We start from the raw sequence: 57033 nt of genomic DNA on the forward strand, positions 1-57033 counted from the left end.
GTCGACGTGCTCCGCGCCGCCGCCTCCGAGGTGGAGCAGTACGAGCGCATCGAGCTGTCCTCGGTGCCCGCCACCGACGTGGCCGGACGCGTCGTCAACGACCTCGTGCACCTCCTCGCCGAGCTGCTGGAGAACGCGACCTCGTTCTCCTCGCCGCAGACCAAGGTCAAGGTGACCGGTCACGCGCTGCCCGACGGCCGCGTGCTGATCGAGATCCACGACACCGGCATCGGCCTCTCCCCCGAGGACCTCGCCGCGATCAACGAGCGGCTCGCGTCGCCGCCCACCGTGGACGTCTCCGTCTCCCGCCGCATGGGTCTGTTCGTGGTCGGCCGCCTCTCGCAGCGCCACGGCATCCGCATCCAGCTGCGGCCCTCCGACTCCGGTGGTACGACCGCGCTGGTCATGCTGCCCGTCGACGTCGCCCAGGGCGGCAAGAAGGGCCCGGGCCAGCCCGGTGCCCCGGCGCCGACCGGTGGTCCCGCGGCGGCCCAGGCCGCGGCGGGTGCCGCCGCCGCGCGTCGCGGTGGCGGTGTGGCGGCCGGTCTGAGCGGCGCGGCCCGCGCCCGCCAGAACAACCAGAGCAACCAGAACAACCACGTCGGCCCCGCCGGCGCGCAGCGCGGCCAGGTCGCGGGCTCGGGCCCGCGTGCGGCGCTGCCCTCGCGCGGCAACGGCCAGGGCCCGGCGGCCGGCTCCCCGGTGGCGCCGGGCGGGCTCGCGGGCCCCGGCGGTGCCCCGGGCTCCGGGACGCAGGGCGGCCGCGGTGGCGCCCTCGGCCAGGGCCAGGGCGGCGGCCGCCCCGGGGCGGGCAGCATGCCGCAGCCTCCGGTGCCCCAGCAGCGTACGAACGACGCGGGTCAGGCCGTCGGGTCGGGCCCGGGCTCCGGTCCGCGTGAGCAGGACCGCAGGCCCCAGCTGCCGCCGCGCGGCGGCCCGCGGGCCGAGCTGCCCGGTGGCAGCCCGCAGCAGCCCCGCGTGCCCAGCTGGAGCGAGGAGAACGCGCAGCCGCAGGTCTCGCGCGAGCCCTTCGACGCTCCGCGCGGCCACGAGGAGCCCGAGTCCACCGGCCAGTTCCCGCACCCCGCGGGGGCCGCCGACGACCTTCGGGGCCCCGGCTCGACCGCGCAGTTCGACCGCCCCGACTTCGACGGCCCGCCGCCCGGCACGCAGGGCGACGCCCCGAGCGGCGCCACCGGCGAGTTCGTGCGCTCCGACGTCTTCGGCGGGCCCTCCCCCGCGGCCCCGCAGGCGCCCCACGGCCCCCAGTCCGGCCAGCCGGGCCAGCCGCCGCACGCCACCGGTGAGTTCTCGGTGCCGCGCCCGCCCGCGCCGCGCCGCGGCCAGGCCCCGCGCGCCGATCTGGACCAGGGCGTGCCGCAGCAGCCGCAGCGCCCCCAGGCCCAGCTGCCGCAGGCGCCCCAGCCGGAGCCGCAGCAGTCCGAGCCGGAGGCCCTGCCGCCCGCGTCCGGTCCGCTCGACGGCCGTACGCCGCTGTACGACACGCTGGAGACCAACTGGTTCTCGCAGCAGGCGGAGCAGCAGGCCCAGCAGCAGGCACAGCAGGCCGAACAGCAGGAGCGGGCCCAGCGGGAGCGCGCCGAGCAGGAGCGTCAGGCCCAGGCCCAGGCCCAGGCCCAGGCCCAGGCCGAGCAGGAGCGCCAGCAGGCCGAGCGGGCCCAGCGGGAGCGCGCCGAGCAGGGCGACCTGACCGGCGGTGCCGGGCAGGGCCACCGCCCGGAGCTGCCGCAGCGCGGCAACCGCGGCCAGGAGCCGCAGGGCCACCGCCCCGAGGCCGGTGCGCCGCAGCCCCAGCAGCAGGCTCCGCAGCGTGGCTCCCGGCTCCCCCGCCGGGAACCGCAGCTTCCGCAGCGCGAGCCGCAGCGACCTCTCGACGGCACGCGTCCCCAGGGCGTACGCCCGCCGCAGCAGCCCCACGGGACCCCGCAGCCTTCGCGTCCGGCCGGCCTCCAGGCCCCGGGCCAGCACGGCCAGGGCGTCCCCCAGAACCAGCAGCACGCACAGAACCCGCAGAACCCGCAGAACCCGCAGGGTCAGCAGACCCCGCAGAACCCGAACAGCACCACCGGCAACACCGCTTGGCGTCCCACGCCGAACGACGAGCTGGGCCGTCAGGCCGAGCGCGTCCGGCAGCCCTCCGCGGGCGGCGTCACCACGTCCGGCCTTCCGCGCCGCGTGCCACGGGCGAACCTCGTGGCGGGCACCGCACAGCAGGCGCAGGACAGCGCGGGTCCGCAGGTCTCGCGCGCGCCCGACGACGTGCGCGGCCGGCTGACCAATCTCCGTCGGGGCATTCAGCAGGGTCGCCAGGCCGGTACCGGCCAGACCGGCAGTTTCCCTCGCCCCACTCACCAGCAGGAGCGTTAGTTGAGTCCGATGAGCCAGGCGGCACAGAACCTGAACTGGTTGATCACCAACTTCGTGGAGAACACCCCCGGGGTGTCCCACACGGTCGTGGTCTCCGCCGACGGCCTGCTTCTCGCGATGTCCGAGGGCTTTCCGCGCGACCGCGCCGACCAGCTCGCGGCCGTCGCCTCCGGCCTGACCTCCCTCACCGCCGGGGCCTCCCGGATCTTCGAGGGCGGGGCGGTCACGCAGACCGTCGTGGAGATGGAGCGCGGTTTCCTGTTCATCATGTCCGTCTCCGACGGCTCGTCCCTGGCCGTGCTCGCGCACCCCGAGTGCGACATCGGCCTCGTCGGGTACGAGATGGCGCTGCTCGTCGACCGTGCGGGCACCGTCCTCACCCCGGACCTGCGCGCCGAGCTGCAGGGCAGCCTGCTGCACTAGCCCGGCGCGCGGGCCAGGCCCGCCAGAGCCCCCGGCCGCCCCACCGGCCAGGGACGTTCCGACCGTACGCAACCACCCACCGTCCGGCCGCCACTCATGCCCCCACCAGGCTGACGTCAGACGGAACGCAGACGAACTGCTGTCCCGCCCGGAGGATCCATGAACCCGCCCACCGCCTCTCATGACCCGTACGGCGCCCAAGCCGGCTACGGCTATGAGGGCGACCAGCCGCTGGTGCGCCCGTACGCGATGACCGGTGGCCGGACCAGGCCCCGCTACCAGCTCGCGATCGAGGCGCTGGTCAGCACCACGGCGGACCCGGCCCAGCTGATGGGACTGCTCCCCGAGCACCAGCGGATCTGTCACCTGTGCCGCGAGGTCAAGTCGGTGGCCGAGGTGTCCGCGCTGCTCTCGATGCCGCTCGGCGTCGCCCGCATCCTGGTGGCCGACCTGGCCGAGGCCGGGCTCGTCGCGATCCACCAGCCCGGCGGCGACGAGAACACCGGTGGCCAGCCCGACGTGACTCTGCTCGAAAGGGTGCTCAGTGGACTTCGCAAGCTCTAGCGCGGGCGGCTTCACGGACTCCGCCGCCGCAGGCCGGTCCACCACGTCCGCCAAGATCGTGGTGGCGGGCGGCTTCGGCGTGGGCAAGACGACGTTCGTCGGCGCGGTCTCGGAGATCAACCCACTGCGCACCGAAGCGGTGATGACGTCCGCGTCAGCGGGTATTGACGACCTCACGCATACCGGTGACAAGACCACCACCACGGTGGCGATGGATTTCGGCCGCATCACCCTTGACCAGGATCTGATCCTGTACCTGTTCGGCACCCCCGGTCAGGACCGCTTCTGGTTCATGTGGGACGACCTGGTGCGCGGCGCGATCGGCGCCATCGTCCTGGTCGACACCCGGCGCCTGGCCGACTGTTTCCCGGCTGTGGACTACTTCGAGAACTCCGGACTGCCCTTCGTCATCGCCCTCAACGGCTTCGACGGCCAGCAGCCCTACACTCCCGACGAGGTCCGCGAGGCTCTGCAGCTCGGCCCCGACGCCCCCATCATCACGACGGATGCCCGACAGCGTGCGGAAGCAAAGAGTGGCCTGATCACGCTGGTCGAGCACGCACTCATGGCACGACTCAAGTAGGCGGGATCATACGGAAGTTGCCGTATATCGCACGGAACGATCTGTGTCCTTTGACACGGACCGCCGCCGTGTTCATAACGTTTCGACAGAGAATTCCGCCGACGCGGCCACACATCGCGGTCGGCCGGTATCACTGTGCTCACAAGAGCCCCGCCTTTTGGCGGGGCTCGCTCTTTATGACCGATTTATCTGAGGCTTACACCACTCCGAACGCTTCCCTCCTACTGTTTGGAAGAGCACCACCTGACGTGCTGGAATGCGCTGAACTGCCCAGTAGCACGGGCCTTTGGAGACGACAGCGGCACCAGCGCGGGAGCCGCCGCCGAGAGGTTGTTGGTCGAGTGAGGCGAAGCAAGACGAGCCCCGCACCCCCGGACCGGGACACGCGGGGCAACTTCACCCCGCCCCCGCGAGCGGCGACACCGTCGCCGTCCGCGGACGTACCCGGCGGCGAGCCACAGGTCGCCTCCGGCGGGCGCCTTTCGCCCCGGAACTGGCGCGTGCCGACCCGCCTGAACGCGATCCTCCTCATACCCGTGCTCGTCGGACTCGTCATGGGCGGCTTCCAGGTCAAGGGCGCCATCGACACCTGGGACGAGGCCCGCGACGCCGAGGCCACGGCCCGTCTGGTGCGCGCTTCGCTGGACTACGGCAACCGCCTCATCGAGGAGCGCGACATCTCCGCCGCGCCCCTCCTGGGCGGCAAGAAGGACGACCCGGCCGTGGTCAAGGCCCGCAAGGCCACCGACCGGGCCGCGGCCGTCTTCGCCGACGCCGCCGAGGACATGCCGCACAAGGAGGGCCTCGACCGCCGGCTCGCGACCTTCAAGAAGGTCGAGCCCAAGCTGGAGGGCCTGCGCCAGGCCGCGTACACCAGCAAGCTGCCCGGCGTACGCACCGAAGAGGGCTACGTCGCCATCCAGCACCCGCTGATGGAGTTCGCCAACGAACTGGGCCTCGGCACCGGCAACATCACCTCCTACGGCCGCACCGTCTACGCGGTGTCCCTGGCCAAGGCGGCGCTCTCGCTCCAGCGCTCCATCGGCACCCACCTCCTGGAGAAGCCGGGCCCGACGCAGAGCGACTTCACCAAGCAGAAGGTCGCCTTCTCCTCCTACGCCTACCTCGAGCGCATCGCCATCGAGGAGTACACCGGCGGCGGCACGCCCTCCGACGTCAGGAAGCTGGAGGAGGCCAGGAAGCGGCTCATCGCCGACGCCGCGAAGCAGGCCGAGCAGGACGCCGCCGACGCGCGCGCGGGCGGAAAGAAGTTCGTCGCCCCGCCCCAGGGCGAGAAGATGCTCGAACTCATCCTGAGCATGCCCAACACCCAGCCCAGCTCCCGGGTGGCGCTCGCGGACAAGGGCATCACCAGCAAGGTGCTGTGGAAGGGCACCACGGCCAAGTTCGACGCGTACCGCAAGATCGAGGCGGACCTCACGGACAAGGCCGTGCACGAGGCCTCCGGCATCGCCGACGACGCCAAGACCGACGCCTTCATCACCGGTGCGATCGTCGTGGTCGCGCTGCTCGCCGCCTTCGTCCTGGCCGGGCTCATGGCCCGGCAGATGAGCCGCTCGATGCGCAGCCTGCGCACCGCCGCCTTCGGCATCGCCGAGCAGCGCCTGCCGATGCTGGTCGACCAGCTCTCGCGCACCGACCCGGGCCGCGTGGACACCCGTGTCCAGCCCATCCCGATCACCACGACCGACGAGATCGGCGAGGTCGCCCGCGCCTTCGACCAGGTGCACCGCGAGGCCGTGCGGCTCGCCTCCGAGCAGGCCCTGCTCCGCGGCAACATCAACGCGATCTTCACCAACCTCTCGCGCCGCAACCAGTCGCTGATCGAGGGCCAGCTGACCCTCATCACCGACCTGGAGAACAACGAGGCCGACCCGGACCAGCTGGAGAGCCTCTTCCGCCTGGACCACCTGGCGACCCGCATGCGCCGCAACGGCGAGAACCTCCTGGTCCTCTCCGGCGAGGAGCCGGGCCGCCGCTGGGACCAGCCGGTGCCCCTTGTGGACGTGTTGCGCGCCGCCTCCTCCGAGGTGGAGCAGTACGAGCGCATCGAGCTGTCGGGCGTCCCCGAGGCCGAGATCCACGGCCTGGCCGTGACCGACCTCGTGCACCTGCTCGCCGAACTCCTTGAGAACGCCACGACGTTCTCCTCGCCGCAGACCAAGGTCAGGGTCACCGCGACCCGTCTCCCCGACGGCCGCGTGATGATCGAGATCCACGACAAGGGCATCGGCCTGACCGCCGAGGACTTCGCGGACATCAACCACCGGCTCGCCAACCCGCCGACCGTGGACGCCGCGATCTCGCAGCGCATGGGCCTGTTCGTGGTCGGCCGGCTGTCCGACCGGCACGGCATCCGGGTCCAGCTGCGCCCCTCGGGCGAGCAGGCGGGCACCACGTCGCTCGTGATGCTCCCGGAGATCATCACGCACGGTGGCGGCGGTGAACTCCACCCGCAGGACAACGAGTTCACGGTCTCCTCGATCATCCCCGAGCAGCAGGCGCAGGCGGCCGAGCCGCTGCGCACGGCCGCCGAGCTGGGCTTCGACGACACCGCGTACCGCGGCGAGCCCGCCGAGGGGCAGGGCGGCCAACTCGACCCCGTGGGCCGCTCCTTGATGCGCGAGGAGCGCCGCGCGGCCCTGGAGGCGCAGGCCCAGTCCGGCCGCCCGCTGTTCCGCGACGAGACGCAGGACGGCCAGGAGGCGTACGAGCAGGGCCAGGCCTACCCAGACCAGGCCGCCCAGGCCGCCCAGGGTGCGTACGAGACGCCGCACACCGGTTACGAGGAGCAGCAGTACGACCCCCAGCAGGCGTACGACCCTCAGCAGGCCTCCGGCTACGACCAGGGCCAGGGCGGCTACGACACCGGCTACGACGGGCAGTCGGCGTACGACCCGGCGCAGACGGGGCAGACCGCGCAGGGCGCGTATGACGACGCGTACTACACGACCCAGGACGGCTACCAGGACAACGCCTATCCGGAGTCCGGGCAGAGCGGTCACGAGGCCGTCGCGGGAGCCTCGCAGGAGTCCTTCGCGGCTTACCCGACCCGCTCCCACCAGGACGACTGGCCGTTGCGTGAGGGCTACCAGGAGTCCTACCAGGGCGAGTACGCTCCCGAAGCGGAATCCACTTCGGCGGCAGCCGCGGGCGAGCCGGAGCACGTAGGCTTCGACCGTCCGGGACCTGCCCAGACGCCTCCTCCGGCCGGCCACGGCCTGACCGACGCGGGACTGCCGCGGCGGGGCGGAGCCGCCGCGGCGAACGGCAACGGCAGCGCCCCCGCGGCGCAGGGCGAGGAGAGCCGCGACGGCGAGAGCCCGAGCGGCGAGCCGGACAGCTGGCGCACGGCCAACGACGAGCGCTGGCAGCGCGCCGAGCAGCTGCGGGAGCCCAAGGCGGGCGGGGTCACCCCGTCCGGCCTCCCGCGGCGGGTGCCCAAGGCCAACCTGGTCGAGGGCACGGCGGAGCAGACCCCGCAGGGCGGCCCCCAGGTCTCCCGCGACCCCGAGGAGGTCCGGGGCAGGCTGAGCAACCTGCGCCGCGGCGTCCAGCGGGGCCGCAGCGCGGGCAACGACACGAATGGCCAGGGCTTCAGCCCTGATAGCACCTACAACCAGGAGCGTTAGTGTGAGCCCGATGAGCCAGGCGGCGCAGAACCTGAACTGGTTGATCACCAACTTCGTGGAGAACACCCCCGGGGTGTCCCACACCGTGGTGGTCTCCGCCGACGGACTCCTTCTGGCGATGTCCGAAGGTTTCCCGCGCGACCGAGCCGATCAGCTCGCCGCGGTCGCGTCGGGTCTCACCTCCCTCACGGCCGGGGCCTCCCGGATCTTCGAGGGCGGCTCGGTGACCCAGACCGTTGTGGAGATGGAGCGAGGATTTCTCTTCATCATGTCCATCTCCGACGGGTCCTCCCTTGCCGTACTCGCCCACCCAGAAGCGGACATCGGTCTCATTGGGTACGAGATGGCACTTCTCGTCGACCGCGCCGGGACCGTCCTCACTCCGGACCTGCGCGCCGAGCTTCAGGGGAGCCTGCTCAACTAACAGACAGACGGTGCGTATTCGCGTCCCGGGGCCGTAAGGTTTCGGGACGCGGCTCCACAGCGATGGCGCCGGGCACAGTTTCGGAGGAGGAGTACGTGGCTGCAACACCCCCAGACGGTTCGTCTTCGGCCAACTGGCCTTCGGGCCGTGGCCAGGGCCAGGGTGACGGTTCGCAGAACCGGTACAACTTCCCCTCCGCGCCCAGCCACCGCCGGCAGCCGCACTACCGGCAGCCCGGCCCGCAGGCGCCCGGCCCGTACGACCGGCCCGCTCCGGGCGCTTACGAGCAGCCGGCGCCGGGCCCCTACGACCGGCCCGCCCCGGGCGCGTACGACCAGCAGCGGCCGTACGCGCCGCGGATCCAGCCCGCGCAGTCGCAGCGCCGCTCCCCCGAGCCGGCGCCCGTGGCCGCCAATCCGCTGGTGCGCCCGTACGCCATGACGGGCGGCCGCACCAGGCCGCGCTACCAGCTCGCCATCGAGGCGCTGGTGCACACCACCGCACAACCGCATCAGTTGCAGGGCCAGTTGCCCGAGCATCAGCGCATCTGCAATCTGTGCCGCGAGATCAAGTCGGTCGCCGAGATCTCGGCACTGCTCTCCATTCCCCTCGGCGTAGCCCGGATCCTCGTCGCCGACCTGGCGGAGGCCGGTCTCGTCGCCATCCATCAGCCCGGCGGCGACGAGTCCGCCGGCGGTCAGCCAGACGTGACACTGCTCGAAAGGGTGCTCAGTGGACTTCGCAAGCTCTAGCGGAGGAGCAACAGCCCGCTCCACCACCAGCGCGAAAATCGTGGTGGCGGGCGGCTTCGGTGTGGGCAAGACCACATTTGTCGGAGCCGTCTCGGAGATCAACCCGCTGCGCACCGAAGCCGTGATGACCTCCGCATCGGCAGGCATCGACGACCTGACGCACACCGGTGACAAGACGACCACGACGGTCGCCATGGACTTCGGCCGCATCACGCTCGACCAGGACCTGATCCTGTATCTGTTCGGCACCCCGGGCCAGGACCGCTTCTGGTTCATGTGGGACGACCTGGTGCGCGGCGCCATCGGAGCGGTCGTCCTTGTCGACACGAGGCGGCTCGCCGACTGCTTCCCCGCCGTCGACTACTTCGAGAACTCCGGCCTGCCCTTCGTCATCGCCCTCAACGGCTTCGACGGGCACCAGCCGTACACCCCGGACGAGGTCCGTGAGGCCCTTCAGATCGGCCCGGACACGCCCATCATCACGACGGACGCGCGCCACCGCGCCGACGCGAAGTCCGCGCTGATCACCCTGGTGGAGCACGCCCTGATGGCCCGCCTCCGCTAGCTCGCCGTGCCGCACGCCGTGGGCCCCGTACTCGGTCGAGTACGGGGCCCATGGTGTGTCGGTGGAGCGGTGGGGCTCAGCCCTGCCAGCTGTGCGGGGCGCGGAAGCCCGGCGTGCGCTCCAGGCGGCGCCAGCCGGCCTTGTCGCGGCCGTGGTGGACGGCGGGAACCGCGTCGGGCAGCGCCGCGGCACGGGCCAGCAGGATCGCCGTCAGGGCGGCGACTTCCTCGGGCTCGGCGTGGCCCTTCTCGACGCGGATGTCGGGAGTAGTCATGTGCGGCGGTCTCCTTGTGGGAAAGCGAAGAGGGCGGCGCGTCGCTACTGCGGCGGGTTGCCGTGCTTGCGCGAGGGCAGGTCGGCGTGCTTGTTGCGCAGCATCGCCAGCGAGTTGATCAGCACGGACCGGGTCTCGGCCGGGTCGATCACGTCGTCGACGAGGCCGCGCTCGGCGGCGTAGTACGGATGCATCAGCTCCGCCTTGTACTCCTTGACCATGCGGGCCCGCATGGCCTCGGGGTCCTCGGCGGCGGCGATCTGGCGGCGGAAGATGACGTTGGCGGCGCCCTCGGCGCCCATCACCGCGATCTCGTTGGTGGGCCAGGCGTAGGTGAGGTCGGCGCCGATGGACTGGCTGTCCATCACGATGTAGGCGCCGCCGTACGCCTTGCGCAGGATGAGCGAGATGCGCGGCACGGTGGCGTTGCAGTACGCGTACAGCAGCTTGGCGCCGTGGCGGATGATGCCGCCGTGCTCCTGGTCGACGCCGGGCAGGAAGCCGGGGACGTCGAGCAGGGTGACGATCGGGATGTTGAAGGCGTCGCACATCTGCACGAAGCGCGCGGCCTTCTCCGAGGCCTCGATGTCCAGGACGCCCGCGAGGGTCTGCGGCTGGTTGGCGACGATGCCGACGACCTGGCCGTCGAGGCGGGCCAGGGCGCAGATGATGTTGCGCGCCCAGCGCTCGTGGACCTCCAGGTAGTCGCCGTCGTCGACGAGCTCCTCGATGACCTTCGCCATGTCGTAGGGGCGGTTGCCGTCGGCGGGGACGAGGTCGAGGAGGACCTCGGAGCGGCGCTCGACGGGGTCGTCGCAGGGGGCGACGGGCGGGTTCTCGCGGTTGTTCTGCGGGAGCATCGCGAGGAGGTAGCGCACCTCGGCGAGGCAGGTCTCCTCGTCGTCGTACGCGAAGTGGCACACGCCGGAGGTCTCGGCGTGCACGTCGGCGCCGCCCAGGCCGTTCTGCGAGATCTCCTCGCCGGTCACCGCGCGGACCACGTCGGGGCCGGTGATGAACATCTGCGAGGTGTCGCGGACCATGAACACGAAGTCGGTGAGGGCGGGGCTGTAGGCCGCGCCGCCCGCGCACGGGCCGAGCATCACGGAGATCTGCGGGATGACGCCGGAGGCCTTGGTGTTGCGCTGGAAGATGCCGCCGTAGCCGGCGAGGGCGGAGACGCCCTCCTGGATGCGGGCGCCCGCGCCGTCGTTCAGGGAGACCAGCGGGGCTCCGGCCGCGATGGCCATGTCCATGATCTTGTGGATCTTCGTGGCGTGGGCCTCGCCCAGGGCGCCGCCGAAGATCCGGAAGTCGTGGGCGTAGACGAAGACCGTGCGGCCCTCGACCGTGCCCCAGCCGGTGATGACACCGTCGGTGTACGGCTTCTTCGCCTCCAGGCCGAAGCCGGTCGCCCGGTGCCGGCGCAGCTGCTCGACCTCCTGGAACGAACCCTCGTCGAGGAGAAGCGCGATCCGCTCGCGTGCCGTCAGCTTGCCCTTGGCGTGCTGGGCCTCGGTCGCCTTCTCGCTCGGTCCCGCCAGGGCCTGCGCGCGGATCCCGGCCAATTCGGCCACTCGGCCCCGCGCGTCGGTGGGCTCACCCGCTGAAGATCCAGCTTCGTCCAAAACGGTCATGCTGTCGACCTTACGAACTGCACGCGCGAAAACGGACCGTCGACTCTGAACAGTCTCGGGACCGTTTTCCTGGCACCCCCGGACAGAAGTTCTGTGCGGTGCAGGCGAAGTCACTGCTCAGGGGCCCATCCGGCTGTAGGGATTCCACAAGGCGCACAATGAGACTCGGATCACATTCCGACACCGGAACGAGTGCTTCCGGGCGGGGGCGGCCCGGCTCGGGCGGGGGCGGGCGGCCCTTCGACCGGGGGTGGAATTGGTGGGGGCCGACAACGCCCGGCGGCTATTCCAGCCATCCGCCCCGGGGGCCGGACGGCCTGCTCCCGGGGCTCAGGCGCGGTGGATCACGATGTCGCCGTAGCCCGTCCGCGCGCGCACCTTGACGGTCTCGCCGGAGTCACCGGGGCCCGCGGACGAGCCGAGCGACTGGCGCACCGAGCCGTACTTGGTCTGCACGTCGAGCCAGGCGGCGGTGCCCTCGCTGATGCCGATGTCGACCCTGCCGGTGCCGGTCTCCAGGACGGCGGTGCCGCGCGTCACCTCGCCGATCTCGATGGCGCCGCTCGCGGTCCTCGCGGTGACGTCGGCGTGCGCGCGGCTCACGACGACCGACCCGTTGGCGGAGCGGACCCGCAGCTCGCCCCTGACCTCGCCGATCTCGGTCGACCCGTTGGAGTTCTTGATGACGGCCGCGCCGCCGATCGTGCCGAGCCGCACCTCGCCGGAGGCCGTGGTGACATCGGCCTGGCCCTCCGTCCGGTCCACGTACACCCGGCCGTGCCCGGTGTCGAGGCGCACCGAGGCCGCCCGGACGACCCGGATCTCACCCATGGACGTCTTGACCTCGCACTCGCCGAGGTCGCCCTCGGTGGTGCAGTCGGCCATGGAGGTGGTGACGTGCACGTGCGAGCCCTCGGGCAGTGCGACCTCCACGTCGACCGACGAGCCCCTGCCGAAGAGGGAGCGCTCCTTGGGGCCCTTCACCAGGAGCCGGCCGGCCGTGTACTCCACCCGGGTGCGCTCGGCGGCCCGGACGTCGGCGGCGCGCGACTCGCTGGTGGGGCGCACGTCGACGACGGTCTCGGCGCGGTCGCCCGCGGTGATCCGCACCGTCCCGCTCTCGATGACCACCGAGGCGTGGATGGGCTTGGCGGTGTCGAAGGTTGGCATGGCTGTCCTCGTCGTCATGGTCGTCGTGGTCGTCGCGGTCGTCGTGGTCCCGGTCCTGGTGGATGCGGTGGAGCGGCCCGGGCGCGGCGGCCCGGGCCGGGCGGGAGCGGGACGCTAGCGCGCCCAGCCGGTGAAGCTGTTCCCCACGCCCTCGCCGCGGGCGGCGGGCTGCGGGCTCTCGCTGGGCCTGAGGGCCTCGGCGACGGTGCGGACCAGCCAGGCGTTGACCGACAGGCTCTCGGCCGCCGCGGCCTCCTCGGCCTGGGACTTGAGGTGCATGGGCAGCCGGAGGTTGATGCGGGCGGTGCCGCCCTCCTCGGCCTCGGGGACGGGCGCCGGGGCGGGGGCGGCGCGCGTCACGGGCGCCTCCATGACCGGCGCCTCGAAGGTGTCGGTGAGGGGCGGCGGGGTCACCACGAAGTCCGGGTCGCCCCCACGCAGGCGCACGTCGACCGAGCCGGGAGCGAGGTCTCGGGTAACCTCGTCCATGGCCGCGGACAGCACGTTCAGCAACGTGAGCCGGGTGGCCGACTCGAGCGGGGCGATCAGACGCTCGGCCACCGCGCGAGCCTCCTCACCACCGGCCTCGGCGGCGACCGCGAGCTCCTGACGGAGTTGGTCGACATACGGCGTGAGATTCATGGCATCACTATGGCACCACAATGGCGCCATGGCAAGTTCTTAACGCACCCCCGCAGCCCCCGCCCCCTCGCCTTGAGCAGGTCGCACCACGCCCTTCACCACGGGCGACCACCTCGCACCCCTGCGGCGAACACCCCACGCGCCCCTCGGATGTCACACCCCCTCCCCCTCTGATGGCACCACGCATGGCGCCACTCCTTGTCACTCATCCAGCGTAATCATGTCGACACGCAGCGATCACGGTTGAATATCGAACCAATCAGCGCTACAGTCAATCTTGTTGAACATTAAACCGCTCATGGTCGCGCCTCCCCCGTGCGCGGCCCACCCCCTAGGAGCACGCCATGGGTCTCTTCGGCCGGAAGACCGAGAACACCGCCAACACCGCCACCGCCTCGGGTGCCACCGCGCCCGCCGCCGTCAGCCCCGAACTCGCCGCCCTGACCGGTGACTACACGCTGGACCCCACGCACACCAGCATCGGCTTCGTCGCCCGGCACGCCATGGTCACGAACGTCAAGGGCTCCTTCCTCGACGTCAGCGGCTCGCTGCACCTCGACGGCACCGACCCGGCCGCGTCGACGGCCGTCATCGAGGTGACGATGGACAGCATCGACACCGGCAACGCGGACCGCGACGGCCACCTCAAGAGCGCGGACTTCTTCAAGACGGAGGAGTTCCCGAAGATGACCTTCCGCTCCACCGGGGCCGAGGCGCTGGGCGGCGACGACTACCGCGTCACCGGCGACCTGACCATCCTCGGCACCACCCGGCCGCTCACCATCGACCTGGAGTTCAACGGCTCGGCCAAGGACCCGTTCGGCAACGAGCGCGTCGGCTTCGAGGGCAAGGCGGAGCTGCTGCGCTCGGAGTGGGGCCTGACGTGGAACGCGGCCCTGGAGACGGGCGGCGTCCTGGTCTCCGACAAGATCAAGCTGACGTTCGACATCTCGGCGATCAAGAACCCTGCGTAACGGCCGGGCTCACGCCGGGCCGCGCACGCCGTGCCGGACCGCTCACACCGCCCCGGAGCGCTTACGCCGCGCCGGGGCGCGGCGTCAGAACCCGCCGCCGAAGTCCCCGCCCCCGCCGAAGTCGCCGCCGCCCCCGAAGTCCCCGCCGCCGAAGTCGCCCGGGTCGAAGTCCGCGCCCGTGACGTCCCCGCCGTCGGCCATCGGCACGCCCGCCTGGGCCGCGTACGCCGGGGACGACAGGGCCGAGCCGAGCATCGTGCCGACGAGGAGGCCGGGGAGCAGGCCGCCGCCGAAGTAGCCGCCCGCCCAGGGGGCGTAGGCCGGGCCCGCCTCCCAGTAGGGGCGGCGCTCGCCGGTGTCGGTGGTGACGGTGCGGGTCATCGGGTCTTCGCCGTCGGCGAGGCGGACCGCGTCGGCCGCGCACACCGGCACCTCGCGGGGCGTGCCGCCCGCCGGGGTCCACCCGGCGTCCTTCACGGAGGGGCCGTGCCGGGGGTCGAAGAAGCACGGCGGCCGCCGCTCGGGCAGCGCCCTGCCCTCGCGGCGCGCGGCGAGCAGGGCGAGCGAGAAGCGGCCGTCCTCCAGGGCCTGGGTGACGGCCCGGACCTGCTCGGGCCGCTCGGCGGCGGCCATGAAGGACTTCGCCTTCTCGTACGCGTCCAGCGCCCGCTCGTAGTCGGCGCGCATGGCGTCGTCGGCGCCGGCCTCCGCGGGGTGGAAGTCGAGCCGGTCCAGTTCCTCGCCGAAGGCCGTGATGTCCTCGTCGACGACGACGCGCAGCTTCTCCAGGGCCGCGCGCTCCTCCTGCGCGCGCTTGCGGCGCCGGGTGCGGGCCACCGCGTAGGCGCCCGCGCCGCCCGCGACGATCACCGCGCCGACGCCGATCAGCGCGCCGACGGGCGCCCCTTCGTCGCCGCCGGTGTCGCCCCAGGACGCGGGCGCGCTGCCCGACGTCTGGGCGACGGCCCGGTCCACGAAGTCGTTGAGCTGCTGTTTCGCGTCGGGCTCGCCGCGGACGAGCGCGGTCAGGTTCTTGACGGCGTTGTCCGCCAAGGCCGCGCCGTCGGCCTTGGCGTCGAAGGCGTCGCCGAGCCTGATCGCGTACACCCCCGTGATCCCCGTCGCCGTCCGCAGGTTCCGGAACAGGTCCTGCTTCGGGAACGACGCGGGGAGCACGGCGACGAAGACCGGCTTGTCGGCCTTTTTGATCTTGTCGGCGAGGGCGTCGGCGTCGGCGCGGGAGAGCTGGGACGCCGCCGCCCCGTCGACGTACACCGGGTTCTCGCGCAAGGCGTCGGCCACCGCCGCGACGTCCGTGGCGGCCCCGGCCGCGGGCGCGAGCGTGGCGCCCAGGGCCAGGAGCAGTCCGGACAGGATGACGGTCAGCCGCGACGCCGCCTGCCTGGTGGGCCTCATACTTCACGCTAACCCAGGCCGGCCGCGAACGTGCCCCCCGTGCTTACTCGACGGGCTCGACCCCGGCCCTGAGCAGGCCGTACGTGACCGCGTCCTCCAGCGCCTGCCAGGACGCGGCGATCACGTTGTCCGCGACGCCGACGGTCGACCACTCGCCGTCGCCGTCCGTGGTGGAGATGAGCACGCGGGTGGTGGAGCTGGTGCCGTGCTTGCCCTCCAGGATGCGGACCTTGTAGTCCACCAGCTCCAGTTTGGCCAGCTCCGGGTACATCCGCTCCAGGCCGACGCGCAGGGCCCGGTCCAGGGCGTTGACGGGGCCGTTGCCCTCCGCCGTCGCCACGATGCGCTCGCCCTTGGCCCACACCTTCACGGTGGCCTCGTTGGCGTGCGAGCCGTCGGGCCGGTCCTCGACGATGGCGCGCCAGGACTCGGTGCGGAAGTAGCGGCGTGCGCGCCCCTCGGCCTCCGCGCGCAGGAGCAGCTCGAAGGACGCGTCGGCTGCTTCGTACGTGTAGCCCTTCAGCTCGCGTTCCTTGACGCGCTCCACGACGCGGCCGACCAGTTCGCGGTCGCCGCCGAGGTCGACGCCCAGCTCCTTGCCCTTCAGCTCGACGGAGGCGCGGCCGGCCATGTCGGAGACCAGCATGCGGATGCGGTTGCCCACGAGGCCGGGGTCGATGTGCTGGTAGAGGTCGGGGTCGACCTTGATCGCGGAGGCGTGCAGGCCCGCCTTGTGCGCGAAGGCCGAGACGCCGACGTAGGGCTGGTGGGTGGCGGGGGTGAGGTTCACGACCTCGGCGATGGCGTGCGAGACCCGGGTCATCTCGCGCAGCGCGCCCTCGGGCAGGACCCGCTTGCCGTACTTCAGCTCCAGGGCGGCGACGACCGGGAAGAGGTTGGCGTTGCCGACGCGCTCGCCGTAGCCGTTGGCGGTGCACTGGACGTGGGTGGCGCCCGCGTCGACGGCGGCGAGGGTGTTGGCGACCGCGCAGCCGGTGTCGTCCTGGGCGTGGATGCCGAGCCGGGCGCCGGTGTCGGCGGCGACGGTGGCGACGACGGCCTGCACCTGGGCGGGGAGCATGCCGCCGTTGGTGTCGCACAGGACCACGACGTCCGCGCCCGCCTCGTGCGCGGCCCGCACGACGGCCTTGGCGTACCCCGGGTTGGCGCGGTAGCCGTCGAAGAAGTGCTCGCAGTCGACGAAGACGCGGCGGCCCTGCTCGCGCAGGTGCGTGACGGTGTCGCGGACCATCTCCACGTTCTCGTCGAGCGTGGTGCGCAGGGCGAGTTCGACGTGCCGGTCGTGGGACTTGGCGACCAGCGTGATGACCGGGGCGCCGGAGTCGAGGAGCGCCTTGACCTGCGGGTCCTCGGCGGCGCTCCCGCCCGCGCGGCGGGTGGCGCCGAACGCGACGAGCTGCGCGTTCTTGAAGGCGACCTCGTCCTTGGCGCGGGCGAAGAACTCGGTGTCGCGCGGGTTGGCGCCGGGCCAGCCGCCCTCGATGAAGCCCACGCCGAAGTCGTCCAGGTGCCGGGCGATGGTCAGCTTGTCCGCGACGGTCAGGTTGATGCCCTCGCGCTGCGCGCCGTCGCGCAGCGTGGTGTCGAACACGTGGAACGAATCGTCGGGCTGGCTGGTTTCCGTCGTCATCTTTCTGGCTCCTGTGTCGGATCTCGGTCTACCGGATGACCGGCTCCACCATCCTCATGATCCCTCGCGCGGTGTTCCTCCGGCGGGGTGGGCCGGAAAACGAAAAGACCCCTCGCGGGTGCGAGAGGTCTGCGCGCGGGTCGAGGACGGTGCCGCCCCGTACGGTCGTACGGGGGCGGTCACTGCGGACCGGCGCGCCTGCTGCCCATAATCACGGCGGTAAGCATGGGGGCAGCCTGCCATACGCCGCGCCGCGCTTGAACGGTCGCCCGCATGGTGAGACGACCGGTCGAGCGCGGCGCCGCCGTCAGCCGAGGTAGCGCACGAACGCGTCGTAGCCGTCGTTCGTGTCGCCCCGCAGCAGGCCCGGGTCCGCCGAGAGGAACACGACGCGCTTGCCGTTCGCCGAGACGGCGCCCGGGCTCACCGTCGCCGACGCCGTGCCGCCCGTGGCGTCGGGGGTGACGAGGGCCGTCCTGCCGGTCCTCAGGTCCCGTACGTAGACGGGTGTTTCGGTGCCGTACTGGCTGCCCGGCTCCTTCACCTCCGTCATGTACGTGAGGCGGCGGCCGTCGGCGCTGATGGCTGGGGCACGGGTGTAGGCCGCGCCGGGGCCGCCCTGGGCGCCGTGGACGCGCTGGTTCTTGCCGGTCGCGAGGTCGTGGACGAAGACGTTCCAGGCCTTGTCGTCGTCGTCCGGCACGAGGTGGGTGTCGCGGGACTCGAAGACGACCTTGCGGCCGTCGCCGCTGAGGGACGGCTCCAGGGACTCCTTCTCGGTCCTGGAGCCGTCGTGGGAGCGGTCGACCTGGGTCAGGCGGCCGGTGGCGCGGTCGCGCAGCCAGACGTCGCTCCAGTCGTCGCCCCGCGGGCCGTTGGTGTAGTTGTGCGCGTAGACGACCTTGCGGCCGTCGTCGCTGACCGTCGGGGTGTGCGCGGAGCGCGGCTCCCAGCCGGGGTTGGGGTGGCTGATCCGTTCCGTGGTCTTCTTCACCCGGTCGCGCAGGAACACGACCTGGCCGTCGGAGCCCTCGCGCTTGCGGGTGTCGAAGACGGCGTAGCGGGCGTCCGGGGTGAGCGAGACGGTGCCCGCGCCCTTGCCGTCGAAGCCGCTCGGCAGCTCCACGTCCAGGCGCTGGAACTTCTTCGTCCTGCGGTCGTACAGGCGCACGTCGGACGCGCCGTAGTCGCCGGCGGGGGCGGTGATGACGGCGACGTGGCGGCCGTCGCCGCTGAGCGAGGGGTTACGGAGCTGGCGGCCCGGCAGCGTGACGCGTTCCGTCCTTCCGGTGGCCAGGGTGCGGACGAACACGTCGGAGCGGCCGTTGGTGTCCCCGGCCACCAGGTCGCTCGCCTCGGAGTCGAAGGCGGCGACCTTGCCGTCGCGGCTGATGACCGCGGACGACACGGCCGCGTTGCCCGCCGTGCCGCCCGGTGTGACGCTCACGCCGGCCGTGCGCGGCGCGGCGGGCGCCGCGGAGGCGGCGGGCAGGGCGGTCGCCGTGACCGCCGCGGCGACGACCGCGGCGGCCAGGGCGGCGCGCTGGGTGCTGTGGCGCATGGTTCGGATCCCCCGTGTGGTGTGTGGTGCGGGTCCGGCTCTCGCGGAGCCGCTGCCTGTAGGGAGTGCCGTACGGGCACGCTTGGTTGCTGGTACGACTGTTCGCACCGGGGGGCGTGCGGGGGCACGTCCGACACGCCGTTCGCGCCCCCCCTCACCGGAACGGGCTCAGCGAGGCGGTCGTGGCAGTCGTGTCAGTCATGGCAGTCGTGTTATCGGGTGTGGCGTACGAACACGTCGGCCTCGCCGTTGGTGTCGTCGGGTACGAGGTCGGGTGCCGCCGAACCGAACGTGACCGCGCGGCCCTTGGCGGCCACCGCGCCGGCGCCCGCCCGGGCGTCGGGCGGGCCGACGGGTGTGCTCCGGCCGGTGCGCAGGTCGAGCAGGTACAGGCCGTCGGACCTGGAGAGCACGGCGTGCCGGGCGGTGGCGGTGGCCGCCCTGGCGCGGCCGTCGGTGACGCGCCGGGTCGTGCCGGTGCGCGCGTCGTGGACGTACAGGCCGCCCTGGGCGTTGAAGAGGACCCGGTGGCCGTCGGCGCTGATCCGGACCAGTTCGGCCGTGCCGAGGCCGGGGTCGAGGGGGACGCGCTCGCCCGTGCCGCGGGTCTTGAGGAACACGTCCGCGGTGTCGTCGGGGCCCTCGCTGTAGCCGCCGACCTGGTAGGCGACGCGGGTGCCGTCGCCGTTCACGGAGGCCGCGCCCTTCCCGCCCTCCTCCGGGGGTGAGATCAGCTCGTCGGTGCCGGTGGCGGTGTCACGGACGTACAGCAGCCGGGTGGCCTGGGGGCCGTGGCGGTTGCCGATGGTGTACGCGACGTGCCTGCCGTCGGGGCTCAGGGCCTGTACGGCGCCCAGTTCGGCGGAGCCGGGCGGGTCATCGGGCCACAGGCGCTGCGAGGTGCCGGTCGCGGTGTCGTGGAGGTAGGGCGCCGTGAAGCGCTTGCCCGCGGTGAAGGCGACGCGGGTGCCGTCCGCGCTGAGCAGCGGCGAGCCGTACAGGTGGCCGCTGCCGAGGTCGATGCCGGTGAGGGCGCCCGTGGTCAGGTCCTTGACCTTCAGGCACGGGAGGAACCGCGCGCAGCCGAGGCCCGGGGCCCGGGTCACGAACGCGACACGGCGGCCGTCGCCGCTGAGCGCGGCGTCCTCGGAGGGCCCGTCGAGCTGGCCGCCGTCACCCGTGGTGCTGACGCGTTCGGTGCGGGGTGCCCGCGGGGCGGCGTCCGCGGGCGTCGCGGCGGTGGCACCGAGCACCGCGAGGAGAGCCGCGCTCAGCAGGGTCGTCGTGGGGCGGTGTCTCACCGGTTCTCCTCAGCGGTCTTGTGGCAGCGCCCCGAAGGGGCGCGGGGCTGTGCCGATATGCGGCTCCGCCGCGCGGGCGCGACCAGCCACGACGTCCCGCGGGCGATCGACGGCCCATCGCGGCGATTCCAGCGAAGCGCTCAGCGCGGCGTGCGGACGAACACGTCCGGGACGCCGTTCGTGTCGCCCGCCACGAAGTTCTGCTCGTCGAAGCCGCTGAAGACGACCGTGCGCGCGTGGGCGTCCATGCGGGCGTCCACGGCGTTCGCGGGCCTGCCGTCCTTGTCCGGTGACACCAAGCGGTCGGCGCCCGTGCGCAGGTCGCGGACGAACTCGGCGTCGTCGGTGGTGAGGACCGGCCAGGTGTCGAGCAGCAGCTGCGAGCCGTGGGCGGAGATCCCGTCGACGGAGAGCACGCCTTCGGGCCCGGGCAGGACCGCGTCGACGCGGGTGATCTTCCCGGTGCGCAGGTCGCGTACGAACGGGTTGACGCTGTCGTTGGGGTCCTCGCCCGGGACCAGGTCGGAGGCGCCGGAGTCGAAGGCGAGGGTGGAGCCGTCCGCGCTGAGCAGCGGGTTGGTGGCGGCGCCGTTCGCGGGGCCGCCGTCGTACGGGGTGTCGGCCTGGGTCTCGCCGCCGGTGTCGCGGTCGTGGACGTAGAGGTCGGACCAGTCGCCGCGCGGCGGGGTGCCGCGCACGGCCTGGTAGGCCACCGTCCTGCCGTCGGCGCTGATCGTCGGGGCGCGGAAGCCGCGGAAGCCCTCGTCGCCGTCCACGGGGAAGCTGACGCGCTCGGTGCGCCGGGCACGCAGGTCGCGCACGTAGACGGCCTGGGCCCCGGTGGTGGTGTAGTCGGTGTCGTCGACGGTGAAGGCGACGGTGCGGCCGTCGGCGGAGAGCGCGGGCGCGGAGCCGTTCTCGAAGGGCATCGGCAGGTCGACGTCGGCGCGCTCGGCGCTGCCGGTCCGCAGGTCACGGACCACCACGGCGGTCGTGTCGCCGTCCTGCGCGGTGTAGGCGAGGTAGCGGCCGTCTCCGCTGAGCGCCGGTGAGGAGAGTTCGCCGCCGCTGTCCACGATCCGCTGGGTCCTGCCGCGGCGCAGGTCCCGTACGAACAGGTCGGTCCGGTCGTCGGTGTCGTCGCGCACGAGGTTGCTCGCCCGCGAGGTGAAGGCGGCCACCCGGCCGTCGGCGCTCACGACCGGGGAGCTTGAGGGGCCGTTCGCCGCGCCGCCGTCGACGGCGACGCTGATGAGGCGTGTGGCCCCGGCGCCCGCCGCCGGTCCTGGCGGCGCCGGCGCGGCGCCGGCGGCGGGCAGGGCGGTGGCCGCGAGCAGGAGGGCCAGGGCGCTCACGCCCGCCGCCCGTGCGGCCGGTCCGGGTCTCTTCTTCCGCCGGTCTGTGGCCATGCGATCCCCCCGGAAGGCACGTGCCCCGGCCCGGTGCCAGGGCCCACCGGGGATGCAAGCGCACACCGGGCGCGGGGGTCAATCAGCCGTAACGCGTACAACCTGGACGGGGCGTCAAGCGTCCGCGGCCGGCCCCGTGGCAAGGGTCTGGTCGGCGAACTCCCTCGCGTGGCCCAGGACTTGGGGCCGGTCGGTGCCGCGCAGGCCGATGGCCAGGTGGATGCTCAGGCCGTCCAGGAGCGCCCGCAGGCGGGTCGCGACCCGGTCGGGGTCGACGGCGCGGAACTCGCCGCGCGAGACGCCCTCGGCGAGGAGGGCCACGAGGTCGCGGTGCCAGGCGCCCTCGATGGCGGCCTGTCGGTCGCGGCCGCCCGCGTCGGCGTCGAGCGAGCGGTTCCACACCTCCAGCCAGAGCGTCCAGTGCGGGTCGCGGTGGCCCTCGGGGACGTACAGGTCGATGTACGCGTCCAGGCGCTCGCGGGCCGTGGTGTCCTGGGCGAGCAGCTGCCGCCGCCGGGCGCCGAGCTGTCCCTCGCTCCACTCCAGGGTGCGCAGGAGCAGCTCGTCCTTGGAGCCGAAGTAGTAGAGGAGGTGGCCGCTGCTCATGCCGACCTCGCGGCCGAGCGCGGCCATGGTGAGCTGCTCGAGGCCGCGCTCGGCGATCATCTCCATGGCCGTGGCGAGGACGTCTTCGCGCGGGGGCGCGTTCCTGCGCGCGCTGCGCGAGGGGCTCGCTTCGGCCACGTGGTGCTCCTGCTGTTAGATCCTTGGCTGCTGCTGGGTGACGCAGTGGATGCCGCCGCCTCCGGCAAAGATCGTACGGGCGTCGACGAGCGTGACCGCGCGGCGCGGGAAAAGACGCCGGAAGATGCCCGCGGCCTGCTCGTCGCGCGGGTCGTCGAAGCCGCACAGGACGACGCCGCCGTTGCACAGGTAGTGGTTGATATACGAGTAGTCGACCCAGCCCTCGTCGTCGGCGAGGACGGTGGGCGCGGGCACCTCGACGACTTCCAGGGCGCGGCCGCGGGCGTCCGTCCGCCCGCGCAGCAGGCCCGTGACCTCCTTGCTGACCTCGTAATCCGGGTGGGCCGGGTCCCGCTGGCTGTGCACGAGGACCACGCCGGGCGCGGCGAAGGCGGCGACGATGTCGACGTGGCCGAGGGTGCCGAAGCCGTGGCCGGGGTAGTCGGCGGTGAGGCCGCGCGGCAGCCAGATCGCCTCGGTGGTGCCGAGGCACGCGTGGACCTCGGCCTCGACGCGCTCCCGGGTCCAGCCGGGGTTGCGCTCGGGGCCGAGCTGCACGGTCTCGGTGAGGAGGACGGTGCCCTCGCCGTCGACGTGGATGCCGCCGCCCTCGTTGACGAGGGGCGAGGCGTGCACGGGGGCGCCCGCGAGGTCCGCGACGTGCCGGGCGACCTTCGCGTCGTGCTCCCAGGAGGCCCACTCCTGGGCGCCCCAGCCGTTGAACACCCAGTCGACGGCGGCGAGGCCCCCGGTGGCGGTGTCGTGCACGAAGGTGGGGCCGATGTCCCGCATCCAGGCGTCGTCCAGCTCCCGCTCGACCACCTCCACGTCCGGGCCGAGGAATTCCCGGGCGGACGCGCTCTGGCCGGGCCCGCACACCATGGTGACCGGCTCGAAGCGGCGCACGGCGCGGGCGACGGCGGCCCAGGCCCGGCGCGACGCGTCCAGGTCCGCCGGGTCCTGGAAGGTGGTGTTGGGTCCCGGCCAGGCCATCCAGGTGCGGTCGTGCGGGGCCCACTCCGGGGGCATGTACAGGGTCATGGGTGCGTCCTTGGGGGGTGCGGGCGTCAGAGGAAGTACAGGCGGTTGAGGGACACCGAGTCGGCGGGCTCGGAGCGCAGCGGGTCGCCGTCGAGGGTGACGAGGCCGGTGCGCTGGTCCACGTCCACGGCGCCCGTACGGGAGTTCAGGCGCAGGTCGGCGGGGCCGATGCCGCGGGTGCCGCGCACGGCGACGCGGCGGCGGCGCGTCGGCATGAGGTCGTGGCCCTGGTCGACGGCGGCCTGGGCGACGAAGGCGACGGACAGGTCGGCGGCGGTCGCGCCGTACGCGCCGAACTGCGGGCCGAGGACGAGCGGTTCGCAGGTGTCGGTCGCGGCGTTCGGATCGCCGACCACGCCGTAGGCGGGGAAGCCCGCCTTGAGCACGAGCTGCGGCTTGGCCCCGAAGAACTCGGGCCGCCACAGCACGATGTCGGCGAGCTTGCCGGTCTCGATCGAGCCGACCTCGTGGGCGAGGCCGTGCGCGATGGCGGGGTTGAGGGTGAGCTTGGCGATGTAGCGCAGGACGCGCGCGTTGTCGTCGTCGGGGCCGTCGCCGTCCATCGGGCCGAGGTCGGCCTTCATCTTCCCGGCCATGGCGAAGGTGCGGCGCACGGTCTCCCCCGCGCGGCCCATGCCCTGCGCGTCGGACGAGGTGATGCCGATGGCGCCGAGGTCGTGCAGGACGTCCTCGGCGCCCATGGTCCCGGCGCGGATGCGGTCGCGGGCCATGGCGGCGTCGCCGGGCAGGTCGGTCTTCAGGTCGTGGACGGAGACGATCATCCCGTAGTGCTCGGCCACGGCGTCCCGGCCGAAGGGCAGGGTGGGGTTGGTGGAGGACCCGATGACGTTCGGCACGCCCGCCATCTTCAGGACGTTCGGCACGTGGCCGCCGCCGCACCCCTCGATGTGGAACGCGTGGATGGTGCGCCCCTCCAGGACCTTCAGGGTGTCCTCCACCGACAGGCACTCGTTCAGGCCGTCGCTGTGCAGGGCGACCTGGACGTCGTGCTCCTCGGCGACGCGCAGCGCGGTGTCGAGGGCGCGGGTGTGGGCGCCCATGTCCTCGTGCACCTTGAAGCCGCTCGCGCCGCCCTCGGCGAGGGCCTCGACCAGCGGGGCCGGGTCGGAGGACGAACCCCGGCCCAGGAAGCCGATGTTGACGGGCCAGGCGTCGAAGGCGTTGAACGCGTGCCGCAGCGCCCAGGGCGAGTTGACGCCCACGCCCCACACCGGCCCGAACTCCTGGCCGATGACCGTCGTGACGCCGGACGCGAGCGAGGCCTCCATGATGCGCGGCGAAAGGAGGTGGACGTGGGTGTCCACGGCTCCGGCGGTGGCGATGAGCCCTTCGCCGGACACGATGGACGTACCGGTGCCGACGACGACGTCCACGCCGTCGAGGGTGTCCGGGTTCCCGGCCCGCCCGATCGCGGCGATCCGGCCCTCGCGGATGCCGATGGACACCTTCCGGATGCCCTGCGCCGCGTCGATGACCAGGACGTTGCTGATCACGACGTCGCAGGTGTCGCGGACCGCGGCGGCCTTGAGGTGCAGTCCGTCGCGGGCGGTCTTGCCGAATCCGGCGAGGAACTCGTCGCCGTACCGCTGCGCGTCGGACTCGACGCGGACAATCAGGCCGGAGTCGCCGAGCCGGACGCGGTCCCCGGCGCGGGGGCCGTGCGTGGCGGCGTAGGCGTGTGGATCGATGCTCATCGTGCGGTCGCTCCCAGGTAGCCACAGGCGGCGGCCCTGCGCAGGGCCTCTTCCTTCGCGCCGGGCGCGTCGAGCGCGCCGTCGACGAGGCCCGCGAAGCCGATCGCGACGCGGTCGCCGCCGATCGGCACGAGCCCGACGTCGACGCGCTCGCCGGGCCCGAAGCGCACGGAGGACCCGGCGGGCACGGCGAGCCGCATGCCGTAGGCGGCGGCGCGGTCGAAGTCGAGCCGCGGGTTGGCCTCGAAGAAGTGGAAGTGCGAGGTCACCGAGACCGGGACGGTCGCAGTGTTGCGCACGGCGAGGTCCGCGACCGGCGCGGGGTCGGCGTGCGCGGGCCCCGGGAGCAGGGCTCCGGGCGCCTCGTCGCCGCCGCCGTCGCCGCCGATCGGGTGGGACACGACGGCGAGCCGGGAGCCGTCGTCGAAGACGGCCTCCACGTGCACCTCGGTCACCACGTCCGCGACACCCGGAAGCACGTCGTCCGGGCCGAGCACGGCCCTGGCCCGCTCAATGGCCTCGGCGAGCCGGGCGCCGTCGCGCGCCGCCTCGCACACGGTGTCGGCGACGAGGGCGGTCGCCTCGGGCACGTTGAGCCGCAGCCCGCGCGCCCTGCGGGCGCGGGCCAGCTCGGCGGCGCCGAAGAGCAGCAGCCGGTCGCGTTCGGTCGGGGTCAGTCGCATGCCAGGCACCTCGCATCCGCGGGGCACCCGCACGGCTCGGGCGCCCACACATTTGAACGCCACTCTAAGCAGAGAAACGAGAACGCGGAAGCCTCACCCATTGACGCGGTGGCACGGCATCCCTCACATTGAACGCCACTCAAACACTTCGCACGCTCAGCCCGTCTTCCGTCGAGCGACCACGTCAGGGGCCTTCATGCCGATCGAACAGCGCGGAGTCGACACCGTCCCCGAGGAGGAGCGCACCAGCGGCCCCCGCGACGTGGCCGCGATCCTCCTCGGCTCCAACCTCTGTCTTGGCGTGATCGTCTTCGGCTGGCTGCCGGTGTCGTTCGGCCTGGACTGGTGGCAGTCCGTGTCCGCGGTGGTGGCGGGCACCCTGGTCGGCACCGCGCTGACCGCGCCCCTCGCCCTGGTGTCGCTGCGTACGGCCACGAACCTGTCCACGTCCTCCGGCGCCCAGTTCGGCGTGCGCGGCCGCCTGGTCGGCTCGGCGGTCGGGCTGCTGCTCTCGCTCGGCTACACCGCGCTGACGCTGTGGATCGGCGGCGACGTCATGGTGGGCACCCTGCACCGGCTGTGCGGACTGCCCACGGGCGCACCCACGTACGCGCTGGTGTACGTGGTGCTCTCGGCGGCGACCGTGGGCGGCGCGGTGTACGGCTACCAGGTGCTGCTGCGGCTCTCCCGCGTGCTCGCGGTCGGCATGACGGCACTCCTGGTCCTCGGCGTCGTGGCCTACGCGCCGGACTTCACCACGGCCGCGCCGCCCGGGGCGGGCGGCTACGCGCTCGGCTCCTTCTGGCCGACCTGGACCCTCGCCCTGGTGGCCGCGGGCCTGTCGGGCCCCATCGCCTTCATCACCCTGCTCGGCGACTACACGCGGTACGTCTCCCCCGCCCGGCACGGCTCGGGTCCGGTCCTGCGGGCGACCTGCCTGGGCCTGGTCGCGGGGCTCCTGGTGCCCCAGCTCTTCGGCACCTTCACGGCGTACGCGGCGAGGGCCGCCCTGGACTACGCCGGGCCGCTGGTCGCGGCGGCCCCCGGCTGGTACCTGGTCCCGCTGCTGCTCGCCGCCTGCGCCGGGTCGGTCGGCAACGCGGGCCTGATGCTGTACTCGATGGGGCTCGACCTGGACGCGATCGTGCCGAGGGCGTCGCGGGCGCGGGCCACGTGCGCCGTGGCGGTGGTCGCCACGGGGTGCGTGTTCGCCGGGCACTTCGCCTGGGCCGCGCAGGACGCGATGACGTCCTTCGTCCTGCTGCTCACGGCCATCGGCACGCCCTGGGCCGTCATCACGCTCATCGGGTTCGCGCGCTGCCGGGGCGCGTACGACGCGGAGGCGCTCCAGGTCTTCAACCGCCGCGCGCGGGGCGGGATCTACTGGTTCCGGGGCGGCTGGAACCCCTGGGCCACGGGCGCCTGGGCGCTCGGCGCGGCGGTGGGCCTGCTTGCGGTGTCCCTGCCCTCCTACGAGGGGCCGTTGCTCGCCCTGACCGGCGGGGTGGACGTGAGCTTCCTGCTGTCGGGGGCGGTGGGGGGCGCCGCCTACGCGATATCCCCCGGAGCCGCGCCTTCCGGGACCGGCGAGGCGCCGCCTCCGCCGGGTCACCCGATGTCGAGCACCGCCTTGCCGTGGAGCTTCCTGTCCCGCAGGTCCCGCACCGCGCTGTCCGCCTCGTCCCAGGCGCCGCGCCACGCCACGCCCGCGTCGAGCCTGCCGCCGGCGACCTGCTCCGCGAGCCACGCGAGGTCCCGCCCCAGGGGAGCGCCCCCGCCCAGCAGGTAGAAGCTCACCACCGCGCGGTCGTGCCGGCCCAGGTTGCCGTACAGCACCCCGTGTGCGAAGTGCTCGTCGTCGCCGCCCGCGTGCCCCACGGCCACCAGCGTGCCCCCGGCCGCCAACGCCTCGTACGCGGCGACGAGCTGACGGCCGCCCACCAGGTCCACCACGCCGTCCACGGCCGCCTCGGCGTCGGCGGGGTCCGCGAGGACCTCGTGGGCGCCGAGCTGCCGCAGCCGCTCGCCGTGCGCCTGGGGATCCCCGGTCGTGGCCACGACGTACGCCCCGCCCTGCCGGGCGAGCTGTACCGCGTACCGTCCGACGCCGCCCGTCGCCCCGGTGACCAGGACGCGCCGCCCGAGGATCGGTCCGATCCGGTGCAGGGCCCGCAGCGCGCTGAGTCCGGCGACGGGCACCGTGCTGATGACGCCGAGGTCCGCGCCCTCGGGCACGACGCCGAGCGACCCGGTGTCCACCGCGCGGAGTTCGGCCCACCCCCCGGCCTCCCCCAGGGTCACCACGGGCGTGCCCGCCGCGGGTCCCGAGCCGTCGGCGGCCGCCCGTTCCACGAACCCGGCCGCGTCCCAGCCGAGCACGGCGCCCAGCTCCGCGCCCGGCACGAGGTGGGTGACCTCGCCGTTGTTCAGGGAGGTCGCGGTCACGCGGACCAGGGCCTGGTGGGTGGCGGGCACGGGGTCGGGCGCCGTACCGAGGCGCAGTCCGGCCGGGGCGGAAGGGTCGACGAGCAGAGCGCGCACGAGGGCACCTCTTTCCAGTACGGGAACAGGCACCGTTTCCGGTACGGGAACGGGCATCGCCATAGTGCCACTGAGTGGCATAAGCCATCAAGGGGCATTGGCTACCCGACTACACTCCTCTCATGGACACCGACCGGGCCGCCGCCCCCCTCTCCCTGCGCGAGCGCAAGAAGCTCCGCACCCGGCAGGCGCTCATCGACACGGCCCTCGAACTGTTCACGGAGCGCGGCTTCGACCACGTCACGCTCGACGAGCTGTGTGACGCCGTCGAGGTGTCCAAGCGGACCTTCTTCCGCACGTTCACCAGCAAGGAAGACGTGGCGGCCGCACCGCTGCACGACCTGTGGACGGTGTTCCTCGACGAACTCGGCGCGGCGCGGCCCGACGGCGGCCCGCTGAGCGAGCTGCTGCGCGACGCGCTGCTCGCCGCCCTCGACCGCATGCCCGGCGAGGAGTGGGCGCACCGCGTGCTGCTCAGCCGCCGCCTCGCCGCCCGCAACCCGTCGATGGACGCGCACGGCCTCGCCTTCTGCGACCGCACCGGGCGCGCCGCCCTGGACCTCGTCGTACGCCGCTTCGACCTCGGCGGCGCCCCGCACGAGCAGGACCGGCTGCGCGCGCACCTGGCCGTCGACCTGCTCGTGGTCGCGTGGCACCGGGGCCTGGAGGCCTGGACGGCGGACGCGGGCACCGCGACCCGCGCGGACCTCGCCGCCGCCTTCCGCCGGGCCTGCGCGGCCCTGCCCGAGAGCCTGGCCCTGACCGCGCGCGCCAAAGCGGACTGAGCGCTCCGCCGCGCCGCGCCATCGGGCGTCCGCGGGTTCGTTGTGGCTGGTCGCGCAGTTCCCCGCGCCCCTTCGGGGCACGGCCCGCCCGGGACGCACGAGGGCCGGGCCCGGCAGTGACTGCCGGGCCCGGCCCTCGGGACGGATGATCAGGCGGGGGCTCAGCCCAGGCGGTGCATCCAGCCGTGCTTGTCCTCGCGCACGCCGCGCTGGATGTCGAGCAGCGCCTCGCGGAGCCGCATGGTGACCTCACCGGGGCGGCCGCCGCTCTGCTCCCACTCGCCGCGCTGCGCCTTGACGGTGCCGACGGGCGTGATCACGGCGGCCGTGCCGCAGGCGAAGACCTCCGTGAGCGTGCCGTTCTCGGTGTCGGTCTGCCACTGGTCGATGGAGACGCGGGCCTCCTCGGACACATAGCCGAGGTCGCGGGCGACGGTCAGGAGGGAGTCGCGGGTGATGCCCTCCAGGATGGAGCCGGAGAGGGACGGGGTCACGATCCTGTCGCCGTACACGAAGTACAGGTTCATGCCGCCCAGTTCCTCGACCCACTTGTGCTCGACGGCGTCGAGGTAGGCGACCTGGTCGCAGCCCTTCGCGGCGGCCTCGGCCTGCGCGAGCAGCGACGCGGCGTAGTTGCCGCCGGTCTTGGCGTCGCCCATGCCGCCGGGGACGGCGCGCACGCGGTCCTCGGAGAGCCAGATGGAGACGGGCCTGACGCCGCCGGGGAAGTAGGCGCCCGCGGGGGAGGCGATGACCACGAAGAGGTACTCGTTGGCGGGCTTGACGCCGAGGCTCGCCTCCGTCGCGATCATGAAGGGGCGCAGATAGAGGGACTCCTCGCCGCCGTGCCCCGGCACCCAGTCGATGTCCTGGCGCACCAGGACGTCACAGGCCTCGATGAAGGTCTCGACCGGCAGCTCCGGCATGGCGAGGCGGCGCGCGGAGGACTGGAAGCGACGGGCGTTGGCCTCGGGGCGGAACAGGGCGACCGAGCCGTCGGGCTGGCGGTAGGCCTTCATGCCCTCGAAGATCTCCTGCGCGTAGTGCAGGACGTTCGTCGCCGGGTCGAGCGAGAGCGGGCCGTAGGGCACCAGCTGGCCGTCGTGCCAGCCGCGGCCCTCGGTCCAGCGGATCGTCACCATGTGGTCGGTGAAGTGGCGGCCGAACCCGGGGTTGGCAAGCACCGCCTCGCGCTCCGCGGCCTGGGCCGGGGTCGAAGAGGGCTTCAGCTCGATCGTGGGCGTCGTCATGGTTGCGTGTCCTTCACCGGTTTCGTGTGTGACGGACCGCGCTCACTCAGGCCGTACGCGCTCGGTGCTCACGGCGTACAGGTGTGCGCCGCTTCGCGGCCCCACGTCCGATTATCGCTCGTGGGGTTCCGTGGACGAAACAGCGGGATCTGCGGCCCCTGGGATCCGATGGTGACACCCGGCCCCCGGATACGAGAAGCCGCCGGGTGTCCACGGGGACCCGGCGGCTTCGAGTGGGGTGCGAAGGGCGGCCGGGTCAGCCCGCCACCCGTACGGCGAGCGCGTCGCCGATCTCGTCGGTGCCGCGGGCCGCGGTACCGCGGGCGCCGAGGTCGGCGGAGACGGCCTCCTCGACCCGGCTCGCCTCGGTGTCGTACCCGAGGTGGCGCAGGAGCAGGGCGACGGACAGCACGGTCGCGGTGGGGTCGGCCTTGCCCTGGCCCGCGATGTCGGGCGCCGAGCCGTGCACGGGCTCGAACATCGAGGGGAAGGTGCGCGCGGGGTTGATGTTGCCGGAGGCGGCGACGCCGATGCCGCCGGAGACGGCCGCGGCGAGGTCGGTGATGATGTCGCCGAAGAGGTTGTCGGTGACGATCACGTCGAAGCGCTCGGGCTGGGTGACGAGGTAGATCGTCGCCGCGTCCACGTGCATGTACTCGGTGGTGACGTCCGGGAACTCGGCGGCCACCCGGTTGAAGACGTTCGTCCACAGGTGGCCGGCGAAGGCCAGGACGTTGTTCTTGTGGATGAGCGCGAGCTTCTTGCGCGGCCGCGCCTGGGCGCGGGCGAAGGCGTCGCGCACCACGCGCTCCACGCCGAAGGCCGTGTTGACGGACACCTCGGTGGCGACCTCGTGCTCGGTGCCCTGGCGGATGGTGCCGCCGTTGCCGGTGTAGGGGCCTTCGGTGCCTTCGCGTACGACGACGAAGTCGATCTCGGGCTGCCCGGCGAGCGGGGTCGCGACACCGGGCAGGAGCTTGCTCGGGCGCAGGTTCACATGGTGGTCGAAGGCGAAGCGGAGCTTGAGCAGGAAGCCGCGCTCCAGGACGCCGGAGGGCACGGACGGGTCGCCGATGGCGCCGAGCAGGATCGCGTCGTGCTTCTTCAGGTCCGCGAGGTCGGCGTCGGTGAGGGTCTCCCCGGTGGCGTGGTAGCGCCGCGCGCCGAAGTCGTACTCCTTGGTCTCCAGCTTCACATCCTGCGGGAGGACGGCGTTGAGGACCTTGAGCCCCTGGGCCACGACTTCCGGGCCGATCCCGTCACCGGGGATCACTGCGAGATTGATGCTGCGAGACATGGCGGCACCCTACCTTTCGTCCCATTCAATGACACGGGCCGTCCGCGATGTGGACATCCCGTGTCCCTCCGCGCGTACGCCACCACACGGACACGCTCTCTTCACCCGTACGTCTGGCGGGAGTTCGGCGTCCCTGGGAAGTTCCCAGGTCATGGACACCCCCAACGTCGGCATCCCCGAGCGGCTCGCGCGGCGGATGACCATGGCCGAGCAGCACGAGTACCTGCGCGGGAGGCTCTCCCGGCGCAAGGTGCTCGCCGGTTCCTTCGCGACCGCGGGCGCCGCGGGCGGGCTCGGGCTGCTCGCCGGCAGCTCCGGCAGCGCGTACGCCGAGCGGCGCGGGCCCGACGCGGGGCCGCGCTCGCTCGCGGCGCCGCCCGCGCCGGTGCGGGTGGACGGGCGCCTCGTCGCGCCCTTCGGCCGCCATCTCGCCTTCGGCGCCGATCCGCGGACGCAGATGCGCGTCTCCTGGCAGGTGCCGTTCGCGGTCAAGTCCCCCTACCTACGCGTGGGCCGCGAGCCCTGGGAGCTGAGCCAGAAGATCCCCGCGGAGGTGCGGGACCTGCGCACGCCGTCGCTCTCCCGCAAGCTCCCCGAGGTCGAGCAGTACTACCTGCACGCGGCCCTGGACGACCTGGAGCCCGGCACGACGTACTACTACGGCGTCGGCCACGACGGCTTCGACCCCGCGTCGCCCGAGCGCGCGGGCACGGTCGGCACGTTCCGCACCGCCCCCGCGCGGCCGGAGAAGTTCGTCTTCACGGCCTTCGGCGACCAGGGCGTGAGCTATCACGCGCTCGCCACCGACCAGGTGATCCTGGGTCAGAACCCGTCGTTCCACCTGCACGCGGGCGACATCTGCTACGCGGACACCACCGGGCACGGCAAGGAGACGGACCGGTACGACGCCCGCGTGTGGGACACGTTCCTCGCGCAGACGGAGTCGGTGGCGAAGTCCGTGCCGTGGATGGTGACGACCGGCAACCACGACATGGAGGCCTGGTACTCGCCGAACGGCTACGGCGGCCAGTCGGCCCGCTGGTCGCTGCCCGAGAACGGCTTCGACCCGTCGAACGCGCCCGGCGTCTACTCGTTCCGCTACGGCAACGTCGGCGTCGTGGCCCTGGACGCCAACGACGTGTCGTACGAGATACCCGCCAACAAGGGCTACACGGACGGCAAGCAGACCGCGTGGCTCGACAAGCGCCTGGGCGAGCTGCGCGCCCACGACGACGTCGACTTCGTGGTCGTCTTCTTCCACCACTGCGCGTACTCGACGGCGACGCACGGCTCCGACGGCGGGGTGCGCGACGCCTGGCTGCCGCTGTTCGCCAAGCACCAGGTGGACCTGGTCATCAACGGCCACAACCACGTGTACGAGCGGACCGACGCCATCAAGGGCGGCGAGGTCGGCAGGCCCGTGCCCATCGGGGCGTCGACCGATCCGACGCGTGACGGCATCGTGTACGTCACCGCGGGCGGCGCGGGCAAGGACCTCTACAGCTTCCCGGCCGGGGTGAAGGACAGCTACGAGGAACATGTGACAGACCGGGACCCGATTGTCACATTTCACTGGACCAAGCTGCGCCTGCCCGACCCCGACACGGTCGAGTGGTCACGGGTGCGCTACACCGGCTTCTCATTCCTCGCGGTGGAGGTGACGGCCGGGGCGCGCCCCAGGATGACGGTCTCCGCGCTCGCCGAGAGCGGCGAGCGCGTCGACCACTTCGAGATCAAGCGCGGGACGTACGGGAACTAGGCGGGGCGGCTCAGTGCCCTGTCTCGCCGCCGTTGTCCCTGCGGTCGAGGGCCCGCTGGAGGGCGGCGGCGGCGTTCTTGCGCTCGGCGTCGCTGGGGCGGAGGCTGCGGCGGACTCGTCGGACGGTCGTCTCGGCCATGGATATTCGACTCCTTCGAACCAGGCGTCCGGGGAACGGGACGCAAAGGGTTACGAGACGCCGGAAAGGGCGGGGAGCGGGGCCGCAGGGTTCGCCTGCGCGGGGCCGTGCTCTCATCCGCCGTTCGCTTGATCGAGCGAGACGTTCGGCTCCTACAAAGCTAGGACAGCTTCCGCTTTCTGTCTCTACAAATACTCGGGCTTCCTACTATTTGAGACGGCCACCGCCGCCGCAGCCGCTCTCAGCTCCCGGATCAGGGCCCTGACCACGTGCGTTCCGGCCTGCTCGGGCGTGGTGACGTAGCCCACGGAGCGGGTAGGCCGTCCGGGGCCGAGGTCGATGACCGCCACGCCGGGCGGCGCCCCCGTGAGCGACAGGGCGGGCATGACCGCCATGGCGTGCCCGGCGCTCACCATCGCGAGGACCGCGCCGTCGTCCTCGGTCTGCGTGGTGGCCTTCGGCAGCCAGTCCTGGCGCGCCCACCAGTCACGGGTGTACGAGGTGCAGTTCTCGGCCCAGTCGACGAGCGGCAGCGAGCGCGGGTCCGGGTGCCCGGCCGGGTGCACGAACGCGTAGGGCTCCTCCACCAGCACGCCGCCGACGAGCCCGGGCGGGACCGGCGAGGTCGTGCCGAGGGTGGCGATGCCGAGGTCGGCGCGCCCGTCGGCGACCTCGCCCGCGGTGCCGCGCCCCAGCTCCCGCACGACGCGCACCTCGGGCTCGACGCCGGGGTGACGGGCGCGCAGGCCCGCGAGCGCGGGCGGGAGCAGGTGCAGGGCGGCGCTGCGGAACGCGGCGATGCGCAGCGGCCCGGTGACGGCGGCCGGGCCGTCGCCCGCGGCGGCGGCGCGCGCCTCGGCGGCGAGGGTCTCCAGGAGCCGGAGCACGCGCCGGGCGTGGGCGACGGCGCGCTCGCCCGCCGCGGTGGGCGCGGCGCCCCTGCGGCCCCGCTCGAAGAGCACGGCGCCGATCTTCTTCTCCGTGCCGCGCACCGAGTGCGAGACCGCCGACTGCGTCAGGCCGAGCGCCGCGGCGGCGCCGGAGAAGCTGCGGGCCTGCTCGACGGCCACGATGATCCGCAGCTCGTGCGGGGCGATGTCGTGTCCGGTCATGGGTTCCCCTCGTCCCTTCCGGCCCCGAGGGGCGTGACCTGTGCCTATGAGGAGTGTTCATGGTTCGTCGCGTTCCATGAGCCGAACCCTCTGCCGCGCGCCCGCATTCCCGCCGTACGTTTCCCGGCATGAGCAGCGACACGGCCCTGACCGTCCACCAGACCGCCCGCCCGCACGGCTTCCCCACCCCCGCGCACTTCGCGTTCGTGGAGTCGGGGCTGCCGGAGCCCGGGCCCGGCTCGGCGCTCGTGGAGAACCTCTACTGGTCGGTGGATCCGTACCACCGGGAGATGATGGACGGCGACTTCGCGCTCGACGCGCCGCTGGAGGGCCGCACCCTCGGGCGGGTCATCGCCTCGCGCGAGCCGTCGCTCCCGGAGGGGGAGGTCGTCTTCCACCGCAAGGGCTGGCGCACCCACGCGGTGGTGACGCAGCAGGAGGCCCGGGTCCTGCCGCGCTTCGCCGGGGTGCCGCTCTCCGCGCACCTGAGCGTCCTGGGCGGCACCGGCCTGACCGCGTACGTCGGCCTGACCCGGATCACGCCGGTGCGCGCGGGCGACGACCTGTTCGTGTCGGCGGCGGCGGGCGGCGTCGGCACGGCCGCCGGGCGCCTGGCGAAGCTCCTCGGCGCGGGCCGGGTCGTCGGCAGCGCGGGCTCCGCGGCGAAGGTCGCGTACCTCAAGGAGCACGTCGGCTACGACGACGTCTTCGACTACCACGAGGGACCCGCCGCCGAGCTGCTCGCGAAGGCGGCGCCCGGCGGCGTGGACCTCTACGTCGACAACGTCGGCGGCGAGCAGCTGGAGGCGGCCATCGAGAGCCTGCGGTACCGCGGCCGCGTCCTGCGCGTCGGCACGATCGCGCAGTACAACAGCACCGAGGCCCTGGCCGCGCCCCGCAACCTCTCCGAGATGGTGGAGAAGAGCCTGCGCATGGAGGGCTTCCACGTGCGCGACTACTACGACGTGCAGGAGGAGTTGTACGACTTCGTGGTCCCGCATCTGCGCAGCGGCCGGATCGCCCTGGACGAGACGGTGGTGGACGGCTTCGACCGGATCGTCGAGGCGTTCCTGGGGATGCTGCGGGGTGGGAACGTGGGGAAGATGATCGTGCGGGCCACGGGGGCGCCCGCGTAGCCGGGCCGCGCGGACCGGCCGGGCGCGCGCCCTAGAACACGTCCCCGTCGCGCCAGTCGATGAGCAGCGGGTGCGCGGGGTCGAGGTCGGCGCCCCAGATCATGGGCGCGTCCTCGTCGGGCATCTCCTCCACGCCCTTCGGGCCGAGCGTGCCCACGCGCCCCGTCCAGGTCTGCCAGCCGTGCGCGAGGTACAGCTTCTCGCCCTCCGTGGACGGGGAGAGGACGCCCAGGTCGTAGGCCCGCTCGACGATCGCCTCCAGGGCGCCCATGACCTGCCCGCCGAGTCCTTGCCGCTGCCGGTCCGGGCGGGTGGCGACCGCTTCCACGTAACCGACGCGCAGCGAGCGGCCGTTGTGCAGGACGCGCCGCTGCACCACGGAGCCGTGCGCGAGCAGCTCCCCTTCGGCGTCGTGGACGAGGGCGTGCATGCCCCCGAGCCCGTGGTCCCAGTCCTCGTCGGAGAAGTCCCCGTCGAAGGCCAGGTCCATCAGGGCGCGGGCCGCCGCCAGGTCGGCGGGGGCGAGGCCGGCGGTGTGCGCCGTGCGGAGGGTGGTCTGTGCGGTCACGCGCTCACGGTACTCAGGCGGCATCTGAGTACGCATCCCGATTTGCCGGGGCCCGGACGGCGGCAGAGTCGACGGCATGAACGGTTCATCCGGATCCCACGGCCTCGGCCTCTACGCCCTCAAGCCCTGGTACGCCGCCAAGTTGTCCGGCGTGCGCGGTGCGCTCGCCCGCCGCGCGGTGTCGCCGGACGCGCTGACGGCGGCGGGCGTGGTGTGCGCCGCGGGCGCGGCGGCGGCCCTGGCGTGGTTGCCCGCGCCGCTGGCCGCGCTCCCGGTGGCGGCGCTGCTCGCGGCGCGCCTGGCGTGCGCGAACCTGGACGGCGCCCTGGCCCGCGACACCGGCCGCGCGACGCGGCGCGGCGCCCTGCTCAACGAACTCGGCGACCGCGCGGCCGACTTGGTGATGCTGGCGGGCTTCCTGCCGCTCGCCCCGCTCTGGCTCGTCGTCACGGCGGCGGGCGCGGCGACCCTGCCGTCCTGGGTGTCCCTCGCGGGCGCGGCGGCGGGCGCCCCGCGCCTGAACGGCGGCCCGGTGGGCAAGACGGAGCGCTGCGCCCTCGTCGTGGTGGCCGCCGCGTCCGCCTGGGCGGCGCCCGTGCTCGTGGTGATCGCCGCGGGCTCCGCGCTGACGGCGGCCGTGCGGTGCGGGCGTCTGTGGGGGGAGTTGGGGTCCCGATGAGCGTCGCGTTCCTGGCGGGTGAGACGGCCGCGCGGGCCGTGCCGGTGGTGGCGGGGGCGCTCGGCGCGGGCGGCGTCGCCGTCGCCGCGCTGCCGTCCCGGGTGCGGATGCGGGCCGAGCTGCGCAGGCGCTGGCGGACCTGGGCGCTCGCGGCTCCGCTGTTCCTCGGCGCGTTCTGGGCGGGCACGGCGGGGGCGTTCGTCCTGGCGGCAGGGCTCGGTGTGGTCGCCGTGGCGGAGTACGCCCGCATGGCCCAGCTGGCGCGCGGGGAGCGGGCGGTGCTCGGGGTCGCCGCGGTCCTGCTGCCGGCGGCGGCGTGGCGCGTGCCCGGCGCCCTCGACGTGCGCGCGGCCGCGGCCCTGCTGATCATGTCGGCCCTGCCGGCGCTCCTGACCGGCGACAGCGAGCACGGCTTCACCCGGGCGTGCCGCACGCTCTTCGGCGTGCTCTGGATCCCGGTCTCGCTCACCGGCCTGGTCGTGCTGGACGGCGTGGCGGTGGCGGTGGGGGTCGCGGTGGCCTTCGGTGACATCGGCGCGTGGTGCGCGGGCACGGCCCTGGGCCGCGGGGGCCCGTCGGCCCGGCCCCTCTCCCCCTTGTCCCCCAACAAGACGTGGGCCGGGGTCCTGGGCACCGCCGCGGCGACGGCCCTGGCCCTCGCGGCGGTCGGCGCGCTCACGGTGACGCTGTGGGCGGCGGTGCTCGCCGGCTGCGTCCTGGGCGACCTCCTGGAGTCCATGGTGAAGCGCGAGGCGGGTGTCAAGGACGCGGGCACCTGGCTCCCCGGCTTCGGCGGCCTCCTGGACCGGGTGGACTCCTTGCTCCTGGCCCTGCTCCTGGCGATGGCGGTGGCGGCGTGAGGCCCTGGCACGGGAGAAAGAAGGGGAAGGGGCGGGCCTGGGGCGCCCCCGCGAGGGCCGCCCTGTGGCGCACCCTCCTCACCCTCACCGGCGGCATCACCCGCAAGGGCGCCCTGCCGGAAGGCGGCTGCGTGGTCGTGGCCAACCACACCTCGCACGCCGACACCGCGGCTCTGCTCGCCGCCCTGGACGCGCGGCACTCCCCCACGATCGCCGCGGCCGCGGACTACTGGTTCGCGTCCCCCTGGCGGCGCCGCGTCTGCGCCCGCCTGGCCGCCGGTTTCCCCGTACGCCGGACAGGCGGCGGCATGGACGACCTCCTGGCCAGGGCGGACGCGCTGCGCGCGGGCCACGCGGTGGTGCTGTTCCCGGAGGGCACCCGCGCCCGGAGCGGCGCTCTCGGCACCTTCCACAAGGGCGCCCTGGTCCTGGCCCGGCAGGCGGACGTGCCGGTGGTCCCCGTGGGCATCGCGGGCACCGACCGGCTGCTGCCGAAGCACGGCAGGCTGCGCCCGTCCCTGGTGCGCGTGACGATCGGGGAGCCGCTGCCGCCGACGGTGACGCCGGAGGAGGCGCGCGCGGCGGTGGCCGAGCTGCACCGGCGCACCGCGGCCGAGCCCCTGCGGGACTCCCGCGCCCGGGGGCGGGTCGCGGCGGTGGCCGGTTCCCGCTGGGGCCTGCCGCTGGCGTGCGCGTGGGCGTGCGCGGAGGCGCTGAGCTGGCCGCTGATGCCGGAGCTGTTCCTCGCGATCGCGTGCGTGGCGCTGCCCCGCAGGTCCCTCAAGCTGGCCCTGGCGGCCCTGGGCGGCAGCCTCGGCGGCGGCCTGCTCGCGCTGCACCTTGCCTCTGCGGGCGTGCAGTTGCCGCATCCGCTCACCACGGACCGGATGCGCGCGGAAGTACGCCACGAGCTGACGGCCGAGGGCGCGGCGGCGGTCCGCCACCAGCCGTGGAACGGCATCCCCTTCAAGGTGTACGCGGCCGAGGCGGGCCGTGCCGGGGTCGACGCGCCCGACTGGCTGGCCGAGTCGGCGCTCTCGCGCGGCTCGCGCACGCTCACCGTGGGCCTGGGGTTCGGCGCGTTCGGCTTCCTGGCGCACCGGCTCCGTCGCCACTACGGCACGTATCTGGCCCTGCTGGGCGGCGGGTTCGCGGCGGGGCTCGGCCTGATCGTGACGGGCTGGAGCTGACGGGCTGGAGCTGACGGACGGGAGCTGACGGACGGGAGCTGACGCCGCTCAACGGGCGTGCGTCCCACGCGTATTGCATTGGTACGCACCATGGCGCCCCGCCGCCCCCGGTCCCAGAATCGAGGCATGCCTGATACCGAACAGCACAAGCCGGAGACCGGACACCCCGCCGAGCGCTGGACGCCCATCCACGGCCAGCCGTACCGCTCCGTGCCGTACCGGCCCGACCGCATGCCCGCGGACGAATCCCTCGCGCACGCGGCCGAGTTGAAGGAGCGGATGCGGCAGCGGCGCACCGTGCGGCAGTTCTCGTCGGACCCGGTGCCGCCGCAGGTCGTGCGGGACGCCGTCGCGTGCGCGGCGACCGCGCCGTCGGGCGCCCACCAGCAGCCGTGGACGTTCGTCCTCGTGCAGGACCCGGAGGTGCGCCGCCGCATCCGGGAGGCCGCCGAGCAGGAGGAGCGGATCTCGTACGACGGGCGGCTTGGCGAGGAGTGGCTGGCCGCGCTGCGCCCGCTGGGCACGGACGAGGTGAAGCCGCACCTGACGGACGCGCCCGCCCTGATCGTCGTGTTCCAGCAGCGGTACTGGCTCGGGGACGACGGCACCAAGCACAAGCATTACTACGTCGACGAGTCGGTCGGCATAGCGGTCGGCATGCTGCTGTCCGCGCTGCACCTGTCGGGGCTCGCCGCGCTCGTCCACACGCCGAGCCCGATGCGGTTCCTGTCCGAGGTGCTCGGACGGCCGGAGAACGAGAAGGCGTTCGCGGTGATCCCCGTCGGCTATCCGGCACCGGACTGCCAGGTCCCCGATCTGGTGCGCAAGTCCCTCGATCAGGTGCTCGTGGAGGTCTGAAGCTCCCGGGACCGCAGGGCGGGGTAGTCGGTGTACCCCTCGGGGCCGTTGGTGTACAGGTGCGCCGCGTCGAAGTCGTTCAGCGGCGCGCCCACCGCGAAACGGTGCGGCAGGTCCGGGGTGGTGAGGAACGCCCTGCCGTAGGAGACGAGGTCGGCGCGGCCGTCGGCGATGACGGCCTCGCCTGCCTCCCTCGTCGTGGGGTCGCCGTTCTCGCCGACGTTGGCGATGAGGGTGCCGCTCCAGCGGGGGCGCAGGTCGTCCAGGGCGGGGTAGCGGTCGTTGTCGGTGAGGTGCAGATAGGCCAGGCCGAGCCCGTCGAGCCGGGCGAGCAGGGCGCGGTAGACGGGCCCCGGGTCGGCCTCGTACATGCCGAACTGCGGGTTGCCGGGCGAGAGCCGCAGGCCGAGCCGTTCCGCGCCGATGGCGTCGGCGACCGCGCGGACCACCTCGACCGCGAAGCGGATGCGGTTCTCGATGGACCCCGTGCCGTACGCGTCGTCGCGGAGGTTCGTGTTGTCCGCGAGGAACTGGTGGATCAAGTAGCTGTTGGCGCCGTGCAGTTCGACGCCGTCGAAGCCCGCCGCGACGGCGTTGCGGGCGGCGGCCACGTGGTCCTCGACGGCGGTGCGGATGTCGTCGAGGGTCATCACGCGCGGGGTCACCGGCTCGGCCTTGCCGCCGTCGCGCACGTGCACCAGCTCGGGCGAGACCACGGCCGAGGGGGCGGCGGGCGCGTCGCCGTCGATGCGGGACAGCGGGTGACCGTGCCGGCCGCCGTGCATGAGCTGGGCGTAGATCCGTCCGCCCGCGGCGTGCACGGCGTCGGTGACCCGCCGCCAGCCCGCGACGTGCGCGGCCGTCTCCAGGCCGGGGACGCGCCAGCCGCTCTGGCCGCGGCTGCTGGGCCAGATGCCCTCGGTGACGATGAGCCCCGCGCTCGCCCGCTGGGCGTAGTAGTCGGCGACGATCGGCTGCGGGGTGCCGTCCTCCTCGCCGCGGAAGCGGGTCATCGGGGCCATGACCATGCGGTTGGACAGGTGGCCGAAGGGGGCGGCGTACGGGGTGAGGAGCGAGTTCTGCGTCATGCCGGAACGGTAGAAGCTGACACAGGTGTCAGTTTCAAGTCCTCCCTGGAACTCCCCTAACCTCTTAATACTCCTTGACTGGTTAGAGGCGGGCGTGGTCCACTCGTCCTGCGTCAACCATCAAAGACTTCTTGAGGGGTTAGAGCGATGAGCGCCCAGGTCCACTACCGCACCACCACCGTCCGCGGCCACGAGATCTTCTACCGCGAGGCGGGGCCCGCCGACGCGCCCGTGCTCCTGCTGCTGCACGGCTTCCCGTCCAGCTCGCACATGTTCCGGGACCTCATCCCGCGGCTCGCGCACCGCTACCGCGTCATCGCGCCCGACCACATCGGCTTCGGGCGCTCGGCGGCGCCCGCCGCGAACTCCTTCCCGTACACCTTCGCCGAACTGGCCGACGTCACCGCCGAGTTCACCCAGCGCATCGGCCTGACCCGGTTCGCGCTGTACGTCCAGGACTACGGCGCGCCGATCGGCCTGCGCCTCGCGCTCGCCCACCCCGGGCGGATCACGGCGATCGTCACGCAGAACGGCAACGCGTACGAGGAGGGCATCGGCGCCGAGGCCTGGGCGCCCGTGTTCGCGTACATCAAGGAGCCGAGCGAGGAGACGGCCGCGCCCGTGCGGGAGATCCGCTCCCCGGAGGGCGTGAAGTGGCAGTACACGCACGGCGTCCCCGCGCGCTACCGCGACCTGATCAGCCCCGACGCGTGGGAGCACGACGCCGCCTCCATGGCGCGCGAGGGGCAGGCGGAGATCCAGCTCGCGCTCATCGGCGACTACGGCAGCAACATCGCGCTGTACCCGGACTTCCAGGCGTACTTCCGCGAGAGCCAGGTGCCGGTGCTCGCGGTGTGGGGCGCGCACGACGAGATCTTCGTGCGCGACGGCGCCACCGCCTTCCAGCGGGACCTGCCCGACGCCGAGGTGCATCTGCTGCCGACGGGGCACTTCGCCCTGGAGACGCACGCCGGGCAGATCGCGGGCCTCGTCGACGACTTCCTCGCCCGCAGGGCGCGCTGAGCGAGGCGGGTGCGGATGCGGATGCGGGTACGACACCGCCCCCGGCCGGGGTGGGGCCCAAGCCGGGGGCGGGGTTCAGGGGGCTGCCGTCAGCCCATGTGCGGGTAGCCGTAGTCGGTCGGCGCGACCAGCGTCTCCTTGATGGCGCGGGTCAGCGTCCAGCGCATCAGGTTCTGCGGGGCGCCCGCCTTGTCGTTGGTGCCGGAGGCACGGCCGCCGCCGAAGGGCTGCTGGCCCACGACGGCGCCGGTCGACTTGTCGTTGATGTAGAAGTTGCCCGCGGCGTAGCGGAGCTTCTCCATCGTGTACGCGGCCGCGGCGCGGTCGTTGGAAATGACCGAGCCGGTGAGCGCGTAGGCCGACACCGACTCCATCTGGGTCAGCATCTCGTCGTACTTGTCGTCCTCGTAGACGTACACAGCCAGGAACGGGCCGAAGTACTCGTCCTTGAAGACCTCGTTGTCCGGGTCGGAGCACTCGACGACGGTCGGGCGCACGAAGTAGCCCTCGGAGTCGTCGTAGCTGCCGCCCGCGACGATCGTGCAGGTCTCGTCGGCCTTGGCGCGGTCGATCGCCGCCTTGTTCTTGGCGAACGCGCGGTCGTCGATGACGGCGCCGATGAAGTTCGACAGGTCGGTGACGTCACCCATCTTGATGCCGTCGACCTCGGCCGCGAACTCCTCCTTGAACCCGTCGTTCCAGATGGAGGCCGGGATGTAGGCGCGCGAGGTGGCCGAGCACTTCTGGCCCTGGAACTCGAAGGAGCCGCGGGTCAGCGCGGTCTTCAGGACGGCGCGGTCGGCGCTGGGGTGCGCCACCACGAAGTCCTTGCCGCCCGTCTCGCCCACGATGCGCGGGTAGGAGCGGTACTTCTCGATGTTGGTGCCGACCGTTTTCCACAGGTGCTGGAAGGTGCGGGTCGAGCCGGTGAAGTGGATGCCGGCCAGGTCCGGGTGGTGCAGGGCCACGTCGGAGACGGCGATGCCGTCGCCGGTCACCAGGTTGATGACGCCCTTGGGCAGGCCCGCCTCCTCCAGGAGCTGCATGAGCAGCACCGCGGCGTGCGTCTGCGTCGGGGACGGCTTCCACACGACCACGTTGCCCATCAGGGCGGGGGCGGTCGGCAGGTTGCCCGCGATGGCCGTGAAGTTGAACGGCGTGATCGCGTAGACGAAGCCCTCCAGCGGGCGGTGGTCCAGGCGGTTCCACACGCCGGTGGAGTTCGCCGGGGGCTGCTCGGCGAGCAGGTCACGGGCGTACTTCACGTTGAAGCGCCAGAAGTCGACCAGCTCGCAGGGCGTGTCGATCTCGGCCTGCTGGGCGGTCTTGGACTGGCCGAGCATGGTGGAGGCGGCCAGCGTCTCGCGCCACGTCGTGGACAGCAGCTCGGCGGCGCGCAGGATGATCGCGGCGCGGTCGTCGAAGGACATCGCGCGCCAGGCCGGGGCGGCGGCGAGCGCGGCGTCGATCGCGTCCTGCGCGTCCTGCTGGGTGGCGCCGCGGCCGGTGCCGATGACGGCCTTGTGGTTGTGCGGCTGGACGACCTGGAAGGGCTCGCCGCCGCCGAGGCGCTTCACGCCGCCGATGGTCATCGGCAGCTCGATCGGGTTCTCGGACAGCTCCTTGAGCTTGGCCTCGAGCCGGGCGCGCTCCGGGGAGCCCGGGGCGTAGCCGTGTACCGGCTCGTTGACCGGGGCGGGGACCTGGGTGACAGCGTCCATGAGTTCCTTGGCTCCTTTTGTGCGGGGGGCTCTGTACGGGGAGGGGGGCGGGTGCGGGCGGCTCAGCCCTTAGTGAGGATGGAACGGCCGAAGAACAGCAGGTTCGCCGGCTTCTCCGCGAGGCGGCGCATGAAGTAGCCGTACCAGTCGGTTCCGTAGGCGGTGTAGACGCGCATCCGGTGGCCCTCGGCGGCGAGCCGCAGGTGCTCCTCGCTGCGGATGCCGTACAGCATCTGGAATTCGTACTCGTCCAGTTTGCGCCCGGCGCGCCGGGCCAGCTCCTGGGTGATGGCGATCAGGCGCGGGTCGTGGGACCCGATCATCGGGTAGCCCTCGCCGTCCATCAGGATCTTCAGGATACGGACGTACGCCTTGTCGATCTCGGCCTTGTCCTGGTACGCGACCTCGGCGGGCTCCTTGTAGGCGCCCTTCACGATGCGCACGCGGCTGCCGTTCGCGGCCAGGCGCCGGGCGTCGTCCTCGGTGCGGAACAGATAGGCCTGGATGACGCAGCCGGTCTGCGGGAAGTCCTTCCGCAGCTCGTCGTGGATGGCGAACATCGAGTCGAGGGTGGTGTGGTCCTCGGCGTCCAGGGTGACCGTGGTGCCGATGGCGGCGGCGGCCTCGACGACCGGGCGGACGTTGGCCAGGGCCAGCTCGTGGCCGTCCTCAAGCGCCTGGCCGAACATGGACAGCTTCACGGACATCTCGGCCTTCTCGCCGAAGCCGAGGTCCTTGAGGCGGTCGATGAGCGCCAGATAGGCGTCGCGCGCGGCGTGGGACTGCTCGACGGTGGTGATGTCCTCACCGACGACGTCGAGGGTGACCTCCAGGCCCTTGCCGACCGCGTCCTCGACGATCGGGACGACCTGGTCGACGGTCTCACCGGCGATGAAGCGGTCGACGACCTGCTTGGTGCCCGGCGCCGCCGACACAAAACGGCGCATCTTGTCACTGCGCGACGCGGCAAGGATCACGGGACCCAGCACGGGGCACCTCCACGGGAGTACGAACGAAGCCGTACCGGCGTCATTTTTGCGACAAAACTGGTACGGCACGGAGAACCACCGTGAAACCTAAGGATCCCTCCGATCCTGAGCTATCGACACCTGTCACGCATCCGTGGGCTGGATCTCAGACAGATGTCTGAGCCGGGTGCCGGACTGCGCGAGAATGGCTTCCGTAGGCATTGACGGTGAGGAGACCGGGCAGGCGCGGCAGCCCGCACGGAGCGAAGGAAGGGCACGGGTGAAGGGCGACTACCAGGAACTGGTCGACGAGATCTCGGCCCTGCTCGGCGCGCCCGCGACCCTGGAGAACCGCGACTTCGAGCTGATCGCCTTCGGCGCGCACGACGGCGGCGACGGCTTCGAGGCGGCCGACCTCGACCCGGTCCGCACCCGCTCGATCCTCACCCGCCGCTCCACGGCCGCGGTCCGCGCCTGGTTCGAGAGCTTCGGCATCACCCGCGCCACCGCGCCGGTGCGCATCCCGCCGACCCCGGAGGCGGGCGTGCACCGAGGCCGGATCTGCCTTCCGGTACGCCACCGGGGGTACGCCCTCGGCTATGTGTGGCTCCTCGACGACGAGCCGGGCCCCTCGGACGCGCGGCTCGGCGCGGCCATGGAGGTGGCCGCCCGCATCGGCGCGCTGCTCGCCGACGAGGCCCAGGCGGGCGCCGACCTGACCCGGGAGTTCCGTGCGGTCCTGACCGCGGAGCGCGGCTGGCAGCGGGACATGGCGGTGGCGGCGCTCCGCACGGCGCTGGGGCCGCGCGGCGAGGCCCTGCACGCGGTGGTGTGCGTGGCGCCCTGGCCCGCGGCGGGCCCGGAGGACGCGCCCGCGCTGCGGACGGTGCCGGGGGCGACGGCCCTGTGCACGGTGCCGTGGACGGCGGCGGGCGCGGCGGGCCACTCGCTCGCGGTGATGGTGCGGCTGCGCTCCACGGACGCCATGACCCCGGCTCTGACGACGGCGTCCCGCCTCGCGGAGCAGGCCGGCGGCGGTGCGACGGCCGGGGTCGCGGGCGCGCGGCACGGCCTTGAGGACCTGGGCGCGGCCTGGTCGGAGGCGTCGGCGGCGGCCCGCGCGGCGCTCGCCGAACCCCGGCTCGGACCGCTCGCCCGCTGGTCGGACATCGGCCCCTACCGCCTCCTGACGGCGCTGCCCGAGGAGGCCGCGCGGGACGCGGCGGGCCGCGCCCTGCTGACCCCCGCGCACCGCGAACTGGCCCGCACCGCCGAGGTGTTCCTCGACTGCGCGGGCCAGGCGGGCCGCGCGGCGGCGGAGCTGGGCATCCACCGCCAGACGCTCTACTACCGGCTCTCGCGCGTGGAGCAGCTCACGAAGCTGGACCTGGACGAGGGCGAGGACCGGCTGCTGCTCCACATGACCCTGAAGGCGTCACGGCTGCGGTAGCCGCTCGGCCTCGGCGGCCCGCGCGGCGACCCGCCGCAGCCCCTCCGTGAGCTGCGCCGCCGTGGTGGCCGAGCCGGGGTCGAAGAGCCACTGCACCATGAGGCCGTTCAGGAGGGTGGTGTAGAGCCGCCCCTCCGCCGCCACGACGTCCTTTGGCAGGGCGCTCTCGTCGAGGTCGAGCAGCAGCGCGGCCAGGCCCGCGCGCCCCTGCTCCTGGGCCTTGACCATGATGTCCCGCACCCCGGCGAGCCGCTCGGCCTGGGTGATGAACTCAAGGGTCAGCAGCCAGATCCCGCGCGCCTGCGGGAACGACTGGACGACGTTGCCCCACACCTTCTCGAACCGCTCAAGGGAGCCACCCGGCCCGGCGTCGTCGCCCGGCGCCCCCACGAAGCCGCCGCCGAGGTCCTCGATGAGCGAGATGTACGCCTCGGCGAGCAGCGCGTCCTTCGAGCCGTAGTGGTAGCCGATCGACGCGAGATTCGTGCCCGACTCCTTGACCACGTCGCGGGCCGTCGTGCGCACGAAGCCCTTCTCCAGCAGGCAGCGCTTGGCCCCTGCGAGCAGATCCTCACGGTGTCCCATGCGAGCAGCCTACGTCCGCCCCAGACGACCGTACAAGACAATCGTCTTACACATCCGTTCTAGACAAGCGTCTTATACGGCCGTACAGTCCTGCCTCATGACGACGACAACCCCGCCTCCGCCCGTCCCCGCCACCGAGCGGGCGGGCCGCAGGGAATGGCTGGCCCTGGCCGTCCTGATGCTGCCGCTGCTGCTCGTGTCGATGGACGTGTCGGTCCTCTACTTCGCGGTCCCCTCGATGAACGCCGACCTGGAGCCGAGCGGCACCCAGCAGCTGTGGATCTTCGACATCTACGCGTTCGTGCTCGCGGGCCTGCTGATGACCATGGGCTCCCTCGGCGACCGCATCGGCCGCCGCAAGCTCCTGCTGATCGGCGCGGCGGCCTTCGGCACGGCGTCCCTCGCCGCCGCGTACGCCACCAGCCCGGAGATGCTCATCGCCGCCCGCGCGGTCCTCGGCATCGGCGGCGCGACCCTGATGCCCTCCACGATGGCGCTGGTCCGCACGCTGTTCCGCGACCCCGATCAGCGCGCCAAGGCGATCGGCGTCTGGTCCGGCGTCATGGTCGGCGGCGTCGCGCTCGGCTCGGTGCTCAGCGGCGTCCTCGTCGAATTCTTCTGGTGGGGCTCGGTGTTCCTGGTCAACCTGCCCGCGATGGTGCTGCTCCTGGCCCTCGCGCCCGCCCTCGTCCCCGAGTCCAAGGACCCGGACCCGGGCCGCTTCGACATGCTGAGCGTGCCGCTGTCCATGGCGGCGGTGCTGCCGATGGTCTACGGCCTGAAGGAGATGCCGTCCGAGGGGGTGCGGTGGCCGTACGTCGCCTCGCTCGCGGTCGGCGCCCTCTTCGCCGTGCTCTTCGTACGCCGTCAGCGCACCGCGGCGTCACCGCTGATCTCCCCCGCGCTCTTCCGGGGCGGCCGGGCCTTCGGGACCGCCGTCGCGCTGAATCTCGTCTCGTCCTTCGCGATGCTCGGTTCGGCGTATTTCACCACGCAGTACTTGCAGTCGGTGCTCGGCAAGAGCGCCCTCGACGCCGCGCTGTGGGCGCTGCTCCCCTCGGCCCTCATCGGCTTCGCCGCGCCGGTCGCGACGGCGGCGGTGCGCGGGGGCGTGCCGCGGGCCCGCGTGGTCGCGGCCGGCTTCGCGCTCTCCGCCTGCGGCTACGGCCTGCTCTTCGCCGCCGGCACGGACGCGCTGTGGACGGTGCTCGCCGGGGCCGGGGTGCTGGCCTGCGGAGCCGTGGTCGTGGGCTCCCAGCTGACGGACCTGGCGCTCGCGGCGGCCCCCGCGGAGAAGGCGGGCACGGCAGCCTCCCTCCTGGAGACGGGCCAGGAGTTCGGCGGCGCGCTCGGGATGGCAGTGCTTGGCTCCATCGGCACGGCCGTGTTCCGCCACGAGATGCCCGCGGCGGCGCCGGACGCGGCCCGCGAGACCCTGGGCGGCGCCGTGGCGGTCGCCTCGCACCTGCCGCCCGCGGCGGCGGACGCCCTCACGGACGCGGCCCGCTCCGCCTTCACCAGCGGCATGCACATGGCGGCCCTGGCCGGTGCGGCGGTGCTCCTCCTGGCCGCGGGCCTGGCCGCGAGGGCCCTGCGCTGACACGCCGAACGCCGGGCGGGCCGGAAACCACCTGCTGTGGTTTCCGGCCCGTCCGGCGTTCGATGCCTAGTCCGCCAGGTTCACCGACCGGGCCGACGTCGCCCCGATCTCCTCCGCCAGCTCCGCGAGCACCGGCTGCGGCACGGTGTCGTCGACGGTGAGGACCGCCAGCGCCTCCCCGCCCACGTCGGCGCGGGCGACCTGCATGCCCGCGATGTTGATCCCGGCCTCGCCGAGGACGCGCCCGACGGTGCCCACGACGCCCGGCCGGTCCGCGTACCGCAGTACGACCATGTGGTCGGCGAGCGCCAGGTCCACGTCGTAGTCACCGACCGCGACGATCTTCTGGTGGTTCTTGGGACCGGCGAGCGTGCCGGAGACCGCCACCTCCTCGCCGTCGCCGAGGGTGCCGCGCACGGTCACCACGTTCCGGTGGTCGGGCGACTCGGAGGAGGTGGTCAGCCGCACCTCGACGCCGCGCTCCTGCGCGAACAGCGGCGCGTTCACGTACGAGACGGTCTCGTCGACCACGTCCTCGAAGACGCCCTTCAGGGCGGACAGTTCGAGGACCTTCACGTCGTGCTGGGTGATCTCGCCGTACACCTCGACGTCGAGCCGCACCGCGACCTCGCCCGCGAGGGCGGTGAAGATCCGGCCGAGCTTCTCGGCGAGCGGCAGGCCGGGGCGCACGTCCTCGGCGATGACCCCGCCCTGGACGTTCACCGCGTCCGGGACCAGCTCGCCCGCGAGCGCGAGGCGCACGGACCTGGCGACCGAGATGCCCGCCTTCTCCTGCGCCTCGTCGGTGGACGCGCCGAGGTGCGGGGTGCACACGACCTGGTCAAGCTCGAACAGCGGGGAGTCGGTGCACGGCTCCTTCGCGTACACGTCGAGGCCCGCGCCGGCGACGCGGCCCTCCTTGAGGGCCGAGTACAGCGCCTCCTCGTCGACGATGCCGCCGCGCGCGGCGTTCACGATCCGCACCGCGGGCTTGACCTTGTGCAGCGCCTCGTCGCCGATGAGGCCCACGGTCTCGGGCGTCTTCGGCAGGTGCACGGTGATGAAGTCCGAGGCCTCAAGAAGCTCGTCGAGCGAGAGCACCTTCACGCCCATCTGCGCGGCGCGCGCCGGCTGCACGTACGGGTCGTAGGCGACGACCTTCATGCCGAACGCGGACATCCGCTGCGCCACGAGCGCGCCGATGCGGCCGAGGCCGACGACGCCGAGGGTCTTCTCGGCCAGCTCCACGCCGGTGTACTTGGAGCGCTTCCACTCGCCGTTCTTCAGCGCCGTGTTGGCCTGCGGGATGTTGCGGGCGGTGGCGAGGATCAGGCCGCAGGCCAGCTCGGCGGCGGTGACGATGTTCGAGGTGGGGGCGTTCACCACCATGACGCCCGCCTTGGTGGCGGCGGAGACGTCGACGTTGTCGAGGCCGACGCCCGCGCGGGCGACGACCCTCAGCTTGCGGGCGGCGGCGATGGCCTCGGCGTCGACCTTGGTCGCGGAGCGGACCAGGATGGCGTCGACGTCGGCGATGGCGGGCAGCAGCTCCGCGCGGTCCGCGCCGTTGCAGCGGCGGATCTCGAAGTCCGGGCCCAGGGCTTCGACGGTCGCGGGCGACAGCTCTTCAGCGATGAGTACGACCGGTTTGCCGTTGGCAGCAGTGCTCACGTGAGTCCTCACAAGTCCAATGCGGACGGCCGTCCCGACGGCCGCAGGCGGTGGAGGTGGCTAGCCGCGTGGAAGACGCACGACGCTGTGGGCCTGACGCGAATGGTGGTTGCAGTGTAGTGGCGGCTGCCGGGCCCCTATGCGCCTGACTGGAAGGATCACCCGGACGAGGCTGGACACCGCGGACAAGCGCGGAGGGGCTGGGAAGATCCAGCCCCTCGGGGGCACCTCCCACGCCCTTAAGGCAGTGGGGGAGTTTGAGGAGCGGGGTCCGGGGCGGAGCCCCGTGTCCTCACGCCTGCGGGGCCGGGGCGATGGGCCCCGGCCCCGCAGGCATACGCCCTACTCGTTGTCGTTGACCCAAGACATGAGCTTGCGCAGCTCCTTGCCGGTGGTCTCCAGGAGGTGGTCCTGGTCCTGCTGCTTGTACTCGTTGTACTTCTTCAGGCCGCCGTGGTACTCGTCCATCCACTGCTTCGCGAACGTGCCGTCCTGGATCTCGGCCAGGACCTTCTTCATCTCGGCCTTGGTGGCGTCCGTGATGATGCGCGGGCCGGTGACGTAGTCGCCCCACTCGGCGGTCTCGGAGACCGACCAGCGCATCTTCTCCAGGCCGCCCTCGTACATGAGGTCGACGATCAGCTTCAGCTCGTGCAGGCACTCGAAGTAGGCGATCTCCGGCTGGTAGCCCGCCTCGACGAGGGTCTCGAAGCCCGCCTTGACCAGGGCGGCGGTGCCGCCGCAGAGCACGGCCTGCTCACCGAACAGGTCGGTCTCGGTCTCCTCGGTGAAGGTCGTCTTGATGACGCCCGCGCGGGTGCCGCCGATGCCCTTGGCGTACGACAGGGCCAGCTCGAAGCCCTTGCCCGTGGCGTCCTGCTCGACGGCCGCGATGCACGGAACGCCGCGGCCCTCCTCGTACTGACGGCGCACCAGGTGGCCCGGGCCCTTGGGGGCGACCATGCAGACGTCGACGCCCGCCGGGGGCTTGATGAAGCCGAAGCGGATGTTCAGGCCGTGGCCGAAGAAGAGCGCGTCGCCCTCCTTCAGGTGCGGGGCGATGGACTCCTCGTAGACCTTGGCCTGGATCGGGTCCGGCACCAGGACCATGATGACGTCGGCCTCTTCGGTGGCCTCGGCGGGCGTGACGACGCGCAGGCCCTGCTCCTCGGCCTTGGCCTTCGACTTGGAGCCCTCGTGCAGGCCGACCCGGACGTCCACGCCGGAGTCGCGCAGCGAGAGGGCGTGGGCGTGGCCCTGGCTGCCGTAACCGATGACCGCGACCTTGCGGCCCTGGATGATGGACAGGTCTGCGTCGGCGTCGTAGAACAGCTCGGCCACTGGATATCTCCTATGTGTGCTGATGTTGCGTCCCACCGTACGGCGGGCTCGGTCAGGAAGGTCGGGGGGTTCCGGAATGCGGAACGTCAGGCGGTGCGGTCGAGCGCCCGCAGGCTGCGGTCCGTGATCGAGCGCGAGCCGCGGCCGATCGCGATGGTGCCGGACTGCACCAGCTCCTTGATGCCGAAGGGTTCGAGCATCTTGAGCATGGCCTCCAGCTTGTCGCTCGACCCGGTGGCCTCGATGGTCACGGCCTCGGGCGAGACGTCCACGGTCTTGGCGCGGAACAGCTGGACGATCTCGACGATCTGGGAGCGGGTCTCGTTGTCGGCGCGCACCTTCACGAGGACGAGTTCGCGCTGGACGGCGGCGCCCGGCTCCAGTTCGACGATCTTCAGGACGTTCACCAGCTTGTTGAGCTGCTTCGTGACCTGTTCGAGCGGCAGGTCCTCGACATTCACGACGATGGTGATGCGGGAGATGTCGGGGTGCTCGGTGACGCCGACGGCCAGGGAGTCGATGTTGAAGCCGCGGCGGGAGAAAAGGGCGGCGATCCTGGCGAGGATGCCGGGGGTGTTCTCGACGAGGACCGAGAGCGTGTGCTTGGACATGACGGTCATGGCGGTCGTACCTCTTCCTGGTGCTCTCAGTCGTCTTCGCCGTCGCCGAAGTCGGGGCGGACGCCCCGGGCGGCCATGACCTCGTCGTTCGAGGTGCCCGCCGCGACCATCGGCCAGACCTGGGCGTCCTCGTGGACGATGAAGTCGATCACGACCGGGCGGTCGTTGACGGCGTTGGCCTCTTCGATGACCTTGTCGAGGTCGGCCGGGTCCTCGCAGCGGATCGCGTAACAGCCCATCGCCTCGGACAGCTTGACGAAGTCCGGGATGCGGGTGCCCGCGCTCGGCTGCTTGCCGTCCGCGTCCGGGCCGCTGTGCAGCACGGTGTTGGAGTAGCGCTGGTTGTAGAACAGCGCCTGCCACTGGCGGACCATCCCCAGGGCGCCGTTGTTGATGATGGCGACCTTGATCGGGATGTTGTTCAGGGCGCAGGTGGTCAGCTCCTGATTGGTCATCTGGAAGCAGCCGTCGCCGTCGATCGCCCAGACGGTCTTGTCCGGCCGGCCCGCCTTGGCCCCCATCGCGGCCGGGACGGCATAGCCCATCGTCCCGGCGCCGCCGGAGTTGAGCCAGGTCGCGGGCTGCTCGTACTGGATGAAGTGCGCGGCCCACATCTGGTGCTGGCCGACGCCCGCGGCGAAGACCGTGCCCTCGGGGGCCAGCCGGCCGATGCGCTCGATGACCTGCTGCGGTGACAGCTGGCCGTTGTCCGGGTGGTCGTAGCCGAGCGGGTAGGTGTCGCGCCAGCGGTTCAGGTCGGCCCACCAGGCGGTGTAGTCGCCGGTGTGGCCCGCGGTGTGCTCGGCCTGGATCGCCTGGACGAGGTCGGCGATGACCTCGCGGGCGTCGCCGACGATCGGCACGTCGGCGGCGCGGTTCTTGCCGATCTCGGCCGGGTCGATGTCGGCGTGCACGACCTTCGCGTGCGGCGCGAAGCTGTCCAGCTTGCCGGTGACGCGGTCGTCGAAGCGGGCGCCGAGGGCGACGATCAGGTCGGACTTCTGGAGCGCGGTGACGGCGGTGACCGCACCGTGCATGCCCGGCATCCCCACGTGCAGCGGGTGGCTGTCGGGGAACGCGCCGAGCGCCATCAGGGTGGTGGTGACGGGCGCGCCGGTCAGCTCGGCGAGGACCTTCAGCTCGGCGGTGGCGCCGGCCTTGATGACGCCGCCGCCGACGTACAGGACGGGGCGCTTCGCGGCGGTGATGAGCTTCGCCGCCTCGCGGATCTGCTTGGCGTGCGGCTTGGTCACCGGGCGGTAGCCGGGCAGCTCCTGCTGCGGCGGCCAGGAGAACGTGGTGCGCGCCTGGAGGGCGTCCTTGGCGATGTCGACCAGGACGGGGCCCGGGCGGCCGGTGGAGGCGATGTGGAAGGCCTCCGCGATGGTGCGCGGGATGTCCTCGGCCTTGGTCACCAGGAAGTTGTGCTTGGTGATCGGCATCGTGATGCCGACGATGTCCGCCTCCTGGAAGGCGTCCGTGCCGATGGCCTTGGAGGAGACCTGCCCGGTGATGGCGACGAGCGGCACCGAGTCCATGTGGGCGTCCGCGATGGGCGTGACCAGGTTGGTGGCGCCGGGGCCCGACGTGGCCATGCAGACGCCGACCCTGCCGGTGGCCTGGGCGTAGCCGGTGGCGGCGTGGCCCGCGCCCTGCTCGTGGCGGACGAGGATGTGACGGACGCGCGTGGAGTCCATCATCGGGTCGTACGCCGGGAGGATCGCGCCCCCGGGAATGCCGAATACGGTGTCGGCCCCGACTTCTTCGAGCGAACGGATCAGGGACTGCGCACCCGTGACGTGCTCGACGGGCGCGGGCTGCTGTCCAGAGGATCGGGGCCGCGGCTGCGGATGGCTGGCCCCGGTGGCCTGCTCGGTCATCGGCATTCTCTTCTCGATGCTGAGGGTTGTCGCTGAGGTTCCGCTGAAACGTTCGGCGGGGGTCTAGCGGGTTTTTTGCCTTGGTTCGGCAGTGCTGGTGCAACAAAAAACCCCTCGTGCCGTGGGGCAAGCGAGGGGAGCGCGCCGGGTGCGGTCGCTGGGGTTCCTCCGGTGTCAGGACCGGGCTTCCCAGCTTCAGCCGACGCGCTTTCCAAGTACGAGAATTCGGGTGCGCATGGCACTGACCCTCCCCCCGGCGCGCCGGGGCTGTCAAGTAGGTGGGACGGGCGTCTCAGCATGTGAGCGGCCGAACGGGGTGGTGCCGGCCACCGTCCCGGCCGCGTACACCGCGGTCGCCGCGCTCGCGCCGCCGAAGGCGCCGGGGGGCGCCACGGCCGGGCCGCCCACGCAGACGGGCTCCACGGGCCCGCGCGGCACGGGGTACTCCCCCATCGCGAGCGCCCGGCGCAGCCGGTACTCGTCGAGCGGGCCGGAGAACGCCATGCCCTGGCCGTGCGTGCAGCCCATCGCGCGCAGCGCCACGACCTGCTCGGGGTGGTCCACGCCGTCGGCGACGGAGTCGAGGCCGAGGTCGGTGGCGATGCGCAGGAGACCCGCCGTGATCTTGTGCAGGCGCGCGGACTCCACGACGCCCTCGACGAGCCCGCGGTCCAGCTTCAGCACGTCGACGGGGAGGCGCCGCAGTGCCGTGATCGCCGCGCAGCCGCTGCCGAAGCCGTCGAGCGCGACGCGGACGCCGAGCCGCCGCAGGGAGGTCAGACGGCGCTCCAGCTCGTCGAGGGAGACCCGCGGGTCGCTGTCCGCCAGCTCGATGACGAGCGCGCCGGAGGGCAGTCCGTGCCGGGTGAGCAGGGCCTCCAGGGAGCCGAGCGGCAGGGAGCGGTCGACCAGGCGGCGCGCGCTGATCCGCACCGAGACGGGCATCGCGTGCCCGGCGATGCCCCGCTCCGCGGCCTTCTCGACGGCCTCCTGGAGCAGCCAGCGGCCCAGCTCGGCGGCGCGCTCGCCGTCCTCGGCGGTGCGCAGGAACTCGGCGGGCGTGAACAGGATGCCCTGGGCCGAGCGCCATCGCGCCTGGGCGGCGACCGAGGTGATCCGGCCGCTGTCGAGGGCCACCACGGGCTGGTGCAGGAGCGCGAACTCGCCCTCGTGCAGGGCGCTGCGCAGGCGCGTGGCCAGCTCGGCCTTGCGGGCGACGTCGGCCTGCATCTGGGGGGCGTACAGCTCCACGCGGCCCTTGCCCGCGGCCTTCGCGCGGTACATCGCGAGGTCGGCGTTGCGCAGCAGCTCGCCCGCGCCTACGCCCGGTTCGGCGAAGGCCACGCCGATGGACGCGGCGACGCGGACATCGTTGCCGTCGATGTCGTACGGCTGGGAGAGTCTGAGCCGCAGCCGGTCGGCCAGCTCCATGATGTGCTTCTCGCGCGCGGCGTGGTCCCGGGTGCCGTCGCCGACGATGAGGGCGGCGAACTCGTCGCCGCCGAGGCGCGAGGCGGTGTCCGACGCGCGGACGGCCTCCTGGAGGCGCTGGGCGGCCATCACGAGGAGTTCGTCGCCCGCCTGGTGGCCGATGGTGTCGTTCACGGCCTTGAAGCCGTCGAGGTCGATGAAGAGCACGGCCGTGCCTCGGTCGGTGACTCTGCGACCGCCGAGCGCTTGCGCGACTCGGCGGGTGAAGAGCGCCCGGTTGGGCAGGTCGGTGAGCGGATCGTGCTCGGCGTTGTGCTGCAACTGCGCCTGGAGGCGCACCCGTTCGGTCACGTCCCGGCTGTTGAAGATGAGGCCGCCGTGGTGGCGGTTGACGGTGGACTCCACGTTCAGCCATTCACCGCTGCCGGACTTGAAACGGCATTCGATCCGCGTCGTGGGCTCCTCCACGGGGTTGGCGGCGAGGAAGCGGCGCACCTCGTGGACCACGCGTCCGAGGTCCTCCGGGTGCATGAGCGAGGCCAGCTCCGAGCCGACGAGGTCGTCGGCCTCGCGGCCGTAGACCCCGGCGGCGGCCGGGCTGACGTAGCGCAGGATGCCGCTCGGGGCGGCGATCATGATGACGTCGCTCGAACCCTGGACCAGGGACCGGAAGTGGTTCTCCTTCTGGGCCAGTTCCTGGGTGAGGGTGATGTTGTCGAGCAGCATGATGCCCTGGCGGACGACGAGGGCGAGGACGACGGTGCCGGCGGTGAAGAGCACGACCTCGTCGACACTGCGCCCGTTCAGGACGTTGTAGAGGATCCCGAGCGTGCAGACCGCGGCGGCCAGATACGGCGTGAGGGCGGCGAGCGAGCCGGCGATGGGCCGCGTCGTCGCGTACCGCGCGACGTCACCCCGCTCGTGGTCGCGGACGTCGCGCTGATCACGCGGATCTCGCATCTCCCGCGGGTCCCGTACGTCACGCGCGTCGTGCGGTTCATGAACCCCGCGGCCGTCGCGGCCGTCGCGAACGCCTCGTACGTCGTGCAGGGCCGGGATGCGCGTCCTGCCGTACGGACGGTGGCCCGCGCGCGGGAGGTCCGTGTCCGCGCGGCTCTGCCGGGGCGTCGCCCAGGGGGCGTACGCGAGGAGCAGGGAACCGGCGAACCAGCCCGCGTCGAGCAGTTGCCCCGAGCGGTAGCTGGCGTGCAGCAGCGGCGAGGTGAACAGGGCGTCGCACATCACGGTCAGCGCGAGGGCCCCGATCGCGGTGTTCACGGCGGTGCGGTTCGCCGACGAGCGCCTGAAGTGCAGGGCGAGGACCATGCTGACCAGCGCGATGTCCAGGAGCGGGTACGCGAGCGACAGGGCCGCGTGGGCGACGCCCGGGCCGTCGAACTGCGCGGTGTGCGCGAGGGCGAGGCTCCAGGAGAGCGTGAGCAGTGAACCGCCGATGAGCCACGCGTCGAGCCCGAGGCACACCCAGCCGGCCTTGGTGACCGGCCGCTTGGCGAGCACGAGCAGCCCGATGATGGCGGGCGGTGCGAAGCAGAGGAAGAACAGGTCCGCGAAGCCGCGCTCGGGCACGGGCTGGCGCAGGACGACCTCGTGCCATCCCCACACCGCGTTTCCGCAGGCCGCCATCGCGGAGGAGAGCGCGAACAGCAGCCAAGCGGGTCGAAAGCGGCTGCGCCGGGTGCGGGAGTAGAAGAAGCAGGAGACGGCGGCGGCCGCGGCGGCGGCGCTGAGGCCGAAGTCGCCCATGATGAGCGCGAGCCGGGTCGAGCCCCAGCCGAGGGCGGAGCCCGTCGCATAGCCCCCGCAGACCAGCAGCAGGAGGACCTGGGAGAGCAGGCCCGTGCCCCCGCTCGGCGCCGGGCGGCGGGCCATGGGGGCACCCGGGGAGGACAG

47 protein-coding genes and 1 pseudogene (2 of these 48 only partly in view) are annotated in these 57033 nt (G+C 72.8%); 20 read left to right on the plus strand and 28 right to left on the minus strand.

The genetic code is table 11. The features are described from left to right. The 8 genes from AC07GB_RS00545 to AC07GB_RS00580 form a co-directional block, all read left to right on the plus strand. A protein-coding gene (locus AC07GB_RS00545; protein ID WP_478841019.1) for a sensor histidine kinase crosses the window boundary here: on the plus strand, positions 1-2388 show its 3' portion. 1707 nt of this gene lie to the left of the window's left edge; the window shows 2388 of its 4095 coding nt (coding positions 1708-4095); its start codon lies off the left edge, out of view; the stop codon is at positions 2386-2388. 9 nt (positions 2389-2397) lie between these two features. After that, positions 2398-2811: a roadblock/LC7 domain-containing protein gene (locus AC07GB_RS00550; protein ID WP_478841398.1), complete on the plus strand. Its 414-nt coding sequence runs from the start codon at positions 2398-2400 to the stop codon at positions 2809-2811. Positions 2812-2970: 159 nt separating this feature from the next. Beyond that, the gene (locus AC07GB_RS00555) at positions 2971-3375 is read left to right on the plus strand and encodes a DUF742 domain-containing protein (protein WP_030676098.1); all 405 of its coding nucleotides are present in this window, start codon (positions 2971-2973) and stop codon (positions 3373-3375) included. Next, the gene (locus AC07GB_RS00560) at positions 3356-3958 is read left to right on the plus strand and encodes a GTP-binding protein (RefSeq protein ID WP_478841020.1); all 603 of its coding nucleotides are present in this window, start codon (positions 3356-3358) and stop codon (positions 3956-3958) included. The genes AC07GB_RS00555 and AC07GB_RS00560 overlap by 20 nt, the downstream gene beginning before the upstream one ends. A gap of 341 nt (positions 3959-4299) precedes the next feature. Then, positions 4300-7611, plus strand: coding sequence for a sensor histidine kinase (locus AC07GB_RS00565; protein ID WP_478841021.1), 3312 nt, complete (start codon positions 4300-4302; stop codon positions 7609-7611). A 10-nt stretch (positions 7612-7621) separates the two neighbouring features. After that, entirely contained in the window at positions 7622-8035 is a 414-nt protein-coding gene (locus AC07GB_RS00570) for a roadblock/LC7 domain-containing protein (RefSeq protein ID WP_030676106.1), read from the plus strand. Positions 8036-8097: 62 nt separating this feature from the next. After that, a complete protein-coding gene (locus AC07GB_RS00575; RefSeq protein WP_478841022.1) occupies positions 8098-8787 on the plus strand; it encodes a DUF742 domain-containing protein in 690 nt (229 codons plus the stop codon). Beyond that, complete coding sequence (locus AC07GB_RS00580; RefSeq protein WP_030361923.1) at positions 8768-9352, plus strand: GTP-binding protein; 585 nt, start codon at positions 8768-8770, stop codon at positions 9350-9352. The genes AC07GB_RS00575 and AC07GB_RS00580 overlap by 20 nt, the downstream gene beginning before the upstream one ends. 76 nt (positions 9353-9428) lie before the next feature. Here the strand turns inward: AC07GB_RS00580 and AC07GB_RS00585 are convergent, their stop codons facing one another. From AC07GB_RS00585 to AC07GB_RS00600, 4 genes are all read right to left on the minus strand, one after another. Beyond that, the gene (locus AC07GB_RS00585) at positions 9429-9626 is read right to left on the minus strand and encodes an acyl-CoA carboxylase epsilon subunit (protein ID WP_478841023.1); all 198 of its coding nucleotides are present in this window, start codon (positions 9624-9626) and stop codon (positions 9429-9431) included. Between the two features lie 44 nt (positions 9627-9670). After that, the gene (locus AC07GB_RS00590) at positions 9671-11263 is read right to left on the minus strand and encodes an acyl-CoA carboxylase subunit beta (RefSeq protein WP_478841024.1); all 1593 of its coding nucleotides are present in this window, start codon (positions 11261-11263) and stop codon (positions 9671-9673) included. A 330-nt stretch (positions 11264-11593) separates the two neighbouring features. Next, positions 11594-12433 carry a DUF4097 family beta strand repeat-containing protein gene (locus tag AC07GB_RS00595; protein WP_478841025.1) on the minus strand — a complete coding sequence of 280 codons (840 nt, stop codon included), beginning with the start codon at positions 12431-12433 and terminating at the stop codon, positions 11594-11596. A 114-nt stretch (positions 12434-12547) separates the two neighbouring features. Then, a complete protein-coding gene (locus AC07GB_RS00600; RefSeq protein ID WP_478841026.1) occupies positions 12548-13075 on the minus strand; it encodes a toxin-antitoxin system HicB family antitoxin in 528 nt (175 codons plus the stop codon). 344 nt (positions 13076-13419) lie between these two features. Here AC07GB_RS00600 and AC07GB_RS00605 point away from each other — a divergent pair, with 344 nt between their 5' ends. Further along, positions 13420-14049 (plus strand): YceI family protein, encoded by a 630-nt coding sequence (locus AC07GB_RS00605; RefSeq protein ID WP_478841027.1) that lies wholly within the window; start codon positions 13420-13422, stop codon positions 14047-14049. 84 nt (positions 14050-14133) lie between these two features. Here the strand turns inward: AC07GB_RS00605 and AC07GB_RS00610 are convergent, their stop codons facing one another. The 9 genes from AC07GB_RS00610 to ureA form a co-directional block, all read right to left on the minus strand. Next, complete coding sequence (locus AC07GB_RS00610) at positions 14134-15465, minus strand: hypothetical protein (RefSeq protein WP_478841028.1); 1332 nt, start codon at positions 15463-15465, stop codon at positions 14134-14136. Between the two features lie 43 nt (positions 15466-15508). Continuing rightward, positions 15509-17116 carry a citramalate synthase gene (gene cimA / locus AC07GB_RS00615; protein WP_478841029.1) on the minus strand — a complete coding sequence of 536 codons (1608 nt, stop codon included), beginning with the start codon at positions 17114-17116 and terminating at the stop codon, positions 15509-15511. 307 nt (positions 17117-17423) lie between these two features. After that, on the minus strand, positions 17424-18677 hold the full coding sequence (locus tag AC07GB_RS00620) for a TolB family protein (RefSeq protein WP_478841030.1): 1254 nt from the start codon (positions 18675-18677) through the stop codon (positions 17424-17426). A gap of 212 nt (positions 18678-18889) precedes the next feature. Continuing rightward, positions 18890-19978: a TolB family protein gene (locus tag AC07GB_RS00625; RefSeq protein WP_478841031.1), complete on the minus strand. Its 1089-nt coding sequence runs from the start codon at positions 19976-19978 to the stop codon at positions 18890-18892. Between the two features lie 140 nt (positions 19979-20118). Continuing rightward, entirely contained in the window at positions 20119-21387 is a 1269-nt protein-coding gene (locus tag AC07GB_RS00630; RefSeq protein WP_478841032.1) for a TolB family protein, read from the minus strand. 114 nt (positions 21388-21501) lie between these two features. Further along, positions 21502-22059, minus strand: coding sequence for a TetR/AcrR family transcriptional regulator (locus AC07GB_RS00635; RefSeq protein WP_478841399.1), 558 nt, complete (start codon positions 22057-22059; stop codon positions 21502-21504). An 87-nt stretch (positions 22060-22146) separates the two neighbouring features. Further along, positions 22147-23172 (minus strand): agmatine deiminase family protein, encoded by a 1026-nt coding sequence (locus tag AC07GB_RS00640; RefSeq protein WP_478841033.1) that lies wholly within the window; start codon positions 23170-23172, stop codon positions 22147-22149. A 26-nt stretch (positions 23173-23198) separates the two neighbouring features. Further along, positions 23199-24887 carry an urease subunit alpha gene (locus AC07GB_RS00645; RefSeq protein WP_478841034.1) on the minus strand — a complete coding sequence of 563 codons (1689 nt, stop codon included), beginning with the start codon at positions 24885-24887 and terminating at the stop codon, positions 23199-23201. Then, positions 24884-25570, minus strand: coding sequence for an urease subunit gamma (gene ureA, locus AC07GB_RS00650; protein ID WP_478841035.1), 687 nt, complete (start codon positions 25568-25570; stop codon positions 24884-24886). The genes AC07GB_RS00645 and ureA overlap by 4 nt, the downstream gene beginning before the upstream one ends. A gap of 196 nt (positions 25571-25766) precedes the next feature. Here ureA and AC07GB_RS00655 point away from each other — a divergent pair, with 196 nt between their 5' ends. Then, the gene (locus AC07GB_RS00655; RefSeq protein WP_478841036.1) at positions 25767-27359 is read left to right on the plus strand and encodes a cytosine permease; all 1593 of its coding nucleotides are present in this window, start codon (positions 25767-25769) and stop codon (positions 27357-27359) included. Here the strand turns inward: AC07GB_RS00655 and AC07GB_RS00660 are convergent. Beyond that, positions 27251-28192: pseudogene (locus AC07GB_RS00660) on the minus strand (zinc-binding dehydrogenase); the annotation flags it as partial. The gene AC07GB_RS00655 and the pseudogene AC07GB_RS00660 sit on opposite strands and share 109 nt — an antisense overlap. A 41-nt stretch (positions 28193-28233) precedes the next feature. Here AC07GB_RS00660 and AC07GB_RS00665 point away from each other — a divergent pair. Then, a complete protein-coding gene (locus AC07GB_RS00665; protein WP_478841037.1) occupies positions 28234-28896 on the plus strand; it encodes a TetR/AcrR family transcriptional regulator in 663 nt (220 codons plus the stop codon). Positions 28897-29057: 161 nt separating this feature from the next. Here AC07GB_RS00665 and AC07GB_RS00670 read toward each other — a convergent pair whose 3' ends face one another. Both AC07GB_RS00670 and AC07GB_RS00675 read right to left on the minus strand, forming a co-directional pair. Then, entirely contained in the window at positions 29058-30146 is a 1089-nt protein-coding gene (locus AC07GB_RS00670; RefSeq protein WP_478841038.1) for a branched-chain amino acid aminotransferase, read from the minus strand. A gap of 256 nt (positions 30147-30402) precedes the next feature. Beyond that, positions 30403-31443 carry a 3-isopropylmalate dehydrogenase gene (locus AC07GB_RS00675; RefSeq protein ID WP_478841039.1) on the minus strand — a complete coding sequence of 347 codons (1041 nt, stop codon included), beginning with the start codon at positions 31441-31443 and terminating at the stop codon, positions 30403-30405. 151 nt (positions 31444-31594) lie between these two features. Between AC07GB_RS00675 and AC07GB_RS00680 the strand changes: the two genes are divergently transcribed. Then, positions 31595-33202, plus strand: coding sequence for a purple acid phosphatase family protein (locus tag AC07GB_RS00680; RefSeq protein WP_478841040.1), 1608 nt, complete (start codon positions 31595-31597; stop codon positions 33200-33202). Positions 33203-33212: 10 nt separating this feature from the next. On the opposite strand, the gene AC07GB_RS00685 is transcribed toward AC07GB_RS00680, so the two are convergent. Together AC07GB_RS00685 and AC07GB_RS00690 are read right to left on the minus strand one after the other, a co-directional pair. After that, the gene (locus AC07GB_RS00685; protein ID WP_267885566.1) at positions 33213-33341 is read right to left on the minus strand and encodes a hypothetical protein; all 129 of its coding nucleotides are present in this window, start codon (positions 33339-33341) and stop codon (positions 33213-33215) included. A 185-nt stretch (positions 33342-33526) separates the two neighbouring features. Next, a complete protein-coding gene (locus AC07GB_RS00690; protein ID WP_478841041.1) occupies positions 33527-34453 on the minus strand; it encodes a LysR family transcriptional regulator in 927 nt (308 codons plus the stop codon). Positions 34454-34581: 128 nt separating this feature from the next. Between AC07GB_RS00690 and AC07GB_RS00695 the strand changes: the two genes are divergently transcribed. After that, a complete protein-coding gene (locus tag AC07GB_RS00695; RefSeq protein WP_478841042.1) occupies positions 34582-35589 on the plus strand; it encodes an NADP-dependent oxidoreductase in 1008 nt (335 codons plus the stop codon). 31 nt (positions 35590-35620) lie between these two features. On the opposite strand, the gene AC07GB_RS00700 is transcribed toward AC07GB_RS00695, so the two are convergent. After that, positions 35621-36181 carry a GNAT family N-acetyltransferase gene (locus AC07GB_RS00700; RefSeq protein WP_478841043.1) on the minus strand — a complete coding sequence of 187 codons (561 nt, stop codon included), beginning with the start codon at positions 36179-36181 and terminating at the stop codon, positions 35621-35623. 52 nt (positions 36182-36233) lie between these two features. On the opposite strand from AC07GB_RS00700, the gene AC07GB_RS00705 reads away from it, so the two are divergent. The 4 genes from AC07GB_RS00705 to AC07GB_RS00720 all read left to right on the plus strand — a co-directional run bounded on the left by AC07GB_RS00705 (position 36234) and on the right by AC07GB_RS00720 (position 39744). Further along, the gene (locus AC07GB_RS00705; RefSeq protein ID WP_478841044.1) at positions 36234-36836 is read left to right on the plus strand and encodes a CDP-alcohol phosphatidyltransferase family protein; all 603 of its coding nucleotides are present in this window, start codon (positions 36234-36236) and stop codon (positions 36834-36836) included. Continuing rightward, the gene (locus AC07GB_RS00710; RefSeq protein ID WP_478841045.1) at positions 36833-37696 is read left to right on the plus strand and encodes a phosphatidate cytidylyltransferase; all 864 of its coding nucleotides are present in this window, start codon (positions 36833-36835) and stop codon (positions 37694-37696) included. The genes AC07GB_RS00705 and AC07GB_RS00710 overlap by 4 nt, the downstream gene beginning before the upstream one ends. Then, positions 37693-38886, plus strand: coding sequence for a lysophospholipid acyltransferase family protein (locus AC07GB_RS00715; protein ID WP_478841046.1), 1194 nt, complete (start codon positions 37693-37695; stop codon positions 38884-38886). The genes AC07GB_RS00710 and AC07GB_RS00715 overlap by 4 nt, the downstream gene beginning before the upstream one ends. 126 nt (positions 38887-39012) lie before the next feature. Further along, positions 39013-39744, plus strand: coding sequence for a nitroreductase family protein (locus AC07GB_RS00720; protein ID WP_478841047.1), 732 nt, complete (start codon positions 39013-39015; stop codon positions 39742-39744). On the opposite strand, the gene AC07GB_RS00725 is transcribed toward AC07GB_RS00720, so the two are convergent. After that, positions 39723-40832 carry an alkene reductase gene (locus AC07GB_RS00725; protein WP_478841048.1) on the minus strand — a complete coding sequence of 370 codons (1110 nt, stop codon included), beginning with the start codon at positions 40830-40832 and terminating at the stop codon, positions 39723-39725. The two genes, AC07GB_RS00720 and AC07GB_RS00725, sit on opposite strands and share 22 nt — an antisense overlap. Before the next feature lie 147 nt (positions 40833-40979). On the opposite strand from AC07GB_RS00725, the gene AC07GB_RS00730 reads away from it, so the two are divergent. Beyond that, complete coding sequence (locus AC07GB_RS00730; RefSeq protein WP_478841049.1) at positions 40980-41855, plus strand: alpha/beta fold hydrolase; 876 nt, start codon at positions 40980-40982, stop codon at positions 41853-41855. Between the two features lie 89 nt (positions 41856-41944). On the opposite strand, the gene pruA is transcribed toward AC07GB_RS00730, so the two are convergent. Further along, entirely contained in the window at positions 41945-43576 is a 1632-nt protein-coding gene (gene pruA, locus AC07GB_RS00735) for an L-glutamate gamma-semialdehyde dehydrogenase (protein WP_478841050.1), read from the minus strand. A 62-nt stretch (positions 43577-43638) separates the two neighbouring features. Then, positions 43639-44565: a proline dehydrogenase family protein gene (locus AC07GB_RS00740; protein ID WP_478841051.1), complete on the minus strand. Its 927-nt coding sequence runs from the start codon at positions 44563-44565 to the stop codon at positions 43639-43641. 259 nt (positions 44566-44824) lie between these two features. On the opposite strand from AC07GB_RS00740, the gene AC07GB_RS00745 reads away from it, so the two are divergent. Continuing rightward, the gene (locus tag AC07GB_RS00745; protein WP_478841052.1) at positions 44825-45994 is read left to right on the plus strand and encodes a PucR family transcriptional regulator; all 1170 of its coding nucleotides are present in this window, start codon (positions 44825-44827) and stop codon (positions 45992-45994) included. Here AC07GB_RS00745 and AC07GB_RS00750 read toward each other — a convergent pair. Next, positions 45980-46579 carry a TetR/AcrR family transcriptional regulator gene (locus tag AC07GB_RS00750; RefSeq protein ID WP_478841053.1) on the minus strand — a complete coding sequence of 200 codons (600 nt, stop codon included), beginning with the start codon at positions 46577-46579 and terminating at the stop codon, positions 45980-45982. The genes AC07GB_RS00745 and AC07GB_RS00750 overlap by 15 nt on opposite strands. Before the next feature lie 97 nt (positions 46580-46676). On the opposite strand from AC07GB_RS00750, the gene AC07GB_RS00755 reads away from it, so the two are divergent. Then, on the plus strand, positions 46677-48179 hold the full coding sequence (locus tag AC07GB_RS00755; protein ID WP_478841054.1) for an MFS transporter: 1503 nt from the start codon (positions 46677-46679) through the stop codon (positions 48177-48179). A 66-nt stretch (positions 48180-48245) separates the two neighbouring features. Here the strand turns inward: AC07GB_RS00755 and serA are convergent, their stop codons facing one another. The 5 genes from serA to AC07GB_RS00780 form a co-directional block, all read right to left on the minus strand. Beyond that, a complete protein-coding gene (gene serA / locus AC07GB_RS00760; RefSeq protein WP_478841055.1) occupies positions 48246-49850 on the minus strand; it encodes a phosphoglycerate dehydrogenase in 1605 nt (534 codons plus the stop codon). Positions 49851-50192: 342 nt separating this feature from the next. After that, the gene (ilvC, locus tag AC07GB_RS00765) at positions 50193-51191 is read right to left on the minus strand and encodes a ketol-acid reductoisomerase (protein WP_478841056.1); all 999 of its coding nucleotides are present in this window, start codon (positions 51189-51191) and stop codon (positions 50193-50195) included. An 86-nt stretch (positions 51192-51277) separates the two neighbouring features. After that, positions 51278-51802 (minus strand): acetolactate synthase small subunit, encoded by a 525-nt coding sequence (ilvN, locus tag AC07GB_RS00770; protein WP_478841400.1) that lies wholly within the window; start codon positions 51800-51802, stop codon positions 51278-51280. 35 nt (positions 51803-51837) lie between these two features. Then, positions 51838-53697: an acetolactate synthase large subunit gene (locus AC07GB_RS00775; RefSeq protein WP_478841057.1), complete on the minus strand. Its 1860-nt coding sequence runs from the start codon at positions 53695-53697 to the stop codon at positions 51838-51840. A gap of 264 nt (positions 53698-53961) precedes the next feature. Next, positions 53962-57033, minus strand: partial view of a putative bifunctional diguanylate cyclase/phosphodiesterase gene (locus tag AC07GB_RS00780; protein WP_478841058.1) — the 3' portion only. The gene runs 54 nt beyond the window's last position; 3072 of the gene's 3126 nt are visible here — the last part of the coding sequence; its start codon lies beyond the right edge, outside the window; it ends in the stop codon at positions 53962-53964.

It is taken from the genome of Streptomyces sp. NPDC045778 (genome assembly GCF_056431945.1).

Bases quoted from the DNA above. Each gene is read 5' to 3' on its own strand.
- AC07GB_RS00675 (WP_478841039.1), bottom strand. From the start codon at position 31,443: ATGTCTCGCAGCATCAATCTCGCAGTGATCCCCGGTGACGGGATCGGC.
- AC07GB_RS00775 (WP_478841057.1), bottom strand. From the start codon at position 53,697: ATGCCGATGACCGAGCAGGCCACCGGGGCCAGCCATCCGCAGCCGCGG.
- AC07GB_RS00680 (WP_478841040.1), top strand. From the start codon at position 31,595: ATGGACACCCCCAACGTCGGCATCCCCGAGCGGCTCGCGCGGCGGATG.
- AC07GB_RS00575 (WP_478841022.1), top strand. From the start codon at position 8,098: ATGGCGCCGGGCACAGTTTCGGAGGAGGAGTACGTGGCTGCAACACCC.
- AC07GB_RS00595 (WP_478841025.1), bottom strand. From the start codon at position 12,433: ATGCCAACCTTCGACACCGCCAAGCCCATCCACGCCTCGGTGGTCATC.
- AC07GB_RS00665 (WP_478841037.1), top strand. From the start codon at position 28,234: ATGGACACCGACCGGGCCGCCGCCCCCCTCTCCCTGCGCGAGCGCAAG.
- ilvN (WP_478841400.1), bottom strand. From the start codon at position 51,802: ATGTCCAAGCACACGCTCTCGGTCCTCGTCGAGAACACCCCCGGCATC.
- AC07GB_RS00720 (WP_478841047.1), top strand. From the start codon at position 39,013: ATGCCTGATACCGAACAGCACAAGCCGGAGACCGGACACCCCGCCGAG.
- AC07GB_RS00570 (WP_030676106.1), top strand. From the start codon at position 7,622: ATGAGCCAGGCGGCGCAGAACCTGAACTGGTTGATCACCAACTTCGTG.
- AC07GB_RS00645 (WP_478841034.1), bottom strand. From the start codon at position 24,887: ATGAGCATCGATCCACACGCCTACGCCGCCACGCACGGCCCCCGCGCC.
- AC07GB_RS00555 (WP_030676098.1), top strand. From the start codon at position 2,971: ATGAACCCGCCCACCGCCTCTCATGACCCGTACGGCGCCCAAGCCGGC.
- AC07GB_RS00695 (WP_478841042.1), top strand. From the start codon at position 34,582: ATGAGCAGCGACACGGCCCTGACCGTCCACCAGACCGCCCGCCCGCAC.
- AC07GB_RS00600 (WP_478841026.1), bottom strand. From the start codon at position 13,075: ATGAATCTCACGCCGTATGTCGACCAACTCCGTCAGGAGCTCGCGGTC.
- AC07GB_RS00700 (WP_478841043.1), bottom strand. From the start codon at position 36,181: ATGCCGCCTGAGTACCGTGAGCGCGTGACCGCACAGACCACCCTCCGC.
- AC07GB_RS00750 (WP_478841053.1), bottom strand. From the start codon at position 46,579: ATGGGACACCGTGAGGATCTGCTCGCAGGGGCCAAGCGCTGCCTGCTG.
- AC07GB_RS00605 (WP_478841027.1), top strand. From the start codon at position 13,420: ATGGGTCTCTTCGGCCGGAAGACCGAGAACACCGCCAACACCGCCACC.
- AC07GB_RS00610 (WP_478841028.1), bottom strand. From the start codon at position 15,465: ATGAGGCCCACCAGGCAGGCGGCGTCGCGGCTGACCGTCATCCTGTCC.
- AC07GB_RS00725 (WP_478841048.1), bottom strand. From the start codon at position 40,832: ATGACGCAGAACTCGCTCCTCACCCCGTACGCCGCCCCCTTCGGCCAC.
- AC07GB_RS00755 (WP_478841054.1), top strand. From the start codon at position 46,677: ATGACGACGACAACCCCGCCTCCGCCCGTCCCCGCCACCGAGCGGGCG.
- AC07GB_RS00705 (WP_478841044.1), top strand. From the start codon at position 36,234: ATGAACGGTTCATCCGGATCCCACGGCCTCGGCCTCTACGCCCTCAAG.
- AC07GB_RS00550 (WP_478841398.1), top strand. From the start codon at position 2,398: ATGAGCCAGGCGGCACAGAACCTGAACTGGTTGATCACCAACTTCGTG.
- AC07GB_RS00585 (WP_478841023.1), bottom strand. From the start codon at position 9,626: ATGACTACTCCCGACATCCGCGTCGAGAAGGGCCACGCCGAGCCCGAG.
- AC07GB_RS00690 (WP_478841041.1), bottom strand. From the start codon at position 34,453: ATGACCGGACACGACATCGCCCCGCACGAGCTGCGGATCATCGTGGCC.
- AC07GB_RS00685 (WP_267885566.1), bottom strand. From the start codon at position 33,341: ATGGCCGAGACGACCGTCCGACGAGTCCGCCGCAGCCTCCGCCCCAGC.
- AC07GB_RS00590 (WP_478841024.1), bottom strand. From the start codon at position 11,263: ATGACCGTTTTGGACGAAGCTGGATCTTCAGCGGGTGAGCCCACCGAC.
- AC07GB_RS00635 (WP_478841399.1), bottom strand. From the start codon at position 22,059: ATGGAGATGATCGCCGAGCGCGGCCTCGAGCAGCTCACCATGGCCGCG.
- AC07GB_RS00710 (WP_478841045.1), top strand. From the start codon at position 36,833: ATGAGCGTCGCGTTCCTGGCGGGTGAGACGGCCGCGCGGGCCGTGCCG.
- AC07GB_RS00670 (WP_478841038.1), bottom strand. From the start codon at position 30,146: ATGACGACGCCCACGATCGAGCTGAAGCCCTCTTCGACCCCGGCCCAG.
- AC07GB_RS00655 (WP_478841036.1), top strand. From the start codon at position 25,767: ATGCCGATCGAACAGCGCGGAGTCGACACCGTCCCCGAGGAGGAGCGC.
- AC07GB_RS00730 (WP_478841049.1), top strand. From the start codon at position 40,980: ATGAGCGCCCAGGTCCACTACCGCACCACCACCGTCCGCGGCCACGAG.
- AC07GB_RS00640 (WP_478841033.1), bottom strand. From the start codon at position 23,172: ATGACCCTGTACATGCCCCCGGAGTGGGCCCCGCACGACCGCACCTGG.
- cimA (WP_478841029.1), bottom strand. From the start codon at position 17,116: ATGACGACGGAAACCAGCCAGCCCGACGATTCGTTCCACGTGTTCGAC.
- AC07GB_RS00630 (WP_478841032.1), bottom strand. From the start codon at position 21,387: ATGGCCACAGACCGGCGGAAGAAGAGACCCGGACCGGCCGCACGGGCG.
- AC07GB_RS00620 (WP_478841030.1), bottom strand. From the start codon at position 18,677: ATGCGCCACAGCACCCAGCGCGCCGCCCTGGCCGCCGCGGTCGTCGCC.
- pruA (WP_478841050.1), bottom strand. From the start codon at position 43,576: ATGGACGCTGTCACCCAGGTCCCCGCCCCGGTCAACGAGCCGGTACAC.
- ureA (WP_478841035.1), bottom strand. From the start codon at position 25,570: ATGCGACTGACCCCGACCGAACGCGACCGGCTGCTGCTCTTCGGCGCC.